The sequence below is a fragment of the Microcoleus sp. POL10_C6 genome (assembly GCF_036701585.1).
Lineage (GTDB): Bacteria > Cyanobacteriota > Cyanobacteriia > Cyanobacteriales > Microcoleaceae > Microcoleus.
Genome location: NZ_JAUBRB010000022.1, coordinates 57672 through 103487, shown reverse-complemented (window position 1 = coordinate 103487; position 45816 = coordinate 57672). Strand labels below are relative to the sequence as shown.

Genomic DNA, 45816 nt, shown 5'->3' with positions numbered 1-45816 from the left:
CTTGCACTTTACTCTCGATCGCACGCTCTCTTAACCCAGCCCACGTAATATGCGCTCGATATATTCAGCAAGCCCTAGTTATTTATCAAGAGCGATCGCACTTGGTTTAAGTAAGGGCGATCGCAGACTTACAACTTAGCATTCCCAGGTTACGCAGTCAGAAGGCAGTTATGGTTTAGCAGCTTTTACCACATCCTCAACCATTTTAATCGCCTCTTTGATTGCAATTTGACCGCTTTCTACGGCCCTAATTAAATCCTGAGCGTCTTTCGGGCTAATTAAATCGAGCCTGACGGGTTCTTTCAAGGAAACAATAAATTTAGTTTTATCGCTGTCTTTCAGGTTATAGGCTCTTTCTTTCTCTTCAATATCTGTTAGCTGTTTTTCTAAGTTTTTAAGTATTTCTTCTTGTTTTCCCTGGTCAAAATTGCCATCAAATATTCGTTTTACCCCTACAAGAGCAGCAGCACCTAAAGCTGCACCGCCAACAACTAATCCTACGGGAGGTGCAACGACCCACAACCCAAATAGAACTGGTACACCACCGAAAGCTGCCACCGCCGCACCAGCACCGGCAGCCCCCACCACACCAATGCCAATATCTGCTAAAATCCCTAATTTATCATGTGGATTTTTTTTCAGTTGCTCTATTGACTTCAGAATTTGCTCTTTGGTTGGCGTTTTATTTGCAGACATATTAGACCTCAATCTTTTTGCTAATTTGGGCAATTAGGCAGTGATGACGTTGCAGAAAATTGTATTGAAAACGTCTATCAGTAGTTGAAAAAATGCTTTGGCAATCTCAATCATGTCTTGAGCAATTCCAATAATTCCATCATCAGACACCTCTTGGCCTTGGGCAAGTTTATCGAGTCGGTGGCCGGCTATTGCACCAATTGGGATACCCAGCGCTGTTGCCAAAGGTGCTAATAACGGGCCGACAAATGGTATCGAATTTGCCAAAATTCCTACAGCGACGCCAACAGCAGCCCCTATAACTAAATTGGGATGCGCTTTGACAAATTCTATAATTTTAATCAGGAGAATTTTACCGATGAATAAAACTTTGTTAGCCGCTTTTTTCGTGTATGTGGCAAGTTCATGCAGCCGCATCGAGACTTCATGCGGCAAGCCGATATCATTTAACCACACATACAAGTCGCTGCTACTCATTGCATCAGCATCGACTTGCCAGAGAGCCATTTTTAAATTAGCTTGCGGTAGGGATAATGCACTAGACATGATTTCTTTCCTATGGTAAATTAGAAAATATTTACGAACATTTCACGAGGCGAAAACCCCCTAGACATTGCTCACAGATATAGCAACATTGCGAGCAACTTCTTTAACCGCTGGAGTAGCGGATGCAGCCACATTTTGAGCAACTTTTTTTAACCGTTAGGGATGGACGGTGCTATCTGGCATAGTTGCGCCCGTCAGATTTACATTGTTAAAATCTTTTAGGTTGCCTAAGATGGTTTTAAAGCCCCTGATTAAATTTTAATTTAATTTTTATGTAGTGTAAAGTAGGAGAATGTCACAATTTGCCAGTAGTTGATAAAATTAGCTAGCCGTTCAAAGTCACATTTTGCCATCCTTAGTCAGAAAAAGTCAGAAAAAGTCTGATACAATAGATAAAACCTCCTACATTTACCCAATAAATGGATGTTCAAGAACTCTTAAGGTTGGCCGATGGCTTGGTGTTCACTAAGACGGGCAAACACCTAGACGATCTGCAACAGGCAGTAGTACGGGGAACTTGGCAAGGTAAAAGATACTCCGAAATTTCCAAAGAGGTTCATTGTACTGAACGCCATGTCAGAAATGTTGCCTCAAAGTTATGGCAAATTCTTTCAAAAATCTTAGAGGAAGATGTTAATAAATCCAATTTTAGCTCCACAATGGAAAGATATGAAATCTCTAAAATTTCAAATTCGGGTTATTTTAACCTTGTCCACAAAGGGAATATAAACGTCTGCACAGAAACCTCGCACCCTCCAAAAACTCCACAACACTCACCGCCTGCACAAACCTCAAATGAAGACGACACCCAACAAAAACCGCGACTTGATTTAAGAGATGCACCGGAACTCAGAACATTCTACAACTACCCCAACTCACCCCTCACCGCCCTCGAAACTTGGATTCTAGAGCAAAACTGCCGCCTCCTCACCATCACAGGCATGGCAGGCACCGGCAAAAGTGCGATCGCCCGTAACCTCATCCCCCAAATTCAAACTCAATTCGATCGCATCATCTGGCGCAGTCTCCGCACCTCCCCACCCCTCGAAACAACCCTCAAAAACCTGATTCAATTTCTATCCGATCGCACAGAAATTAACTTTTCCGCCAACATCGATGCTCAGTTGTCAATCCTAATAGAAACATTGCGCGAAAATCGCTGTCTCATCATCCTCGATGACGTGCAGCAAATTCTCAGCAGCGGGCAACTTGCAGGACATTATAAACCCGGATATGAAAACTACGGAACCCTATTTAAACTCATCGGCGAAATTCCCCATAATAGCTGCTTAATTCTCAATAGTTGGGAACCACCCTCAGACATCATCACATTCACCGACGATAATTCAGCAGTACGTTTATTGCAGTTAACCGGTTTAGGTGAAGCAGCAACAGAAATTCTTATAGAAAAAGGTTTGTTGGATGAAGAATCCTGGCCAGAATTGATTAACCTTTATCAAGGTAATCCCCTGTGGTTAAAATTAGTCGCTCAAACCATTAACAACTTATTTGGCGGTAGAGTCTCTCAATATTTAAGCTATCAACCAGTATTTTTAAGCGATGAATTGACACCGATATTGCAGCAGCACTATCAGCGGTTGTCCGAAATAGAAAAACAGGCTATTTCGCAACTTAGTAATGAAATCGAACCTGTTTCCTTTACTCAATTCCTGGCAAAATGTCAAGGTTCGCAGGGCGAATTATGTAAAGCAATTCAATCTTTAGCCAGACGGGGAATGATCGAAAAATTGAGCGGTGAAACTGAAATCGTTTTCACGATTCCACCTGTGTTAAAACAGTATGTTAAAATGGTGGCAGAATAGTCCTAAATATCTAGCTAATTGTTACAATGGTAGATACAAAACAACTCCTTTCCACTCCGATTGTTCGCTACAGTTAACCAGCACCATAAGTTCATCAATAGCCTGTCTAACTGGCATTCGATCGTTAATTATAAACAAACCTGACATTTGTTCCTTCTCCCTCAACTGTTCGTAAGCCAAATCGGGCATAGTTGCTCGGTCATGGCTTAACACAATGCGATCGTTCTGGGCCGCCCAGTTGAGAATTGTTGGATCGTCAGCTTCTCGCAAACCAACATCCTGAACGCGAAGCAAGTCAAGGTCTGGCTGACGCAGAAAAAGCCCTCGAACAATATCCCCATTAAAATTTTCATCGCTCAACAGCCGCAGCATAGTTAACCCTCAAGATTGTTTTTGGGCTAACAAGCGCGATCGCACAACGCCCAGATCCGGTTGAATATCCAACAAACGCTGACGGACGGAATCTGCTAATTGCTCGCGATAATTGAGATAAGCTTCTACTGCTTCTTGGTGTCGGAGATAATAGCCGATCGCACTATAGACATCCGACAACGACAGAGTTGAATAACGCTGCACAATAGATTCCGGCGACGCACCATCCTGAAAAGCTCGAATCACCAATTCCAGCAAAACTCTTGAGTTTCCCACCCGAATAGCACCGGTTGCATCTTCTCGGAAAGGAGGCGCTTCAACTTCCAAAACAAGATTCATCTATTAATATCCCCCAAAATCACTATAGTATTTTTTCGATTCACTCTTAAGATTATAGCTAACTTATCTCGCTTGTCTGCGAAGGCAGACTTCGTGTGTGCAGATGCGATTGAAACCGCCGGAATACTGGTTTATGAACAGGCAAGATGCCTGTTCCACAAGAAAATTCACTCTTTGTGGAACAGGCATCTTGCCTGTTTCTGACGAACTTTTCCCTTCCCTCAAACTACGATCGCATCGCCTGTTTTTGCTCAGCCTTCAAATCGCGGTTGCTAGCAGCAGCCAACTCCGCATCCAACAGCGTCTTACCAGTCGCAGCCAAATACACATCATCCAAACTCGGCCGAGATTGAGCAATCCCAAAAGTAGGAAGTCCCGCATCTTTTAAAGCTTGCTGAATAGTCACCAGCGCATCGCTTTGCGGTGTTACTACTAAATTCAGAGAATTTCCTTGAGCCGCGTTGACAATTACTTCCTGCACAAAAGGCAGCGATTGCATCAGATTTTTAGCTTTTTCAGCTTCTTCGATCGGCGAAAACTCCCGAATCCGCAAAGTCACCCGATCGCCCCCAACCCGATTTTTCAACTCCTCCGGCGTACCCTGTGCAATCACCGTACCCTTGTCAATAATCGCCACGCGATCGGCCAAAGCATCGACTTCTTCGAGATAGTGGCTGGTAATCAAAACCGTCGTACCTTCCTCCCGCAAGCGGCGCAGGAAATCCCACACCACCACCCGGCTTTCAATATCGAGCCCGACAGTCGGTTCGTCTAACACCAAAACATCCGGCTGGTGAAGCAACCCAGCAGCTAAGTCGAGGCGTTTGCGGATACCGCCGGAATAAGTACCCGTCTTTTTATTTTCCCACTCCTCCAAACCGAGGAGTTTCACCATTTCCTCAATCCGCCCTTTAATCCTAGGGCGCGGCAAATGGTAAAGCGCTGCTTGCAGTTGCAGGAGTTCCCGCCCCGTCAGCACCTTATCAAGAGCCACTTCTTGGGCGACGTAGCCGAGTCTTTGTCTAGCAATTCTCGGCTGACTGACAGCAGAAATGCCAGACACTTCAATGCGTCCGCTATCGGGCGCACTCAAAGTACAAAGTACCCGCAGGGTTGTGGTTTTGCCTGCACCGTTGGGGCCTAGCAAACCAAATATTTCCCCCGGTTCTACCTTGAAGGAAACATCTTTAACGGCTTCTACAGTGCCGTAGCGTTTCTGAAGATTTTCAATTAAAACGGCGGGAGCCATATATTTTGGGGATGAACTGGTTGTTAATATTTTGACACTTCCGGGCTCAAATTGCCGGAATGGTCGATCGACCAATGCGACTGGCTGTGCTTGTACGATCGCACACTCCTCCTCAACCGGAAACTGCTTATAGTTTTGATTCTTAATACCAGTTTAAAAAATCTTAACTTTATAGCGGTTCTCAACCCTGATATTCATCAGTTTTCCCACTCTCCAATCTCCAATCTCACATCCAAAAAATTATGAGTTTTGAGTTAATTATAACTTCTCAGTTAGTAACTCAAAACTCACAATTATTCAACAAGTAGAGATGCACCCGAAACCTGTTATTTTATAATTATCTCTACCTATAGGCTGATTTGTAGCGAGATTTTGATAATTAACACACTGGTCAAACCCATCACACTTTCGAGCCAACTATTAAACACAAAAAACTTCCCGAATTGGCAAGTTCTACTTGTAACGAGTTCCCAAAAAGTGTAACTGTAGGCCCGTGCTCTCAACCCCGATAGTTATCAGTCATTACCAGTTCTTTAATCGAAAATCGAAAATGGTATTAACTCCTCTACAGGGAGTGGCTGCCAGGTCTTTAATCGACAATTTTTACCCAACCGCGGCGAACGTTGTACAGCAGTCGGTTGATGATGGCATACTCATCTTCATTCAGTGTTCTTTCTAAGAGTGCAGATCTGAGCTGTCTCCGGTCGTGGCGAGTCACGACGCTGGAGAACATGACCTGACCAAATAACTCTTCGAGTGTCATTTGGGATACTGACATGATAAACCTCCTAGTTGATTGAGACAGATAAAATTTTAACAGGCTTGTTGTATTTGTATTATGCACTCTGGGAGCGACTTCAAAGGCGATCGAAAACATTGACACGGTGTGATTTTTTGGTTAAAAATCTGTGACCGAGACTTTGATGCCCAGTGACTTGGATCTCTTAAATTGGTGATGCTTGTCACTAAAGTCAGGAGACAGTTGACAGTTGACAGTTGACAGTTGACAGTTGACAGTTGATCGAGGGAAGAAGCCCGATCGCCCGATCGCCAAATCTAAGCTTCGCCGATCGCCCTCAACAACTCTCCATCCCGTCCTCACCGCTTCTCAACCTTATTTTTCCCTATGCCAATTTTCCAGCTAATTGAGGCATCGGTCAATAGTCGCCACAACCGACTCGGCCAACTCTTTCAGCGCGTAACCCCCCTCCAAACCAAAAGCTATGCGGCGGGTGAGTTGCAGGCAGTATCCGGTGAAAGTACCGAAATCTGACGGCATCAGAGTCATGCTCGCCAGCGGATCAGACGCAGTAGCGTCATAACCAGCGCTGACAATCAACAAATCCGGTTCAAATTTTGACAAAAAAGGCACGACAAGAGATTCAAAGGCGCTCAGGTATTCAGCTATGCCGCCGCCCGGATACAGGGGAATGTTCAGCACGTTGTCGTAGGCACCGCGCTCCTCGGCATCTCCTGTTCCCGGATAGCACGGAGATTGGTGCAGGGAACAGTAGGCAATTTGCCGGCTGTTTTCCACCAAAGATTGAGTGCCGTTGCCGTGGTGCACGTCCCAGTCGAGGACAGCGACGCGGTTGATTCCCGGCTGTTCCAAGGCGTAGTGAGCGGCGATCGCAGCATTGGAAAACAAGCAAAAACCCATCGCGCGGGCGTTTTCGGCGTGGTGTCCCGGCGGCCTGGCCAGCACAAAAGCCGGTTCCCCCGCAGCCACCACTCGATCGACCCCATCGAGCCAAGCACTCGCCGCTAGCAGCGCTACATCGTAACTTTCAGCAGAAATCGGCGTATCACCGTCGAGGTAGCCGCCTCCCCGATGAGCCAAATGTTCGACTTCTTTGATGTATCTTTGCGAGTGAACTTTTTTGATAGCCGAGAACAGTTCTTGTTCGCGGTGCGCCACTGGGGTAGGCAGTTGCCACTCAATTTGATCCGCCCAAGGAGCAGCTTTCAGAGCATTGACGATCGCCGTTAAACGTTCTGGTCGCTCTGGGTGAAGCATTCCAGTCTTGTGCAGCAAGAAATCTTCGGAGTAGATGACGGGTAGCATCGGCTGATTTTAGATTTTAGATTTTAGATTTTAGATTTTTAGTTGGCTTTAAGAAGGCCTTCGGTTTTGTGAAATTAAAATTTCGATCGAGTAACCATTTTAATTTCTTAGAGGAGCGTCCAAAAAACTCACGAAAGCATGAAACCCGACCGCCTAAAAAAAACTTTCTAGCTTTAGCCAACTGCTGACTAAATCACCAACTGACAAATTATCAATTGTGCTTGTTTCGTCCCTTAATATTTCTGGCAACTTTCCCATAAAGTCAAAGGCAAATTGTGATATAATTTCAGGAGTAATTTGCAATATTTGGCAGCTCTACTGAATCCAAACCGATTTTATCGCATTTTTGAGATTTATAGCGGTCAAATTTAAATTTTTAACGGAGTTTTTCAACCTATGAGCACCTCTGAGTCGCGGATAATCCCGACGGATCTGGGTAATGAGATGTCGCGATCGTACTTGGAATACGCCATGAGCGTAATTGTCGGTCGGGCGCTACCAGATGCCAGGGACGGTCTCAAGCCCGTTCACCGACGCATTCTCTACGCCATGAACGAATTGGGCTTGACTCCCGATCGACCTTTCCGCAAATGCGCCCGCGTCGTGGGGGAGGTGCTGGGCAAGTATCACCCACACGGAGATACAGCGGTTTATGACGCCCTGGTGCGGATGGCTCAGGATTTCTCCATGCGGGAACGCCTGATCAACGGCCACGGCAACTTCGGCTCCGTTGACAACGACCCGCCCGCTGCCATGCGGTACACCGAATGTCGCCTCACAGCGTTGACTAGCGACTCCATGCTGCGCGACATCGACTCGGAAACAGTTGATTTCGGCGACAACTTCGACGGTTCCCAGCAAGAACCCCTCGTACTCCCGGCACGCATCCCCCAAATTTTGCTCAACGGTTCCTCCGGGATTGCTGTAGGGATGGCCACCAACATTCCGCCCCACAATTTAGGCGAAATAATTGACGGTTTAGTAGCACTAATTCACAATCCAGCCATTACTGACCTGGAATTGATGCAGTACATCCCCGGCCCGGACTTTCCCACCGGAGGGCAAATTCTGGGTAGAGGTGGCATTCGCGATGCTTACACCACCGGTCGCGGTTCGATTACAATGCGCGGAGTCGCCGGCATTGAAACCATCGAACATCCCGGCCGCCCCGACAAAGAAGCAATTATTATCACCGAATTGCCTTACCAAACAAACAAGGCAGCCCTAATTGAGAAAATTGCCGAACTTGTCAACGACAAAAGATTAGATGGAATTTCCGACATTCGCGACGAAAGCGATAGAGACGGAATGCGGATCGTGATCGAACTCAAGCGCGACGCCTATCCCCGCGTCGTCCTCAACAACCTCTACAAACAAACACCCCTCCAAGCCAACTTTGGAGCCAATATGTTAGCGCTAGTAAATGGGGAACCCCAACTACTTACGCTCTCCCAATTCCTCAATGTCTTCCTAGACTTCCGCATTGAGACAATTACTCGCCGGACTCAATACGAGCTCCGCAAAGCAGAAGAACGCGACCACCTTCTGCAAGGCTTATTAATTGCCCTAGACAACTTAGATGCAATTATTCACCTAATTCGCGCCGCTGCCGACTCCGCCGCAGCCAAACAAGAATTGATGGATAATTACGGTCTTTCTGAACAGCAATCCGACGCAATTCTGCAAATGCAACTCCGGCGTTTGACAGCATTAGAAGCGCAAAAAATTCAGCAAGAACACGAAGAACTGCGAGCTAAAATCGCAGATTTGGAAGATATCTTAGCGCGCCGGGAACGCATCTTAGAAATCGCCGAATTTGAAGCAGTCGAAATCCAAACCAAAATCGCCACTCCTAGGCGCAGCGTCATCGAACACGCCGAAGGAGAAATCGATGAAAGAGATTTAATTGCCAACGAACAAGCAATTATTCTGATTACAGAGCAAGGCTACATCAAGCGGATGCCTGTCAGCACTTTCGAGGCCCAAAGTCGCGCTACTCGCGGCAAAGCAGGCGCGAAAATGAAAGAAGACGACGGAGTAGAACATTTCCTTTCCTGCTGCGATCATGACAGCGTTTTGTTCTTCAGTGACAGGGGCGTAGTTTACTCTGTCAAAGCTTATCAAATCCCCGTCTGTTCCCGGACTGCCCGTGGCACTCCCGTGGTGCAACTGCTGCCGATTCCTATAGAAGAAAAAATCACTTCTATGGTGTCAGTGACAGAATTCACCAGCGAAGAATACTTGGTCATGCTGACTCGCGGTGGCTACATTAAGAAAACCGCACTTTCGGCTTTTGGCAACATCCGCACTAATGGATTAATCGCAATTTCTCTAGAAGAAGGCGACCAACTGCGCTGGGTACGGAGAGCAAAAGTTGGTGACAGTATCATCATCGGTACGCGCCAAGGCATGGCTATTCATTTCCGCACTAATCACGAACAGTTGCGCCCAGTCGGCCGCGCGACGCGGGGTGTAAAATCAATGAAATTGCGATCGGGCGATGAGTTGATTAGCATGGACATTTTGCCTAGTTCAATTGTTGCCGAAATTGCTGAATTGGAAACGGAAGACTCCGAATTTGAGGGAGCTAATATTGCTCAATTAGAAACGGACGAAGCGGAATTTGAAGGGGCAGAAAGTGCTGAATTGGAAACGGAAGATGAAGAATTAGAATTGCAAGCCGAGGAAATTGAAGGCGAAGAGGTCGAAGAAATTTCGACAGTTAGCAGCGAAGTTCCTTCAGTGTTGGTAATCACCACCAACGGCTACGGCAAGCGGGTTCCAGTTTCTCAATTCCGCCTACAAAGACGGGCTGGCAAAGGATTGACGGCTACTAAATTCAAGTCGAAAAAGGGTAAGGATCAGGTAGCTGCGCTGCGAATTGTCAACGAAGATGACGAATTGATGATCATTACCAACCGAGGTATTATTATCCGTCAGGCTGTGAGTGCAATTTCTACTCAATCGCGCACAGCAACGGGTGTGCGGGTGCAGCGGTTAGATGAGGATGATTCGATCGTAGCTGTGGCTTTAGTGCCGCCTGCTGGTGAAGAATCGGCAGAAGAATCGGAATCTGAGGAAGTGGCAGAATAGTCCTAGGTTAATAGTTTGTAAGGTGCGCGCTGCGTACCTTACTGCTGAATGGTAAAAATGCGCTCGCCCCTACTCAGAAGTTTTCCCTCAAAAGTCAAAGATTTTTTCCGGTGAGGTAATGATGAGTCAACTCCAAACCAAACTACTAACCGATACCTGGGTTACAGCGACTTGGGATGAATATATAGAAATTATTAAACAGCCGGAGTACGATCGAGCAAAATGCTACTACTACAACGGACAGTTGAGGATTGAAATGGCAGCAGTCGGGGCTGATCATGCTGATGACAACGGAATTATCGTCATCTTAATCAATTTATTTGGCATTGCTAAAGGTATAAAAATGAGACTGCTGGTCAACTGTAGCTACGCCAAAACAGGTGTCAGAGGCGCTCAACCCGATGCTTCTTACTACATCGGAGACCGGGTGCAAACGGCACCTCGCGGCAGTTCGGTAGTGAATTTAGATAGCACATTTTCCCCAGATTTAGCAATTGAAATTGCCGACAGTTCTCTCGTTGACGATTTGGGGACAAAAAGAATGATTTATGAAGAATTAGGAGTGTCTGAGTATTGGGTAGTAGACGTACAAAAAGCGCAAGTTATTGCTTTCAAAATAATTGCTAACCGGGGAAGCGAACGGCTGACGGAATCTCAAGTTTTGCCGGGGCTAAAAGTTGCTTTATTAGAGGAAGGTTTGCGCCGCAGTCGCCAGACGGACAATACAGAAGTAGGCAACTGGTTTTTAGAGGAAGTTCGCGGGAATTGTTAATAGTGCGATCGACTGCATTCTTTTTTTTAAACGGGAGGCTAAAAACCCGGTTTCTACGAGTTTTGCCAACAGCAATGAGAAATATAGGAAGAAACCGGGTTTCTGAGGTTTGCGTGTCTCCAGGACACGGCAATGCCATGCCCGACGCTTGAATCGTTGACAATCGATCCGATAATTGCTATAGCATAATAGAATCATAAAGTTAATAGCAAAAGTCTGTAAAAATGCCTTATTTAACAGCAGCAAACGACATCAAAGCACTCATTGCTAAATTTGCCCAAGCTAAAATCCTGTGGGTTGATACAGAAATAGCAGACTATAAATCCAACCCCAGATTATCTCTGATTCAGGTTTTAGCTGACTCCACAGATTCGAGTGGAGATGGTACTTTTCTACTAGATGTCTTGGATAAACCTGAATTGGCCAAAGATTTCATCAACCAAATCATGGTAAATCCCGATATTGAAAAAGTCTTGCACAACGCCAGCTATGACATCCGATTTCTAGGCAATGACGACGCTCAAAATGTCACTTGCACATTAAAAATGGCGAGCAAGATTCCCACTTACATTCTGCCCTTACCTAATCGACAACTCAAAACTTTAATAGAAACACTTTGCGGCATTGCTTATGTAGATAAAACAGAACAAAGTGGCGATTGGGCAAAGCGTCCCCTCACCGAGAAGCAGCTAGAATATGCCAAGATGGACGCGGTTTATTTAGCTGGAGTGCATCGCCGCCTGCTAGAAATTCTTGCCCAATGTTACCCCGAACCCGCAACGGAAAACTTGACAGCATTGGGCGAAAAATATCAGGAAATAGAATCTCGGTGGAAACCGCTAGATTCAGAAATCGCTGAAGTGAAAGAACGCATTAAAGCAGGGATGCTGGCCCAAAAGCTCAAAGACAGTTCTTATTTTGAGCTTTCCAGTTCGATAACGATGAAAGTTGATTTTATGACGCTGGCCAGACTGACGCAAACTGAGGGAATTGAGTTGAATTTTCCGGTGACGCTGACGAAAGAAATTCAAAAACAGTTAGGCCAACTCATCGCTCATCCATCTTTGGAAGTTGAGGATATTGCTAGTTGGCGGTTAAATTCTAATGTACAGCAACGGCGGAAATCTACTAAAAAAATTGCGCCGGAACCGGAGAGTGAGGATTTAACAGTGCTGGGCAAAAGGTATCAAGAAATTTTGCCTGAATGGAAGTTGTTGGATTCTGAAGTTGAGCATCTGAAAGAGCGCATTAAAAAAGCAATGTTGGTGCAAAATCAGGAAAATACTCCCCATTTTAAGTTATCCAGTTCCTCGATTTTGAAGGTAGATTTTGCTAGCTTGGCAAAACTTGCCCTATCTGTGGGAGTTGAGTTAGATTTTATGGTGACGCTGACTCAATACATCCAAAAGCGGTTAGGGGAAGCGATTAACAAAATTGATGTGCAAATTGAGTATATTACCAGTTGGCGGATGACGGCTAAGACTGTGGAAGATGAAGATGAGGAAATTCCGTTTTAAGCCAGGACTAAGGCAAGCGTGTCACACTTAAATCTACTTGTAAGGATTTAGTAGATTACCTGCCTCCTGCCGACACTCCTCAATATACTTTTTTAAAGTAGCTAGGGAGTTCTCAGGTGTTGATTTAAGCCCTGAACCAAAAACACTCTTAATTGCTGTATCACATTCTCGAACAGGAACAATGAGATCCTTAATAGTCTCAAAGCCATCGGCTTCAATATTTTTGAGAACAAGTTGTTCTAAACACCATAATTTATGATTTAGAGACTCTTGAATGATAGGTAAGTTAACTTTTGCTAAGGCTTTGATAAATCTTTTATCTCCAGTAAAAATCTGAGCAGATTTATCTTTTTGGATAATTTGTATAGCATGACTTGTGAGAATTGCCTCACCTGTATCGATATTTTCAATATTGGATAATTGAATGAAAATTTCTTGGTCAATATCAGATTCAGATATTTTTGGTAAAGTCTTAGAAAGATAAAGAACTTGTTTATAATTAATCAAAGGATCTTCGGGTTTTCGAGGTTTTCCTCTTTCAAATTTTTTCCAATCGCCTTCAAATTTATATTGTGCCGTCTCTAGGATATTAACTTGCTCAGAACTAGCATCAAATAATTGAAGAGTCCTATCGAATAGCTGGAATGTAGCAAGCTTTTTGATGATGTCATTATCGATGCAATAGATACAAGCAGACAAAGCTATTCTCCTAAAATTTGGTCTAAGTAATCAGCATTATCGTCACTTAATTCATCCCAATTTAGATGCTGCTCTAAAAATGTGTTAATAGTCTTTTGTCCTTCTTTAGCAGGATTGATTAAATTTACGCATTTCAAAGACAATGGAAAATAATCTTTGTTATACCAGCTATAATTTAAAGCTAATGCACATGGATCAATAGTTGAGTCACTTTGAATAAGTTGAATAATTTTATTCTTTAGGTCTTTTGCATTATTGAATTTTTTCTGACCGACAGAGTTGTCAAAACTGTTGACTAGCAGTTTAACTGCAAACTGATTGCTATCTCTTTCTTCTCGATCGTCAGAGTCTGGCTTAATATCATCATCAATCAAAATACCTTCTTTAATATGACCAAGGGCGAGATGACCCAGTTCATGGGCAAGATCGAATGCTAGACATACTGGTTGTGTCTTACCACTACTCAAGACAATCACGGGATGCTCACCTTGCCATTGGATCATGCCTCTAATTTTGCGGGTATTTTTAGGGTAATTCTTAAAATAGACAACAGCGATACCATGTTCCCAACAGTAATCGAGCAAGCTGTATAAAGTGACTTGAGGATGTTTGGCAACTATCTCTGAACGAACTTGATGAGGGTCGGATGGGATGGGCTGAAATTCGAGCTTTATAGTATCAGCTACGACTTCCGCAACCCGTGAGGCAAGTTGATGGGCAACATCAGGTACGCCTGCTTTATCCTGTTGATGGTACTTGAACTTAGTATGGAGTAAGGGCTTAAACTGAGGCTTCTGATTTTCGGCTAAAAGACTTTTGAGGTCTAGGTGCAGACGTTGGGCAATATGACCAGCGCCCTCTAGGACGGCGACGGGTTTATTGTCTAATTCTTCATTCCACCAACTGGGCAAACCTTTTTCTTGAACGAAACGTTTTGGGAAACCGATCGCCGAGAGTTTTTTATAGAGAACAGACATTGATAATGTTTGTGTCATTGGCTTGCCCTCCGTATGAGAATTTGCATAATATCATTGTAACCTAATTCCCTAGAATTTGGCTACTAGATTTTTTTTATAGCGTTAATCTCTATCCTACGACAGAATATTTTTTTGCAAAAGTAACACCACATGAAAGTTACAAACTCGAAAAATTCCCATCATAGAAGATTTGCGATCGCTCCTTTCGTCTTGGCAACCTAACACTTGTCCCATTTACCTATTTCCTAGTCGCCACCGCTGCGCCTTTGCGGTTCATTTCAATCAACCATATTTAACCAAGGTGGGCAAATAATGCCCACCATAATTCCTACTTCCCTACCGTGAAATACTCATTCTTAGCATACACGCTAATAATGCAGTCTCCCACTTCAAAAAACATCCCCTCTTGCTCATCTTTAGAAAATTGCAAGTTGCCGTATTTAGAATTAATTTCCTCAGCAGTCGCCGCTTTGGCCTCCATTTCATCCGGGATAAGTCCGGTCGAACCGATATAGAAAACCAGCGGTGAAACTTTTTCCCTGTACACTTTTTCCGCATAAGCTTCCAGTCGCTCATTCGCATTAGCTAAAGCAGCGACAAATTCGTCTCGCTTGACATCTTCTCCCTGCCATTTCGCTTGCAAAAGGCGCAGCAAACTATCTGCACCCACTTTGGCTAAAGTAGCGCTAACAATTCCGTTATCTTCCAACCCCAAAAACTCATCGAAAATCAGTTTCATCAAGTCGTCAACTTTGGTGATTTTTGTTCGTGATGACAGCGTTTTGTGTGCGAAGACAACAGGCTCATCTAAGGTGATGTCAAATGTCGGTTTTGCTAGCTTTTCGCCCGTGTTTTTGTGGTAAACTTCATAAAGGCGATCGAGAAATTTGTTGGCCGAGTGCAATTTGCCGAAGTTGAGAATGTTTTTGCTGCCGATGTCGATTTTGTAGCTGACTCGCGAATCTACTGAACCGTTGGCGATCGCACTTTTTAAATCTGTGTATTCCGTCGTCGTGGGAAAGTTGAGGTAAAGGTTTTTTGACAGATAATGCTGTTTCAATTCTTCCAATTGTTCCGCTGTGTAAGCCTCGGATTCTTCCTTCAAATGAGCCGAGAGAATGCTAGAGAGAATTTTGATTTCGGCGAGTTCCTCAAACACTCCGTCAAGGCTGCGGTAACGCCCGTCAAAAGGCACTAGCGGCAAATTATCTAACTTTATATCGTACTCTGAACGGAAGTCAAATTCTTGCACGGGCGAACCGTCTTTTTCAAGGACACCGCATTTTTTGAGCAAATCAAACACGGGTTTGCTGCTGATTTTGGTTCGCTGCGATTTGATATTAACTTCGCCGTCGCTGACAATGGTATAATTGTTGAAAGTATTGAGGTCTGTAACTAGAATTCCCGCCACTTCTGCGATTAAAGTTCCATCCTCAACTTTTACCAGCTTAGCTTTTCGGGTAATCAGCATATTGATGGTAGCGGTATTTTGATTGATGGCAAAGGAACCCATTTGCACGTATTCGCCACCGTCTAAGAATTCAGTTTTCAGCCAAGGCTTGACAAGGTTGCCGTTTTCGTCTCGCTTTCCCTCAATTCGCTTCAAACCTTTGCGCTGATAATTTTCTTGCAAGTGTTTCAAGTTGATGATGATGCTGTTGCTGTTTTCCTCCAATATCTCGATCAACTCCAGCAGGGAAATTTTATCGCTGACTTTTACCCGATCGCCAATTTCATGATTTTTCAACACATCAGGCGCAAAAACAGCCTGTTCCAAATCTTCCGTAAACTCGGCTATTTGGGCATTTGTCAAAGCTTTCGCGTGTTTTTCCGTCAAAGTAGCATCGAAGGTACTCGCCAGCGCATACTTAGCCGTATTTAAATTGCCGTCAGCGAGGTTAGCTTTCGCAAAAGCAAACACCGACTCATCAGTTTGAGCAACGGGAACATCTAGTTTGTCATACTCATCTTTGGCGATTTTCTGATATTTGTAAAACAGTCCCCGATCGTCTGCTTTCAGCCCGCAAATTTTCAGCGTACTCGATGAACCGTTGATTTTCTTGCCACTTTTGGAAACAAAAACTTGATAATCGTATTCCTTAATTAACGGTTCTTCCAGCGGAGGTGCAACGGAACTGCCTAACAGTTTTGTGCTGTCGTAAAGAGCATCATAAACCATTTTGACTTCGCCAGCGCGGATGCAATTTCCCGATAATGTGTTGGCGATTTTGGAAAGCAGTTTGAAGTCAGCAGAGGCATAGGATATCGTGTTGGCAAACACATCCATGTCTTTGAGTTCTTCGCAAATTTCCCCTAGTTTTGCAGCTTCCGAATTGGCACTGGGGTCATTTGCATAGCCGTCTGTGTGCAAATTGATCGCTGTCATTTCTCCCGCTTTAACCAGAGATTTAGCGAGTTGCATCGACTGCGATATGCAGGTACAGCCCGCCGTGTGGATTTTTTGAATTTCTTTGATGTATTGAGAGTCAAACTTCAGCACTTCTTGAATGGGAATTCGCTGGAAGTGACAAATTACGTCCCGATTGCTAGCATAGGAAATCAGGCTGACAATTAGCTGGTAATTGTTGTATTCGTCTAAGGTCAAAAGCTTGATTAGGGTTTCTTTCAGCGGTTCTAAGTCATAATACATTGAGCCGGAACGGTCGATGATGATGATGCTGTGAGCGACGGATTTTTGTGGGATATCGCCGGGCTTTCTTTCTAAATTAAGGCGATCGACTAGATAGAATGCCTTTGCGTTTCCGGCAAAATTGTAGAGGGTAAACTTGGTGCGAGTATTGGAGGCTGCTTGGCTGCTGGAACTTTTGACTTGAGACGATTGTTTTGCTTGCCGTGCCATAGTTTCCACCTATGTTGACTTATTCCTCAACTTCATCATGACACGCGCTTCTGTGGATGTCAAGGCCTGTCGAGAAAATTATCTGCGAAGCTGAATAAGCATTAATATTTAGCGCTGCAGTGCCAGGGGAAACTGCGGCGGTAGGGTAAAGGTGGGCTTTTTTGGCAAACGTAGTATATGTGCGTAAGTCGTTTAGTAAATATTTAGTAAATCATGCTTTATTTAGAAAATCCACTGCTCAAACTTTATATAAATCTGATCGGATGGGTGGCGTTGGGATTTTTCCTCGGCCGCCAGCTACCAAGAAGCTATTCTACATATTTAGCCAAGTTTCTTTTCTTCTTTGGCACGCCATTGAGCATTGTTGCTTTCATCCGCCGCGCCAATTTGTCGGGCGCTATTTGGATGGCGCCGCTGATAGCTTGGGCGGCAATTCTAGCAGGTGGAGGACTCGCTTGGATTTTGATCAATTTCGGTGTGGGCGAGGAACGTTTCAAGACTCTTAATCCGATCGCCCAAAATAGCCGGGAACACACCAGCGCTTGGAGTTTGCCCACTCAAGGCAGCTTCTTATTGGCAACGATGGTGGGTAATACGGGTTTTTTAGGCATTCCCGTCACCTTGTCCTTATTGGGTTCGGAACACTTTGCCTGGGCGTTGTTTTACGACTTGCTAGGCACTACCATGGCAATCAATATACTGGGAGTTGCTATTGCTTCTCACTGCGGTAAAAGCGATCGCCCTCATAGTTGGTTAACACCCCTGCAGGCAATTTTTATGAATCCGGCACTGTGGGCTTTTGGTTTAGGATTTGTCTCGCGCAGCTTGCCACTGTCGGCACCAATCGCAGAATTGTTAACAACAGGTGCTTGGACGGTAATTACTTTATCTTTAATTACGATCGGGATGCAGTTGAGCAAGTTGAATTCCTTGCACAACCTCAAACAAGTTTTGGCTTGTCTGGCGATTAAAATGTTGTTAATTCCCTTGGTAATTGGCATGGGATTAACATTTTTGGGGATCGCGGGCGCGCCGCGACTTGTGCTAGTGCTGCAAATGGCGATGCCTCCTGCTTTTGGTACTACGTTGTTGGCAGAAGCTTTCAATCTGGATCGCGAATTAGCCGTAACTGCGATCGGCCTCGGCTGCGTTAGTTTATTATTCACTATTCCCCTATGGATGAGGCTATTTAATTTTTAATAAAAATAGGATTTGGTAAGTTTAAAAAGTGTATTATTTCAGTGATCCCCATCACAATTTTTGAGCGCTCTATGTCATATTAATTTAACAATCACTGGACAGGGAAAGTGTATTGGCTTCTGCTAATGTGGAAATAGCCGGCGGAGGACGGGAAGAATAAAAGTATGGCAAGTATAAATTTTACATTGACAGGTTATCAAATTCTCGATCGCATTTACTCAGGAAATCGCACCCTAGTTTATCGAGCTTTCCGCACTGGCGACCAAAAACAGGTCGCCATCAAAGTCTTGCGGAGTCAGTATCCCAGCTTCAGCGAACTGGTGCAATTTCGTAATCAGTACACCATCGCCAAAAACCTCAACTTGCCCGGAATCATCGAAACCTACAGCTTGGAAACCTACCACAACAGCTATGCGTTGGTAATGGAAGACTTTGGGGGAATTTCTCTGAAGGAATGGACGGAAAAAAGGGAAACTCGGCCGACTCTGATCGAGTTTTTGCAAGTGGCGATCGACCTGAGCAATATATTAGATATACTCTACCGCCACCGGATAATTCACAAAGACATTAAACCCGCCAATATTTTAATTCATCCCCAAACAAAACAAGTCAAACTCATTGACTTTAATATTGCATCTTTGCTACCAAGGGAAACTCAAACCCTGATGAATCCTAACCTGCTGGAAGGGACACTCGGCTATTTTTCTCCCGAACAAACGGGAAGGATGAATCGCCGCATAGACTACCGCACTGACTTTTACTCTTTGGGCGTGACTTTTTACGAATTGCTGGCGGGACGATTGCCGTTTCAATCCAACGATGTGATGGAATTAGTACACTGTCATATTGCGAAGCAACCACCATCACTGCATGAAATCAATCCTGAAATCCCGCCTGTACTCTCGGAGATTGTCAGCAAATTAATGGGGAAAAATGCCGAAGACCGCTATCAGAGTGCGTTAGGGCTGAAATTCGATTTAGAATGTTGTTTGGAGCAACTTGAAGAAAACGGTAGGATAAAGAGTTTTGCGATCGCGCAGAGGGATGTTGGCGATCGATTCATTATACCAGAAAAACTCTATGGTCGCGAAACTGAAGTAGAAACCCTACTCCAAGCCTTTGATCGCGTCAGTAGTGGCACAACTGAAATGATGCTAGTAGCAGGTTTTTCGGGGATTGGGAAAACTGCAATTGTGCATGAAGTTCACAAACCAATTGTCCGCCAGCGCGGCTATTTCATCAAAGGCAAATTCGACCAATTTAACCGCAATATTCCTTTCTCAGCTTTTGTCCAAGCATTTCGAGATTTAATCGGACAATTGCTGAGCGAAAGTGACGAAATGTTGAAAACTTGGCAAAGTCAAATATTCCAAGCACTGGGCGATAACGGCCAAGTCATTATTGAAGTAATTCCCGAACTAGAAAGAATTATTGGGAAACAACCACCCGCACTGGAATTATTAGGAACTGCGGCACAAAATCGGTTTAATTTGCTGTTTCAAAACTTTATTAAGGTGTTCACAAAGCCAGAACATCCCCTGGTGATGTTTTTGGATGATTTGCAGTGGGCAGATTCCGCCTCGCTGCGGTTAATGCAACTGCTTGTTACCGAGTCGGAAACCGGCTATTTATTAGTAATTGGTGCCTACCGAGATAATGAAGTATTGGCAGCACATCCGTTGATGCAGACACTGGATGCAGTGGTCAAAGGTGGGGCAACGGTGAATACTATTACCCTGGAACCGTTGAGTTCAACAAGTCTAAATCATTTGGTTGCTGATACGCTCAATTGCGATCCATCTTGGGCAATACCGTTGGCGGAATTGGTGGCACAAAAAACCCAGGGAAATCCCTTTTTTGCAACGCAGTTTCTCAAAGCACTGCATCAGGATGGGCTGATTGAGTTTGATCGGCTTGCTGGTTACTGGCAGTGCGATATTGTTCGAGTTCGGGAGGCAGCGCTGACGGATGATGTGGTCGAGTTTATGGCGTTGCAGTTGCAAAAATTGCCGCCCGCGACTCAGAATGTGTTGAAGTTGGCTGCTTGTGTTGGGAATCACTTTGATTTGGGGACTTTGGCAGTTGTTTCCAAGCAACTGGAAACCGAAACGGCGGCGGATTTGTGGAAGGCTTTGCAAGAGGGGTTAATCCTGCCTGAAAGTGAAATATACAAGTTTTATATGGGGCGAGAAAGACGGGAGGAGACCGAAAATTCGGAGGTGGTAAATTACAAGTTTTTGCACGATCGCGTTCAGCAAGCCGCCTATTCTTTAATTCCCGAACAAGAGCGAGCGCGAGTTCACTATCAGATTGGACAATTGCTGATCCAGCAAATTTCACCTGCAGCTATAGAAGAGCAAATTTTTTCAGTTGTCAATCAGTTGAATTATGGTATTGCGCTGATTGAAGACCAAACACAACGTGATGATTTGGCACAACTAAACCTCACGGCTTGCCGCAAAGCCAGAGCTGCTACTGCTTATCAAGCTGCTCGCGAGTATGCTGCGATCGGGCTAAATTTGCTTGGAGAGAGCGCTTGGCAACGACAGTACGAGATGACCTTGAACTTGCACGACATAGCTGCAGAAGTGGCTTCACTCTGTGGCGAATTTGACCAGATGAATCAGTGGATTGACACTGTGATTCATCATACCCGAACTCCCCTAGAGCGAGTGAGCGTTTACATCGTCAAAATTCAGGCATTATCGTCTCAGAACAAGTTTTTAGAAGGAATTGCTATCGGTTTGTTGAGTCTCAAAGAATTAGGAGTAGAATTGCCCGATAGCCCTACATCAGAAGATATTCAGCAAGCAGTGCAGGAAATTAATAGCTCGATCGGCGATCGACCGATTGAAGAGTTATTCGATCTGCCAGCGATGGTCAACCCCCAAAAGCTGGCCGCGATGCAAGTGGCGGCAACTATGGCGTCAGCTTGTTATCTGGGTGGTTCGTCTTTGTTTGCGCTGGTGACTGCCTTACAGGTAAATTTATCTATCCAATATGGCAACAGTCGTAGTTCAGCTTATAGCTATAGTTGTTATGGGATGATTCTCAACAACTTTCTACAAGATGTGACGGTAGCCGATCAATTTTGCCGATTAGCTTATCGTCTTGGCAGTGGCGCGGATGCCAAAAATATTCGCTCTGCAACTTTTGCTGCGATCGGAGTCTTGGTGTACCATCGCAAATCGCATTTGCGGGAGACCCTCCCCATTCTTCAGGCAGGCTATCAAGCCGGATTAGAAACAGGCAATCTAGAGTTTGTCGGGCATAATGGGCATGGATTTTGTCTAAATTCCTACTGGTGCGGTCAACCTTTGGCAGAACTTGAGCCCCAAATTCGGGCATACCGTCAGCAATTACTCGACCTCAACCAACTAACGGCGGCAAGTTATTGTTGGATTTATTGGGAAACAACGCTGTTTTTATTGGGTAATCCAAACAACTTGGAGATTTCCTGTGAACAGGAACGCTATGAGGAGAAGCTGGTTTCTCAGTCGCTTGCCTCTAGCGATTTGTACCGACTCTGCATCTTCTATCTCTACAGGGCGACGTTGAGATTCCTGCTGGGAGACATTGCTCGGGCCTCCGTAGATGTCGATCGAGCAAGACAGTATATAGCGGGAAGTGCAGGAACTCCTTCCGAAGCTGGTTTATATTTCTATGACTCACTCATAGCCCTTGCCACTCCTGAGTCCGAGACAAAGTTAGAAACGCAGTCGCAACGAGTTCAGGAAAATCAAAGGAAGTTGCAGCATTGGGCAGAACACGCCCCCATGAATTATTTGCATAAGTGGCAGTTGGTAGAAGCAGAGAAATACCGAGTTGCCAGACAGAGGGCAGAAGCTATGGAAATGTACGATCGCGCCATTTCTGGAGCGCAAGAAAACGAATACATCCAAGAAGAAGCTCTCGCTAACGAACTAGCAGCTAAATTCTACCTCGACTGGGGCAAAGAAAAAGTGGCGCAAGCTTATATGCAAGAAGCCTACTACTGTTATGCTCGCTGGGGTGCGAAAGCCAAAATCGATGACTTAGAAAAACGGTATCCCCAACTTCTTGCTCCCATATTGCAGGCAAGAGAAAATCGTTGTTTAATCTGCGAAACCCGCCTCCACCCAATCAATAAATCGTCAATTTTACCTCAAAGATTCCAAACAATTCTATCTAGCAGCAACAATATTTACGAAACCCTCGATTTCGCGGCTATTCTCAAAGCTTCCCAAACTCTATCGAGTGAAATTAAATTAGAAAAATTGCTGGCTGGATTGATGTCTGTCGTGATGGAAAATGCCGGGGCAAAAAAAGCTGTTCTGCTATTGATGAAGGATGGGAATCTCGCCATCGAAGCTGTAGCCTCCTTCAATCAAGATGTCATCTCAATATCTGTACCGCTGTCAGCCAGCGACGACTTTCCCTCTGCTGTGGTCAACTATGTTAAGCGGACTTGGAAAACTGTCGTTTTGGATTATGCAGCAGTACAAAAGGATTTTATTGCCGATCCGTATTTGATACAGAAAAAGCCCAAAAGTGTGCTGTGCGCGCCCATTTTAAATCAGGGTAAATTAATCGGGTTGCTATATCTAGAAAATAACTTGACAATTGGTGCATTTACAGAAGATCGCACAGAAGTTATTCAACTTTTGTGCGCCCAAGCGGCTATCTCTATAGAAAATGCTCGATTGTACCAACAATCTCAAGCTTATGCAAAAGAATTAGAGCGATCGCTCCTTGATTTGCAGCAAGCACAGTTACAGATCGTGCAAAGCGAAAAAATGTCCACGTTGGGCAATCTAGTCACAGGAATAGCCCACGAAATTAATAATCCTGTCGGCTTTATTAGCGGCAATATTGAGGAAGCAACAACCACGATTAAAGATTTGATTAATCACTTAAAATTATATCAAGAAAAACTGCCCAATCCTGGCAAAGAAATTGAAGAAGATGCTGAGGAGATTGATTTAGAGTATGCCTTAGAAGATTTGCCAAAGATGCTGTTGTCGATGAAAGTGGGGTGCGATCGCATTCGCGGCATTAGCACCAGCCTCCGCACCTTCTCCAGAGCCGATAAAGACTACAAAGTTCCGTTTAATATCCATGAGGGCATTGACAGCACCATCTTAATTTTGAAACACCGGCTCAAAGCCAACGAACACCATCCTGCGATCGAAGTCGTCACAGACTACGGCAATCTCCCCCCTATCGAATGCTTTCCTGGTCAACTGAACCAAGTCTTTATGAACCTGCTTGCTAACGCGATCGATGCCCTAGAAGAATCAAACCAAGGACGCAGTTTGGAGGCAATTAAAGCAAATCCACACTGTATCACTGTTCGTACCAGTCTGTCGGGTGATCGACATATCAAAATTCAGATTGCCGATAACGGTGCGGGTATGACTGAAGCAGTAAAACAGCGGATTTTTGACCATTTATTTACCACGAAGGCAGTAGGAAAAGGTACTGGGTTAGGATTGGCGATCGCCCGCCAGATTGTAGTCGAAACCCACGGCGGAACAATTAATGTCAATTCTATTTTGGCGGGAGGGAGTGAATTTGAGATAGTGTTACCTGTTACTGAATAAAAGTTGACTGTTGACTAATGACTAATGACTAATGACTAATGACTAATGACTAATGACTGTTGACTAATGAAAAAGGTTATTCATTTTTCATTAGTCAACATTTTGTTTGTCTAGTTTGACTTCCTTGAGTGCGATCGACTAATTTCTATTTGAAAAAATCCAAAGTAACTAAATTAGATTGCCGATCGGGCATTATACCAGCCCCGATCGCAACTGCGGACACGAGCAAAACTTCCAGCGCCCCTTCCCCAGATTGCCAAAATCTCAATTATGCTAACCTAGGCAAGCAGCAATCCCTTGTCACGAAGGCGATTAACATAATTTCAAACAATTTATTTTATTGAGGACCGGTGTATCCCCTATGGCAAACCTGATCGGCACAGACAGCAACGACTTTATTCTAGGAACTCCGCTGAGCGATCGAATTCGCGCCTTAGATGGCGATGATTCGCTCCTGGGTGCGGGAGGAGATGACACCCTAGAGGGCGACGGCGGCAACGACCAGCTTCTTGGAGGTGACGGAGCAGATTCGCTGATTGGCGGTGAAGGAAATGACGAACTTATTGGCAACCAAGGCCGCGATTTTGCTTCCGGCGGAAACGGCGACGACTCGATTCGTGGCGGTTTAGGCAACGACATCCTCGAAGGCAACGACGGGATAGACAGCGTGTTGGGAGATGCAGGGGACGACTTAGTTTTTGGCAACGGAGGCTTTGATGTAATTGCCGGCGGTACTGGCAACGACACCCTCACAGGGAATGACGGCGACGATTCCGTGTTCGGGAATGCTGATGACGACTTTCTCTACGGGAATGCGGGGAACGATTCTCTCAACGGCGGCAGTGGTAGAGATCAAATGTTGGGCGCTGAGGGCAACGATTATTTGACCGGCGGCGACGGCGACGACACTTTGTACGGCAATGCCGACAACGATTCGCTCTTCGGAGATGCTGGTAATGACCAGATATTCGGTGGCAAGGCTGACGATACAGTTTTTGGCGGCACCGGTTCCGATACCCTTCGCGGCGATGAAGCCGACGACTCGGTACTGGGAGATGAAGGTAATGACTTTCTGTTTGGTGGCAAAGGTAATGATGGTATCGACGGTGGTTTTGGTGATGACTCCTTGGCTGGAGGTATCGGCGACGATACAATTTTGGGCGGTTTCGGCAATGACAATTTATTTGGAGCAGAGGGTAATGATTCTTTAATCGGAGGCGAGGGTTCGGATACTCTGACTGGCGGCAGCGGCAGCGATGTCTTTGGATTGGGAGCCGGGCCTGGCAGTTTGGTTTTAATTACTGATTACAATGACGCAGAGGATTTCTTTGGACTGCCGAGCAATTTATCTTTCGGTCAACTGGTAGTTAGCCAAGGCAACGGTTCAAATCTCAGGGATACAGTAATTACGCTCGACGGCAAGCTTTTAGCAATTTTGACAGACACTCCGGCGGCGCTGGTCGATGTCAACGATTTTATCGCTGTGACTGGGCCGATTACTCCCAGGCCAGGCACCATTACAACTACAACTACCACTACAGTTACCACCACAATTGCAGATCCTCCAACTCCAACTACAGATTTAGTTTCACCTTCAACTACAGATTCAACTGTACCTCCAACTCCAGCTCCGTCTCCAAGTCCAGCTCCGGCTCCAACTTCCACGGAAGAAGCGACGCCGACTCTCACGGAAGCACCGACTCCGACTCCGACGCCGACTCCGACTCCGACGCCGACTCCGACTCCCACAGCAGCACCGACGCCGACTCCCACAGCAGCACCGACTCCGACTCCCACAGCAGCACCAACTCCGACTCCCACAGCAGCACCAACTCCGACTCCCACGCCGACTGCTGCGAGGATTCCGATTCCGCCGACTGTTAGCGTGCCTGATTCGCCTCTGCTATCAATTAGTTCGATCCCCCCGGCGCCCGGACTATTGCCAATGCCGGGCCAGCAGACGCCGATATTCCCGCCGGCGGGGCAGAACCTGATACCTGCTCCTACACCTGTTCCTCCACCTTACGGGTTCTAGGTGCGATCGCGCCGCTCAGTGATGAGTTATGAGTTAATGTAAAACTCACTAAACTCATCACTCAAAACTATTTAACGTCTTGGGGAGTTTCGGCCGAGTCTTCTGGCGACTCGGCTGGAGAATCTTCTAGGGGAGATAATTGTTGGCTGTACCCCAAGAGCGATCGAAGTTTCATGCGGTGGATGTAAGGCCAGCCGCCATTGGCTTCAATATTCCTGAGCAGTTTGTAAAGTGCTTGGCGGTTGTCGGGAAAAGACGCTTGAAACAAACCGTCCCGAATTTCCCGGTGCGAAGCTTCCAGCCTCCGCAGCAGGGCCAAAAGCAGCAGACTGTCTCCCTGACAACTTTCGCCTAAAGTCCGAATCGCCTCTGTCAGCGATTGCATTTGAGACTGCAACTTTTCTGACTCTAAATCTTTGCCGTTGTCCATACTGCTGCTTCCTTTGAAATCTACAAGGCCTTTGTCCCCAGCCTTTTGGTCAACCGACTAATCGAGCTAGTCGCGATCGCCATTCGGGGTCATAAGCAAAGTAACTTAAGTAGGTTGACTTAAGCAATATTAATTTGCAGTCCAAGTCAGGAAAAGAGCACAACCCGTCGTACCATGTGTATTGGGCTGCGATCCGAACATGATTGAGAAATCATAAGTTCATGCTTATTTTCACGGCGCACTAGCTTGATTTTTTGAGTCAATGCCGGTCTCGGTGAAGCGAGGGATCAGGATCTAAATGCTACCCTAAGCGCTGGCCTAGCCTGCCGGCGGGCAATTATATTTTGCTCGAACTAGGGCTTTTTCTTAATATAATCCGATGTTGGATATTGAGGTTTGCAATGAAATATCGTGCTTTAATTGTTGCACTTTTAGCTTTTTGCATGAGTGCGCTGGTTGCTTGTTCTTCTGCTTCTGACACGACGGTGGCAACTACCGAGTTGCTCACCTACGACCAGATTAGAGGTACTGGCTTGGCTAATAACTGCCCTAGCTTGGCAGAAACTTCTCGGGGATCGATCCCCATCGAAGCGGGCGCCACCTATAAACTGACTGGTTTGTGTTTGCAGCCCACAACTTATTTTGTGAAGGAAGAACCAGCAAACAAACGCCAAGAAGCGGAATTTGTGCCTGGTAAATTGCTGACACGGTTCACGTCGAGCATTGACCAAGTTCAAGGTACGCTCAAGGTCGGTACTGACGGCACTCTGACTTTCACAGAAGAAGACGGCTTGGATTTTCAAGCTATTACGATTCAGTTACCGGGCGGAGAGCAAGTACCTTTCTTGTTTACCATTAAACAGCTAGTGGCCAGTTCCGAACCGGGAGTAGTTGCTATCAATACTTCCACCGATTTGCGAGGGGAGTTTAACGTTCCTTCTTACCGCAGCGCAGGCTTTTTAGACCCTAAAGCTCGCGGGGTATCGACTGGCTATGACAATGCTGTAGCGCTTCCGGCTTCTGATAATTCCAAACGCGTGCGGGCTAATGTTAAGGTGGCTGACACTCGCACTAAGGCCGGCAAAATTTCTCTCCAAGTTGCTAAAGTCAACAGCGCCACTGGCGAAGTTGGCGGGATTTTTGAGAGCACGCAGCCTTCTGATACTGATTTGGGAGCTAGACCGGCTCTGGACGTGAAAATTCGGGGTTTGTTTTACGCTCGCATTGAGCCTTCTGTGTCATAAAATTGGCTTTCTGGATCGATCGAACTTGAGCAGTTTCTAGCCATAAAGCTCCTGCTCGCCCTTCATTAGCCAACAGTCTTGAGCAACATAACTTAGGACTGTTGACTAATGACTAAATTTATGATTGAATAGTGGTCATTCGCAAGTTATGAAGTTGGGATTTTTTATTAATTAAAGTATTGTATTCAAACCGCTTTCAGCTTATAATATTTTTTTCAAAAAACCTGGTTAAATTGGGGATGCGGTCGAAGGCGTTCTACCTGGTAAAAGTCTGCCTTATGCCGAAAAAATGCGGAGAATCCCGCTAAATCCGTTCACGTACCGAAAACTCAACTGGTGTGTCCGCTATCACACCTATTAAGTGCTAGGATTACACTACCTAAAAGTGAATTTTTTTAGACTAGATTGGAAACTAGATCTAAAGCAACTTCAGTCCTCTGCTCTACCCACCCTTATGCCACCATGTCTACCACACTGCCGAACGAGCTAAAAAGCGAAAATTTGCAATTGTTGCGCGAGTACCAACTTTCTGGATCGAATGAAATCCGCAATCAGTTAGTTAAACTGAATATTGGACTGGTCAGAAAAGAAGTTTACCACTGGATCAACCAGTGCGGTGAAAGCTACGACGATTTACTGCAAGTCGGATGTATTGGGTTGATCAGGGCGATCGAGCGGTTTGATATCGCGAAGGGGCACGCTTTTAGTTCCTTTGCCATTCCCTACATTCGGGGCGAAATTCAACACTACTTGCGGGACAAAAGCCCTTCTGTGCGATTTCCCCGCCACTGGCAATCCCTGGAACGCAAATCAGTAGCAGCGATCAAGGAGTTGCAGGTGCAGTTCAACCGCAAACCTACGGATGCTGAAGTAGCAGCAGTCCTTGAGGTTTCTGTAGAAGAATGGCAAGAAATTAAGCTGGCTCATCTGAACCGATCGCCTCTGAGTTTGGACGCGCCGATGCAAGATGAAGATGAGGGGGCGACTTGTCTGGGAGAATTGGTTCCCGATAGCAAGTATCGGAGTTTTCAGTTGGCGCAAGAGGATCAAATTCGCGTACAGCAAGCTTTGGCTATGTTGGAACAACGGACTCGCGAGATATTGGAGTTTGTGTTTCTCTACGATTTGACGCAGAAGGAAACGGCTGAACGCTTGGGTATCAGTGCGGTGACTGTTTCTCGGCGAGTTAAGAAGGGGCTGGATTTGCTCAAAGAGATTATGACAAAACAGCTTTAGTTATTAGTCAGTTGTTGGTTGTCAGTTGTCAGTTGTCAGTTGTCAGTTGTCAGTTGTTGGTTGTCAGTTTTGAACAGTTAACAGTTAACAGTCAACCGTTAACCGTTAACAGTCAACAGTCAACAGTTAACAGTCAACAGTCAACAGACTAATTTTTAGATGCTGCGGACAAATTTATCGAGCCTTTCTACGGCTTTTTTAATTGTGCCTAAATCAGTGGCGTAAGACAAGCGAATATGGTCGTCTGCACCAAACGCAATTCCCGGAATAACTGCTACTTGCTGCTGTTCTAAGAAAGCGTCGCAAAATTCCAAAGAATTCATTCCCGTCTTGCTGATGTTGACAAACATATAGAAAGCACCGTCTGGTTTAATACAGCTAATTCCAGGGACAGCATCGAGTAATTCAAATATTACCTGACGCCTTTCGGCAAAAGCTAGACGCATTGTTTCGACAGATTCTTGGCTGCTTTCCAAAGCTGCGATCGCGCCGTACTGTGCAAAAGTACACACATTTGAGGTACTGTGACCTTGAATGGTGCTGGTGGCTTTGATTAATTCGATCGGCCCGGCCAAATAACCGATTCGCCAGCCTGTCATCGAGTAAGCTTTAGCAAAACCGCTGCTGATCAGGGTGCGATCGAAGATTTCTTTGCCCAGGGAACCGATGCTGACGTGTTGGGCGTCGTCATATATAATTTTTTCGTAAATTTCGTCAGCAACGACTAAAATATCTCGATCTACTATCACCTCGGCCAAGGCTTTGATTTCCGCCGGAGTATACACCATTCCCGTCGGGTTAGAAGGCGAATTCAGTACAAATAACTTGGTTTTGGGAGTAATCGCTCGACTCAGTTGTTCCGGTGTAATTTTATATCCTGTAGAAGCATCAGTCCGTACAATTACTGGCTTGCCACTAGCTAGTTTCACCATTTCAGGGTAGCTTAGCCAGTAGGGAGCAGGAATAATTACTTCCTCTCCAGGCTCGATCAGAGCCATCATCAGATTGTAGAGGGAATGCTTGCCGCCGTTGGTGACAATAATATTTTCCGGTTGATAGTTGAGATTGTTGTCATCGCGGAGTTTGCGGGCGATCGCAGCTTTTAACTGCGGTTCCCCAGTCACAGGGCCATACTTAGTCTTCCCCGCGTCTAAAGCTTGTTTAGCCGCTGCTTTAATGTGTTCGGGCGTATCAAAGTCGGGTTCTCCCGTACTCAAACTACAGACATCAATCCCTTCGGCCTTCATGGCTTTAGCCTTAGCGGCGATCGCCAAGGTTATAGAAGGAGAAACCTCACCCACTCGTGCTGCCAATTTAATCATTGGATTTTAGATATTAGATTTTTGACTTTAGATCATAGGGTGACAAATGTTGATATTCAACCCTGTTGTTAGGGAATTATGACATTTGTTTACATAGTACGTAAAGGATTAAGCAATTAAAGAATAAAAATTAAAGAAGCTGTTAGTTTTAATTTTTATTTTTAAATTTTTAAATTTTGACGTTATTATTGTAGCATTTTTGATGCCTCGTTACCCTCAACCCCGATCTGCAAGCTTATGGATCTCAAATCTCTGATTCGCGACATTCCTGATTTCCCAAAGCCGGGAATTATGTTTCGAGACATTACAACTTTGCTGCGCGACCCGCAAGGGCTGAGCTACACCATTGACAGCTTAGCCGAAAAATGCTCTGCAATGTCTGTTGACTATGTGGTGGGCATGGAATCGCGGGGCTTTATCTTTGGCGCGCCGTTGGCTTATAAAATGGGAATAGGCTTTATTCCTGTCCGCAAACCAGGGAAACTGCCTGGTGCGGTTCATTTTGCTGAGTACGAATTGGAATACGGTGTCGATCGACTGGAGATGCACCAAGATGCGATGATTTCCGGCAGCCGGGTGCTGATTGTAGACGATTTAATCGCCACTGGCGGAACAGCGGCGGCGACGGCTAAATTGTTGGAGCAAGGTGGCTGCGAGCTTGTCGGTTTTGCTTTTATCATTGAATTGCAGGCTTTGGGCGGCAGGCAGAAATTGCCCGATGTGCCGATCGTCACGCTAGTTGAATATTAGTTAGTTAACTGTTGGCAGTTGACTGTTGACAGTTAACTGTTGACAGTTGACTGCTGACAAATAATATTGTTGAGCTTTGCATCGGAATTATTCATCTCTCTCTTCTCTTTCTCTGCGATCTCTGTGGTTACATCATTCCGATACAATCGGCATTAATATCATTCACAGTTCTTCCAATCTAAAATCTAAAATCTAAAATCTAAAATCGTATGACTTCTATTAAATCTAATCGAAATTGGCACTTATTGAGTTCTCTGTTTGCTGGGGAAACATTTACTTATGTTTTCAAGCGACTGTTGCAGGCACTTTTAACGCTATTTTTGGCATCGATGCTTTGTTTTGCAATTATTGAACTAGCACCGGGAAATTACTTGGATACTTTGAGCCAAAATCCGAAGATTTCGCCGGAGACACTCAAGCAACTCGAACAGCAGTTCGGCTTAGATAAACCAGCGATTGTGCAGTATTGGCTGTGGCTGCAACAAATTGTGACGCGGGGAAATTTTGGCACGAGTTTTGTGTATCAGCGATCCGTAGCTTCGCTGCTGTGGGAACGAGTACCGGCGACGTTATTAATGGCGATCGCATCTTTGATTGTAACTTGGGCGATCGCGATTCCTTTGGGAATTGTCGCGGCCGTCAATCAAAACCGCACAGTCGATCGAGTTCTGCAAGTAGTCAGCTACACGGGACAAGGATTTCCCAGCTTTATCACAGCCTTGCTGCTGCTATTTTTTGCTCAAAATACTTCGCCTCTTTTCCCCGTCGGAGGAATGACAAGTATCGACCACGCAGACTTACCTTGGTGGGGCCAAATCCTCGATTACGGCTGGCACTTAATTTTGCCAACTGTTGCCCTCAGCCTTACTGGTTTTGCTGGTTTGCAAAGATTGATGCGCGGACAATTGTTAGACGTGCTGCGTCAAGATTACATCCGAACCGCACGGGCTAAAGGTTTGCCGGACGATCGAGTAATTTACATTCATGCTTTGCGGAATGCTGTTAATCCGTTGATTACGTTGTTGGGTTTTGAGTTTGCTAGTTTGTTGAGCGGTGCGTTTATTGCCGAATATTTCTTTAATTGGCCGGGTTTGGGAAAGCTGACTCTGGATGCGGTGAACAATCAAGATTTGTATTTAGTAATGGCGAGTTTGATGATGGGTGCGACGATGTTGATTGTTGGGAATTTGTTGGCGGATTTGCTGCTGAAAGCTGTCGATCCTCGGATTAAGCTGGAAGATTTGAAATAGAAGACTTAATTCAGTAATAGAAGGTACGCAAGGGCGATTGGTAATAGTCAACAGTCAACAGTCAACAGTATTCCCATTACCCATCTCGAAGTGTTTTATGTCTGAACAAAAACCAAACGAGTCTATGATTTTTAGCCGCTTTGCCGACTGGTACAGGCATATTGACAGCCTTTCAGAAGACGCAAAGTGCACAGTTAAGATGTTGTTAAGAAAGGCTGGCACTGATGACGCACAAGAAGCGGAGCAGATACTTTCAAGCATGACAGAACTGGATCTCAACAACAATAGAATTACCGACTTCAGCTTCCTCGGCTCGCTCACCAATCTGACCACACTGCATCTCGACTGCAATCAAATTACCGACATCGGATTCCTCGGCTCGCTCACCAATCTGACCACACTGCATCTCGACTGCAATCAAATTACCGACATCAGCTTCCTCGGCTCGCTCACCAATCTGACAACACTGTCTCTGTGCGGCAATCAAATTACCGACATCAGCTTGCTGGGCTCGTTCACCAATCTGACCAAACTCGATCTCGCCTACAATCAAATTACCGACATCAGCTTGCTGGGCTCGTTCACCAATCTGACAACACTGTCTCTCAGCTACAATCAAATTACCGACATCAGCTTCCTCGGCTCGCTCACCAATCTGACCACGCTGAATCTCAGCAACAATAGAATTACCGACATCAGCTTCCTCGGCTCGCTCACCAATCTGACCACACTGAATCTCAGCTACAATCAAATTACCGACTTCAGCTTCCTCGGCTCGCTCACCAATCTGACCACACTGGATCTGGACAGGAATCAAATTACCGACATCAGATTCCTCGGCTCGCTCACCAATCTGACCACGCTGCATCTCAACAACAATCAAATTACCGACTTCAGCTTTCTCGGCTCTCTCACAAATCTGACAACACTGTCTCTCAGCAGAAATCAAATTACCGACATCAGATTCCTCGGCTCGCTCACCAATCTGACAACACTGTCTCTCAACGACAATCAAATTACCGACATCAGATTCCTCGGCTCGCTCACCAATTTGACAACACTGTATCTGTGCAGCAATCAAATTACCGACTTCAGCGTTTTGCGTAAGCTCACCAATCTGACCAAACTCGATCTTCGCGCCAATCGAATTACCGCTATGTGCGTGTTAGGCGAACTCGCACAGAAACGTCTTACTCTCTCGACTAGGCCAATAGATGCTCAAAAAGCCACAGAGGCAGTCAAAGTTGCCTATGCTGCTATTGGCCTAGAAGAGCCCTCCGTTATTATTTGCAGCAGTCCCCGCGACGCTTTTCTCCAAATCTTCAACTTGGCAAAAGGCGACCATTCACCAAACTGGTCAAACGAAGGACATGGGAATAGATTGGGGAAAAAGCTAGACTGGAAATGGATGTCCATGTCCCCATCGATTGTGAGAGACTTTACAAGTCCGGCGGTGTGGGAGTATGAGATCCTTAGCATGACGATGGAGTCGGAAGCAGACAGCACACTGAACTCGCTAATGTACGAATTGGTTGAGGAATATGAGCGCTCGGAACGAATGATGGGGAATGTTTTTCCCGCTTATTTGTTCGGCCTCACATACCCTGAAACCCCCACGAATTTGTTTGAAGAAATCTATTTGACTCAATGGTATATATCTTCATTAGGCGTCAATATTTCCCAAAAGGCACAAGAAATACTTCGCTGCCAAAAGCTGCTTTTCGAGCATTGCGGTTGGATATTTCCCTTTGAAAAGTTTTGCGCGGTGTGCGATCGCCCCCGCCACCTGCGCTTTGACAGTCAAAACCGCTTGCACGCGGAAGCAGAACCTGCGATCGAGTTTGCCGATGGATGGAATTTTTACTATTATCATGGTGTCAAATTGCCTGAAGAATACGGCAAAGTCCACCCAAATCAATGGCAAGCCCAATGGCTTTTAGCAGAAGAAAATGCCGAACTTCGGCGAGTGTTAATTGAAGCAATTGGTTACGATCGCATTTGTCAAGAGTTGTCAGCACAACAAATAGATAGTTGGCAGGAATATGCACTATTACAAATAGATAATGCCGATGTCGAGCCGATTTGTCTGTTAAAAATGACTTGTCCGAGTACGGGATTCATTCACGCTTTGAGAGTGCCGCCAAATTTGACATCAGCTAGGGAGGCAATTCGCTGGGCAAATTGGGATATTGATCCACAGGAATTTTCCGTGCAGACTTGATGATGGTTGTCGCGGCTACACACACAAAGCCCACCGTCGCAGGCTTTAAGATTAAAGTTAAAAAATAATTTCTGACCGTACAGATCCAAAATTATAGAGTCAGCGTATATTACTAATGAACGCAGTACAAAATTTCATAGGTTCGCACCGCTAAAAATTTCAGCTTCCCTGTTTGCAGTTGAGCTGCGATCGCTCTTGGCTACACAGCCAACTATAAAATAGGGCTAAGTGATCGGTATTTAGGATTGGGTTTATTTGAATCCGGGGCCTGGTTTATATATCATTTGATCTGCCTGTAATACTTTTATGGCAACCCACCCCTACAGCCGAAAATAACAAAAACTATCCTAAAAGTGCGAACTTGTGATAGTTTAACTGAGAATACCACCGCCGTTAGGCAACAGAAGTATCAAATTTAGAGGCTGATTAGAACATGGCAGAAATTAGAGGCACCGGCCAAGCAGACTTGCTAGCAGGAACTCCAGAATATGACCTGATTTTTGGTTTGATGGGCACTGACACCATTGCCGGAAACTCTGGTAATGACAGCATTTATGGAGGTAAGCAAAGCGATTTAATTGATGGAAATTCTGGTCAAGATTCGCTTTTTGGAGATTTAGATAACGACATTATTAACGGCGGCGAAGGTAACGATTTTTTAGTGGGCGGAAAAGGCAGCGATTCCATATCGGGCAACTCTGGCAATGATGTTTTGTCGGGCGATCGAGATACTGATGTCCTGATAGGCGGAGACGGGGCAGACCTATTTGTTTTGAGGCGCTACGCTGAGGCTGACCCTTCCCGTACCAGTGGCGGTGTTAGTTTGGCAAATGCTGACGTGATCGCCGATTTTGTACCAGGTACAGATTTAATCGGTTTGGGGGAAGGTCTCAGTTTTAGCGACTTGAATATTCTGGAAGCTGGAAACGATACTGTTATTCAAGACCGGGTAACAGGAGAATTTCTCGCTACTCTCAGAGGGGTGAGACAAAGTGCAATTAACCAGGCAAGTTTCACTAATAATATTGGCAGCGTTGTTCCCAGCCCCCCGCCTCCAGCGCGGACAACGGCTTATGCTTTAACTCCTGCTAATCGGATTGTCGGTTTTAGTCTTTCCAATCCGGGAAGTGTGATCTCAGATTTGCCCGTGACTGGATTGGAAGCGGGAGAAAGTTTGCTGGGAATAGATTATCGGCCAGCTAACGGTGTGCTTTACGGTGTGGGTTCTAGCAATCGCTTGTATACTGTCAATCCGATGACTGGGGAAGCAAGTCCAGTCGGTAACGGGCAGTTTGCTGTTCCCCTAACTCCGGGGGCTGCGGGTTTTGATTTCAATCCGACAGTAGATCGAATTCGGTTTGTCAATGAAGGCGATCAAAACGCCCGCCTCAACCCGGATAACGGGGCACTTGTGGATTTTGACACGCTGGCGGGGGGAATTCAACTCGACGGGAATTTGGCTTATGTTGCGGGCGATCGCAATTCTGGAAGTTCTCCGGCTGCTGCTGGGGCTGCGTATGTGAATAACTTTGCGGGCGCAACTTCGACAACGCTGTTTGTAATTGACAGCAATTCAGATGTTTTGGTGCGGCAAGATCCGCCGAATAATGGAGGGTTGAATACGATCGGATCTTTGGGAGTTGATGCTACTAGCGTTCTCGGCTTTGATATCAGGAGTATTGGCGGCCGCGAGGTGGCAGTGGCGGCGCTGGAAGTGGGTGGCATTTCCGGCTTGTACAATATCAATTTAAGTAGCGGTCAAGCTTCCTTTGTCGGTCAAATTGCCGACGGGAGACAGATTAACGGTTTGGCTTTGCCTTTGCCTACAGCTTACGCTTTAACTGTTAGAAATGGCGCTGAAACAATTGTCGGTTTTAACGAGGCGGCACCGCGGGCGATTCTCAGCGACGTGGCAGTTACAGGGTTGCAGCCGGGAGAAAGTTTGCTGGGAATTGATTTTCGCCCCGCTAACGGTGTGCTATACGGTGTGGGTTCTAGCAATCGCTTGTACGCGATTAATCCCGTGACTGGGGCTGCAAGCGCAGTCGGTAGCGGGCAGTTTGCTGTTCCCCTAACTCCGGGGGCTGCGGGTTTTGATTTCAATCCGACAGTCGATCGAATTCGGTTTGTCAATCAAGCCGGTCAAAACGCCCGCCTCAACCCGGATACGGGGGCAATTGTGGATTTTGACACGCTGACGGGGGGAGTTCAACTCGACGGGAATTTGGCTTATGCTGCGGGCGATCCTAATTTTGGCAATCCCGGCGCGGCTGCGGCTGCTGCGTATGTGAATAACTTTGCAGGGGCAGCTTCGACAACGCTGTTTGCAATTGACACCAATTTAGACATTTTGGTGCGGCAAGATCCGCCGAATAATGGGGTGTTGAATACGATCGGATCTTTGGGAATTGATGCTGGTACCGTTCTCGGCTTTGATATCAGGAGTCTTAACGGTAACGAGACGGCTTTGGCTGCGATCGAGGTTGGCGGAGTTTCCAGCCTGTACAATATCAATTTGACGACCGGTCAAGCTTCGATTGTCGGTCAAATTGGTGACGGGCGAGGGATTAAAGGTTTAGCACTGACTTTGATTTAAATAGGGGAAGAAGGAAGAAGGAAGAAGGAAGAAGGAAGAAGGAAGAAGGAAGAAAAATAATTAAACTTTTTTAATTTACCAATGCCCAATTCCCGATTCCCGATTCCCAATGCCCAATTTGAGTTAATCTATTATTTTGACAAACAAGATAAAATGTTATCTCAAGTTTTTTACTTGCTACGTTCCCGCAGTGACGGCAAATATTTGTCCGCGAATCCCAATCCAGATGCGGCAGTGAGTTACCTGCTGATGTTTCGCGAAGACTATGACGCTTTGAGCTATCTCAATGCCCACGCTGCTGATGTTGCCGATCGATTCGGAGTAGAATCGATTTCCGGTTCTCAGGTAAAAAAGCTACTTGAACGTTGGGGGTTTAACGGTGTGGGGGTTGTTCAAGACCCGCTGTTACCCAATATTGAGTTTTTATTGACAAAGGATTGACAATTGACAAGATTTGGTATTCACCCGGTTTCAGGATGAAATCGGGTTTTTTTGTCAAGTTTTGAGGAGCTCGCCCGATCGAGCTTGTACACTTCTGTGCCCCATATTTAGTGCAAATTGTCAAATATATTAACCTTTAACCCTAAATCTGAATCCTGTTGTATATTCGTAGTCTGTTGATTTATTCCGACACGTCAGTACACAACCTATGGTTAGAGAATTAGAGCGATCGAGTGCCAGCGATCAACGCAACCCGTCTGATTTCCCGGAAACAGCACCCGCAGCCAATCCAGTATTTTTCAGGACTTACAGTCGCCGTACCGAGACGGGAAGGGAGACTTGGGCCGAAGTGTGCGATCGAACAGTCAAAGGCTTGCAAAAGCTGGGAAACCTCACCCCCGAAGAAACACAACTGCTGCACCGGATGCAAAACCAGCTCAAAACCCTCGCTTCAGGCCGCTGGCTGTGGGTAGGTGGCAGCAAATGGATCGAGCAACCAGAGAATTTTTCCGGCGCATATAATTGCTCATCAACAAATATTCTTGACTGGCGTTCCTTTGGCTTGTTGATGGATTTGGCAATGATGGGCTGCGGCACTGGGGCAGTCTTGGAACCACAATATATCAACCAACTCCCGCCGATTCGCAACCGCTTAACCCTAACCATGCAAGGCGAAATCGGCTCTACACCCGCCCAGTCGCGCCGTCAAGAAACAGAAGTAAAAATAGCAGAAAAAACCGCAACTATTTATGTCGGAGATTCTCGCCAAGGTTGGGTAAACTCCTATCAAAGTTTGCTGGAATTATCCACAGATGAAAGATTTGCAGGAGAAGTTCAAGTATTCATTGATTTGAGCGACGTTCGCCCGGTGGGAGAACCTTTAAAAGGTTTTGGCGGAGTAGCCAATCCCGTGAAATTGCCCGACCTTTATCAGCGCTGCGCCGCAATTTTGAATAAAGCTTTAGGGCGGCAGTTAAATTCAGTTGAATGCTGCGTGCTGATAGATGAAGCTGCGGTGACAATTGTTGCTGGAAACATTAGAAGATCGGCCGGAATGCGTCAGTTTTATGCTGATGACGAACTCGGAGCAAATGCTAAAAATAATTTGTGGCAACAAGATGAAAATGGCAACTGGAGAATAGATCCAGAACGCGATGCCCTTCGGATGGCCAACCATACGCGAGTTTTCCATACCAAACCTACACTAGAAGAATGTATTGATGCTGTCCGCAAACAGTATTACAGCGGCGAAGGTGCGATTCAATGGGCAGGGGAAGCTGTAGCTCGATCTAACGTTGATTTACTTTCAACACCGAGTCTTAGAAGTGAGTTTTTGAAAGCTTACGACGAAGGAAAAGCTAAAGAGTGGTTGCAGGAACGCCATCCTAATATGACTGCTGGCGAGTTAGAGCATCGGTTAGTCCGCGTGGGCTTAAACCCGTGTGGTAAGTAATTTTGCCTCACGTAAAAAACCTCGCAAAATCGGAGAAGACTGAGATGTTAACTCCGAGGTAAGTAAGGGAATTAAAAATCCTTTACCACCGTAGAGCGTACCGGGTGAACCTTCTTTTTTGAAGAATATAATCCTGGCAAGAGTGCGGGGCATTTACAACTACAGTAAATGAAAAAGTACGCCGAGCTACAGGGAAAATCGAATCTGTAGAACTAAAGGATAAAAAGCCTTTAGGGTAACACAAATGGAAATCATCGGCTCTAATTTCCACTGTAATTTGGCAGAGGTTCACCTCAATCAAATTGATCCTTACAACTTCAAAGAACAGGAGGAAGCTTTCAGGGCGGCGGCTCTATCTGTCGCGGTACTTCTCAATCACAAATTTCTTGAACCCCGCTATCAATACAGCCGCGAACTAGACCCGATTGTCGGCGTATCTTTCACGGGATTGTTCGATTTCTTCGTTCATGCTTTTGGCGTTGAGTGGCTGCGCTGGTGGGTGGAAGGCCGCCCGCAAACTCCGCAAGGAATCGCTTTTAAACAGCGGGAAGAAGAGTATTTGAGTGGTTGGCGGGAGATTGTGAATCGGGTAGTATGGGATTATTGCGATCGCCATTCCTTAAAACGCCCAAATCGCTGCACAACTGTTCAACCATCGGGTACTAAATCTCTGCTCACAGGTGCTTCCCCCGGCTGGCATCCGCCGAAAGCCCAGCGTTTTATTCGCCGGATCACTTTCGGCAAAAATGACCCCGTAGCCCTCGCCTGCATCGACTACGGATACAACGTGATTCCGTCTCAATCTGACAAGGATGAAAACGGTAATTTGCTGAACAATCCCTTTGATGAACGCTGTACAGAATGGCTGGTAGAAATACCTGTTGCAGTAAGTTGGGCTGACTTGCCCGGTGCTGATGAAATTGACATTAACAAGTTCTCAGCGGCGGCACAAATGGACTTTTATATGCAGGTGCAAAAGTTCTATGTCAGACATAACACTTCGGCGACGATTGAACTGCGCGAAAATGAGGTTGAAAGTTTTGGCACTCGGATTTACGAGGCGATTCGCGATGATGAAGGCTACATTTCCGCAGCGCTTTTAGCTCGATTTGATGCTCTTGAAACTTTCCCGCGTCTACCGTTTGAACCGATAAACAAGGAAACTTACACCAAGATGGTGGAAGAGACTTTAGCGCGCCGCGAAATTGATGTTTTTCACGCGGCACTAAGTCGCTATGACTTAGGTGAAATGATGGATTCGGGGCCGGCGGGCTGCGATTCTGATAAGTGTTTGATGCCGGAGACTAAGGCTAAATAGCCAATAGCCAAATCCCCGACTTCTGAAATTACTTCGATATTTCACGAACATAACCAGAAGAAGTCGGGGATTTTATTTGTTAACCGTTCACATAATAATCCCGCGTTCCCTTCGCATTCATCGCTTCTCCGAGTCGATTTAACCCGTACACGTAAGCCGCAGTTCTCATAGAAACTGACAATTCCTGAGATTCTTTCCAAATTGCTTCAGTTTCTTCGACCATTTTATGCTTCAACCGCTGGTTGACCTCCTCCAGCGTCCAATAAAGTCCGCTGCGATTTTGCACCCACTCAAAATAACTAACCGTTACGCCTCCCGCATTGACTAAAATATCAGGAATTACGTGAATTCCCTTCGCTTCTAAAATCAAATCAGCAGCAGAATCAATCGGCCCGTTAGCTACTTCAAAAATAAACTTAGCCTTAACATCATTAACATTGGCTTCTGTTATTTGATTCTCCAAAGCGGCAGGAACCAGCACGTCTACATCTAAGGCTAAAAGTTGCTCATTGGTTAAGATTTCGTGTTCTACAATATTGCAAACCGAACCTTCGCAGTAAATAGCTTTGATACCTTTGTTAGAATCTTTAAATCCTCGAATACTGGGGATGTCCAGCCCTTGTTTAGCATAAATTCCTCCTTGGGAATCGCTGACAGCAACAACTTTGTAACCTGCTTTCCACAGGAGTTCTGCTATTTCTGCACCCGCATTACCAAAACCTTGTACTGCTACAGTTGTATCTTGAGGATTTAGATCAAATTTGGGTAGAATAGTTTGTACTACAAAAAAAGCACCCATTGCTGTTGCCGTATCTCTGCCCAAGCTGCCGCCAATTGTCACTGGTTTTCCAGTCACCACCGCTGGAGAAAGCTGCCGCTTAATAATATTGTACTGATCCATCATCCAACCCATAATCATGGGATTGGTGTAGACATCCGGCGCGGGAATATCGACATCGGGGCCGATGAAATCTGCGATCGCATCGACATAGCCCCGGCTCAACCGTTCCAATTCCAGTTTGGACAATTCCTTGGGATTGAGAGTAATTCCGCCCTTGGCTCCTCCAAAAGGCAAGTTCAAAACTGCACATTTAAAAGTCATCCAAAATGCTAAGGATTGCACTTCATCAAGGGATACTCCCGGATGATAGCGAACTCCTCCTTTAGACGGGCCTCTGGTATTGTCGTAGCGCACCCGATAACCTTGAAAAATTCGTAGGGAACCGTCGTCCATCCGCACGGGAATCGATACAACTAAACTGGATTTGGGGTGTTTCAGCCTTTCAATCGTATCCTCGGAAAGGGACACATATTTTAAGGCTCGTTCTAATCGGCGGCTGGCATCGGCAAATAATGATTCAGACATAAGAAGTTAGTTGACTGTTGTCAGAGAGAAGAAGGATTCGGGTGCTTAAGCTAATTTAATCACAATCCTGGTTGAATGCTGCCTCCTTTATTCTGACAACAGTCAACAGTTAACAGTCAACTGCGATATTGTCGATCGACAATATCGCAGTGCCAAGCAGGATTAAGCAGATACACTTACAATAGAGGGTGATATTTAAGCTCAAGCCTCAATTTGAGTTCGATCGCTCAAATCATAGCCAGCCATCAGGGGAATTAAATTCTGAAATAGATCGAGGCTTTAGCTGACGTTAGAAACTGAATTATTATTATGGTTGGACTCCTAGCCGCACTCTCTGCGTCTGCGGCAGGGGGTATGAGAATTGCCCTGCCCCTGCTGTTAATTGGTTTGTTGCGGATTGACAAACTTTGGTCTGAAATACCTCTATTGTCGGGGGTCCCCCCCCAGGTGGCTATCACCATCTTGGTGAGTTGGTCGCTGTTAGAGTTATTTGCTTCTAAAACCTTTGTAGGGCAGCGGGTACTGCAAATTGTGCAAATTATTTTCAGCCCCATTGTAGGAGCAATTATGGGAATTGCGATCGCTCAAGTAAGTTCGATCGAGGAAATTATTGTTCACCCTTGGATGCTGTGGATAATTGGTATTGTCGGAGGTTTGTTAGCTTTAGTCCTGCAACTGGTACAAGCAGGATGGTTTTATCGGCTGCGGGGTTTGCCGATTTGGGTGATTTTCCTCCAAGATGTTCTGTGCATTTCCTTGGTTTTGTTTGCCTTTGACGCACCACGGCAGGGAGGGTTAGTGGCGATGATGCTGCTGTGGCTGGCAATTCGCAGTTCTAAAGAGTGGTATCGCTGGTACAAAAGTCAGGGAATACCGGGCGATAGGGGAAATCCCCGCCGCCGCAAGCGCGATCCTGATTAATTATTGATTAGTTATTAGTGATTAGTTATATCGTTTACGGTTGTTTCGGAATTATTTAACCGCAGAGGGCGCAGAGGGCGCTGAGGAAGAGAAGAGAGAGATGAATAATTCCGATACCAACCGATTTGATATCATTAGTCATGTGTAACAACAGTCAACAGTCAACAGTCAACAGTCAACTGCCAACTGTCAACTGTCAATTTAAAGCAATCCGATCGAGTGTAACGGGCCTTGACCCGTAATTAACTCCAGCAATAGTGCCACAAAACCAATCATCGCCACACGACCGTTCCAGACTTCCGCCCCCGTGGTTAAACCCCACTCCCACTGCTCTTGAGGGTACATTTTCACTGTCTTGGAAGGGCGTATAACATCGGAGAATTTAACGCTGGGAGATTCGATCGACTCGATGACTAAATCGGCCAAGGCTTCAATAAACACCGGATGAGTATTCAGGGCGGGCACTCGGTAGAAATTTTTAATGCCCGATTCTTCTGCTAATTCTCGATACTCCATGTCAATTTCTTGCAGAGTCTCGATGTGTTCGGAAACAAAACTAATCGGAACTACCAACAAATCTTGGACTCCATTCTCTGCCAATTCGGTAATGGCGTCTTCGGTGTAAGGTTTGAGCCATTCCACCGGACCAACCCGACTTTGATAAGCTAGAGTGTGTTCGTTCGATCGGTTCAAATGTTCCATAATCAGACGAGTGCAATCTTCAATCTCGCGCTGATAGGGGTCTCCAGCCTCTTCTACGTAGCTGAGGGGGACGCCGTGGGCGCTGAAAAAGATGTGAACTCGATCGGGATTCGGATTGTGGTCTAGTTGTTGGGCTATCAATTCCGACATTGCCTGAATGTAACCAGGCCGCTGATACCAAGAAGGAATCGCGGTATATTGTATATCCTTGAGGGCAGGATCTTTGCCCCACATTTCTTCTAACTGCCGGAAGCTAGAACCGCTGGTGCTGATGGAAAATTGAGGATACAGCGGCAAGATTGTCAAATGTTCGATGCGATCGCGCTTAATTTTGGCGATCGCCTCTTCAGTAAAAGGATGCCAGTAGCGCATCCCCACGTATACTCGAGCATCCTGTCCCTTTTCTTGCAAGAGTTCTTGCAGGGCTAGGGCTTGTTCCTCGGTAATTCGCCGCAAAGGAGAGCCGCCACCGATTTGGCGGTAGTTTTCCTGGGATTTTTGAAAGCGCAGGGTCGAAATCAACCAGGCGAGCGGTTTTTGCATCCACGGAAACGGAATGCGAATGATTTCCGGGTCAGCAAACAAGTTGAACAGGAAAGGACGGACATCCTCGATTTGATCTGGCCCGCCCAAGTTTAATAGCAATACTCCCACACGACCCATAGCGGTTACAGCTCTCCCATCGTCTCAGTTCTGTTACTTATCTTTATCATATAACTTAATAATATCTTAAGTCGATAGCAAGGTATACATAATTTTGACTATGGCAACAATTTTTAGAGATTTAAGTTATCGGTATCAGTGTCTCTAGGATTGCGATCGCGCGTCTGGCTGCTTTGAGCGTAGGCGGCAATGCTCGTTTGGGTGACAACGGCCAAGGAAAAATGTACCATCAGCCAATTATTATTTAGAAGCTTTTCCCGACTGTCAGTTTGACAGGAGTACGCAGCAGCGTTGGGATGCACGAAATGCAACGGGCGCAATTGCGACAAATCTTTCAGGAAGTATACCGCGCGATCGACCCCGGTGGTCTATTCATTTTGGTAGATATTCATCGGCATACAAATCCGGTATTTAGGTCAGGGTTGGCTATATTTTTGTGGTTGTTTGAGACTGAAACTGACTTGGGGAGTTTGTTGGCAGAAGTGGGATGGCGATCGTACAATTCCGAAGTAACTCCACAACCCAAACTTTATGCTGGTGGCAGCATTCAAGTAATCCAAGTTCAAAAGTCATTAGTCAGCAGTCATTAGTCAGCAGTCATTAGTCATTAGTCATTAGTAAAGGACGCGCCAATTATTGACTAAACACTGCTGAATTCTTACTTTTAAAATGAGGAATATTTAGTCGTCACTAATCCTTCCTAACTAATGACTAATGACTAATGACTAATGACTAAACAAACTTTTTCGCTGCTGCCAAAGCTGCCTCAAACTTGAGCAATACATCCTTTTCTGTGTGAATAGCTTTCTCTTGTTCCAGCAGCGGGCGACCAAAACGAAAAATGCCGTCCTGTTCTACGTGATCTACATAAGGCAGCGTTTCTGGATGCGGCAAAAATTTTCTGCCGATCGTGTACGGCGTGTGGAAAGAAAAACTAAAATCGGGAAACTTGTCGCTCTTGATTTCTAGGTAGTAAAGCGAGTAATAATCTTTGGTTTCGGAGTACACACACTCGCGGCACTTATTTACAAGTTTGCGGTTCTGATAGAAAAAATCCCACTTATCCCAATAGTAGGCATCTTTCATCATTTCCTCGTGGTCTTCGCACAGTTCGAGATATAATTTGTCAGCATCCGCCGGACGGTAGAAGTAAAGCATTGCGTAGGGCATTTCAATCAGTAACTTGACTGCTTGATTTTTTCGCTGATACCATTCCTGCTGGTGAGCTTCGTAAATTTCCTTATATTGAATTGCTTTAAAGCTGTTGAGCTGATTTTCTTTTGCCCAGCGCGACGCCCAAACTGTCCAGTAAGCTAGCTGGAAGGTTGCTGAAATTTCTTCCGAACCTTGTTCTTTCCAGTCGGCAATGATTTTTTCCCACTCGGAACTAAAAGCTACTCGTGATTGTTCGTTTTCTTCAGGCTTTTCTGTATTGATTGGGGTGGGTATTTGGTGATTATTTTTAATCAGCCCTTTGGGTTCCTTGCGCCAATTATTAATATCGGTTGGCGTGAGACTTAAGATGAATCTTCTGTCGTGAACGGGATATTCTAAATGGATTCCTGATTTGCGGAAAGAGCGGTATTCTAAAATAGGGAGTTTGTCTTGTTCAATCCACTGCTGGCGTTCTGCTGGCGAACACTTGAGTATTGTTTCTAATTCTACCGGATCGACGGCTAATTCACTTTTGAATGTCTCCCAAAATCTTTCTTGTTCGGCGGGATTTGCTTCCAGGAGGGATACAATTCGGTTGACGAGATGATCGGTTTGGTCTGGGCAATTTTCGGGAAGTCCTAAGAAGTCGAGGAGTTTGGTCTTGAGTATGCGTCTGGCTGAGATTAGCTCGGCTAACATGAGAAGCTCCAGTAGAGTCATGACTTGCGCCCTTGAACTGGCAAGATTTGCACAAGTCTTATATATCTTAATAGATTCTCTTGGGTTGTCGGCAATTGAAATGTCTGCGCCAGCGAAGCTATCCCCAACGCGCCTGCGGGCCCGTTGCGTTAGGGAATCGCCCACCAGCAGCCCCATCCCTAAGCTAAAATACTCAAAGCTAGACCAAAAGCCCGATCGACCTT

The 45816-nt window shown here is 45.6% G+C and carries 33 protein-coding genes and 2 pseudogenes; 20 read left to right on the top strand and 15 right to left on the bottom strand.

The genetic code is table 11. The features are described 5' to 3' along the window. Window positions 1-168 precede the first annotated feature (168 nt). Complete coding sequence (locus tag QUA34_RS14750; RefSeq protein ID WP_333387707.1) at window positions 169-696, bottom strand: hypothetical protein; 528 nt, start codon at window positions 694-696, stop codon at window positions 169-171. A gap of 33 nt (window positions 697-729) precedes the next feature. Beyond that, window positions 730-1242: a hypothetical protein gene (locus tag QUA34_RS14745; protein ID WP_333387704.1), complete on the bottom strand. Its 513-nt coding sequence runs from the start codon at window positions 1240-1242 to the stop codon at window positions 730-732. Between the two features lie 419 nt (window positions 1243-1661). Here QUA34_RS14745 and QUA34_RS14740 point away from each other — a divergent pair, with 419 nt between their 5' ends. Further along, on the top strand, window positions 1662-3065 hold the full coding sequence (locus QUA34_RS14740) for an NB-ARC domain-containing protein (RefSeq protein WP_333387701.1): 1404 nt from the start codon (window positions 1662-1664) through the stop codon (window positions 3063-3065). A 21-nt stretch (window positions 3066-3086) separates the two neighbouring features. On the opposite strand, the gene QUA34_RS14735 is transcribed toward QUA34_RS14740, so the two are convergent. The 4 genes from QUA34_RS14735 to QUA34_RS14720 form a co-directional block, all read right to left on the bottom strand. Next, on the bottom strand, window positions 3087-3437 hold the full coding sequence (locus tag QUA34_RS14735; RefSeq protein WP_333387698.1) for a DUF5615 family PIN-like protein: 351 nt from the start codon (window positions 3435-3437) through the stop codon (window positions 3087-3089). Between the two features lie 9 nt (window positions 3438-3446). Further along, window positions 3447-3776: a DUF433 domain-containing protein gene (locus tag QUA34_RS14730; protein ID WP_333387695.1), complete on the bottom strand. Its 330-nt coding sequence runs from the start codon at window positions 3774-3776 to the stop codon at window positions 3447-3449. Between the two features lie 226 nt (window positions 3777-4002). Continuing rightward, the gene (locus tag QUA34_RS14725) at window positions 4003-5025 is read right to left on the bottom strand and encodes an ATP-binding cassette domain-containing protein (protein ID WP_333387692.1); all 1023 of its coding nucleotides are present in this window, start codon (window positions 5023-5025) and stop codon (window positions 4003-4005) included. A gap of 589 nt (window positions 5026-5614) precedes the next feature. Next, window positions 5615-5803: a hypothetical protein gene (locus QUA34_RS14720; protein ID WP_015175516.1), complete on the bottom strand. Its 189-nt coding sequence runs from the start codon at window positions 5801-5803 to the stop codon at window positions 5615-5617. A gap of 232 nt (window positions 5804-6035) precedes the next feature. Between QUA34_RS14720 and QUA34_RS14715 the strand changes: the two genes are divergently transcribed. Beyond that, the gene (locus QUA34_RS14715; protein WP_333387689.1) at window positions 6036-6170 is read left to right on the top strand and encodes a hypothetical protein; all 135 of its coding nucleotides are present in this window, start codon (window positions 6036-6038) and stop codon (window positions 6168-6170) included. Here QUA34_RS14715 and QUA34_RS14710 read toward each other — a convergent pair. Further along, window positions 6167-7090, bottom strand: coding sequence for a histone deacetylase (locus QUA34_RS14710; RefSeq protein ID WP_333387686.1), 924 nt, complete (start codon window positions 7088-7090; stop codon window positions 6167-6169). The genes QUA34_RS14715 and QUA34_RS14710 overlap by 4 nt on opposite strands. A gap of 396 nt (window positions 7091-7486) precedes the next feature. Between QUA34_RS14710 and gyrA the strand changes: the two genes are divergently transcribed. The 3 genes from gyrA to QUA34_RS14695 all read left to right on the top strand — a co-directional run bounded on the left by gyrA (window position 7487) and on the right by QUA34_RS14695 (window position 12472). After that, entirely contained in the window at window positions 7487-10183 is a 2697-nt protein-coding gene (gene gyrA / locus QUA34_RS14705; RefSeq protein ID WP_333387683.1) for a DNA gyrase subunit A, read from the top strand. 118 nt (window positions 10184-10301) lie between these two features. After that, window positions 10302-10955: a Uma2 family endonuclease gene (locus QUA34_RS14700; RefSeq protein WP_333387680.1), complete on the top strand. Its 654-nt coding sequence runs from the start codon at window positions 10302-10304 to the stop codon at window positions 10953-10955. 224 nt (window positions 10956-11179) lie between these two features. Further along, complete coding sequence (locus tag QUA34_RS14695; RefSeq protein WP_333387677.1) at window positions 11180-12472, top strand: ribonuclease D; 1293 nt, start codon at window positions 11180-11182, stop codon at window positions 12470-12472. 33 nt (window positions 12473-12505) lie between these two features. Here the strand turns inward: QUA34_RS14695 and QUA34_RS14690 are convergent, their stop codons facing one another. The 3 genes from QUA34_RS14690 to QUA34_RS14680 form a co-directional block, all read right to left on the bottom strand. Further along, window positions 12506-13171 (bottom strand): hypothetical protein, encoded by a 666-nt coding sequence (locus QUA34_RS14690; protein WP_333387674.1) that lies wholly within the window; start codon window positions 13169-13171, stop codon window positions 12506-12508. 2 nt (window positions 13172-13173) lie between these two features. Then, window positions 13174-14166, bottom strand: coding sequence for an ImmA/IrrE family metallo-endopeptidase (locus QUA34_RS14685; protein ID WP_333387671.1), 993 nt, complete (start codon window positions 14164-14166; stop codon window positions 13174-13176). 310 nt (window positions 14167-14476) lie between these two features. Next, the gene (locus QUA34_RS14680; protein ID WP_333387668.1) at window positions 14477-17008 is read right to left on the bottom strand and encodes a vWA domain-containing protein; all 2532 of its coding nucleotides are present in this window, start codon (window positions 17006-17008) and stop codon (window positions 14477-14479) included. A gap of 213 nt (window positions 17009-17221) precedes the next feature. Between QUA34_RS14680 and QUA34_RS14675 the strand changes: the two genes are divergently transcribed. From QUA34_RS14675 to QUA34_RS14665, 3 genes are all read left to right on the top strand, one after another. Continuing rightward, window positions 17222-18208 carry an AEC family transporter gene (locus QUA34_RS14675; protein ID WP_333387665.1) on the top strand — a complete coding sequence of 329 codons (987 nt, stop codon included), beginning with the start codon at window positions 17222-17224 and terminating at the stop codon, window positions 18206-18208. Between the two features lie 164 nt (window positions 18209-18372). Beyond that, a complete protein-coding gene (locus QUA34_RS14670) occupies window positions 18373-23790 on the top strand; it encodes an AAA family ATPase (protein WP_333387662.1) in 5418 nt (1805 codons plus the stop codon). Window positions 23791-24151: 361 nt separating this feature from the next. Beyond that, a complete protein-coding gene (locus QUA34_RS14665; RefSeq protein WP_333387659.1) occupies window positions 24152-25825 on the top strand; it encodes a calcium-binding protein in 1674 nt (557 codons plus the stop codon). Window positions 25826-25892: 67 nt separating this feature from the next. Here the strand turns inward: QUA34_RS14665 and QUA34_RS14660 are convergent, their stop codons facing one another. Beyond that, on the bottom strand, window positions 25893-26255 hold the full coding sequence (locus tag QUA34_RS14660; protein ID WP_333311867.1) for a hypothetical protein: 363 nt from the start codon (window positions 26253-26255) through the stop codon (window positions 25893-25895). Window positions 26256-26656: 401 nt separating this feature from the next. Here QUA34_RS14660 and QUA34_RS14655 point away from each other — a divergent pair, with 401 nt between their 5' ends. Next, window positions 26657-27499 carry a photosystem II manganese-stabilizing polypeptide gene (locus QUA34_RS14655; protein ID WP_333053687.1) on the top strand — a complete coding sequence of 281 codons (843 nt, stop codon included), beginning with the start codon at window positions 26657-26659 and terminating at the stop codon, window positions 27497-27499. A 462-nt stretch (window positions 27500-27961) separates the two neighbouring features. Continuing rightward, window positions 27962-28735 (top strand): RNA polymerase sigma factor SigF, encoded by a 774-nt coding sequence (locus QUA34_RS14650; RefSeq protein WP_333331168.1) that lies wholly within the window; start codon window positions 27962-27964, stop codon window positions 28733-28735. Window positions 28736-28890: 155 nt separating this feature from the next. On the opposite strand, the gene QUA34_RS14645 is transcribed toward QUA34_RS14650, so the two are convergent. Further along, window positions 28891-30057: a pyridoxal phosphate-dependent aminotransferase gene (locus QUA34_RS14645; protein ID WP_333387656.1), complete on the bottom strand. Its 1167-nt coding sequence runs from the start codon at window positions 30055-30057 to the stop codon at window positions 28891-28893. Between the two features lie 237 nt (window positions 30058-30294). Between QUA34_RS14645 and QUA34_RS14640 the strand changes: the two genes are divergently transcribed. The 8 genes and pseudogenes from QUA34_RS14640 to nrdJ (QUA34_RS14610) all read left to right on the top strand — a co-directional run bounded on the left by QUA34_RS14640 (window position 30295) and on the right by nrdJ (QUA34_RS14610) (window position 40086). Then, a complete protein-coding gene (locus QUA34_RS14640) occupies window positions 30295-30807 on the top strand; it encodes an adenine phosphoribosyltransferase (RefSeq protein ID WP_333331175.1) in 513 nt (170 codons plus the stop codon). A 209-nt stretch (window positions 30808-31016) separates the two neighbouring features. Continuing rightward, entirely contained in the window at window positions 31017-32057 is a 1041-nt protein-coding gene (locus QUA34_RS14635; RefSeq protein WP_333331178.1) for an ABC transporter permease, read from the top strand. A 97-nt stretch (window positions 32058-32154) separates the two neighbouring features. Beyond that, a pseudogene (locus QUA34_RS30210) lies at window positions 32155-33201 on the top strand (leucine-rich repeat domain-containing protein); the annotation flags it as partial. Between the two features lie 510 nt (window positions 33202-33711). After that, window positions 33712-34278 (top strand): annotated as a pseudogene (locus QUA34_RS30205) (DUF6745 domain-containing protein); the annotation flags it as partial. 433 nt (window positions 34279-34711) lie between these two features. Then, window positions 34712-36874 (top strand): DUF4394 domain-containing protein, encoded by a 2163-nt coding sequence (locus tag QUA34_RS14625; RefSeq protein WP_333387650.1) that lies wholly within the window; start codon window positions 34712-34714, stop codon window positions 36872-36874. Between the two features lie 153 nt (window positions 36875-37027). After that, window positions 37028-37315: a hypothetical protein gene (locus QUA34_RS14620; RefSeq protein WP_006630975.1), complete on the top strand. Its 288-nt coding sequence runs from the start codon at window positions 37028-37030 to the stop codon at window positions 37313-37315. A gap of 208 nt (window positions 37316-37523) precedes the next feature. Then, window positions 37524-38768: a ribonucleoside-triphosphate reductase, adenosylcobalamin-dependent gene (gene nrdJ, locus QUA34_RS14615; RefSeq protein WP_333331186.1), complete on the top strand. Its 1245-nt coding sequence runs from the start codon at window positions 37524-37526 to the stop codon at window positions 38766-38768. Window positions 38769-39012: 244 nt separating this feature from the next. Next, window positions 39013-40086 carry a ribonucleoside-triphosphate reductase, adenosylcobalamin-dependent gene (gene nrdJ / locus QUA34_RS14610; RefSeq protein WP_333387647.1) on the top strand — a complete coding sequence of 358 codons (1074 nt, stop codon included), beginning with the start codon at window positions 39013-39015 and terminating at the stop codon, window positions 40084-40086. A gap of 79 nt (window positions 40087-40165) precedes the next feature. Here nrdJ (QUA34_RS14610) and QUA34_RS14605 read toward each other — a convergent pair whose 3' ends face one another. Continuing rightward, on the bottom strand, window positions 40166-41452 hold the full coding sequence (locus QUA34_RS14605; protein WP_333387644.1) for a Glu/Leu/Phe/Val dehydrogenase: 1287 nt from the start codon (window positions 41450-41452) through the stop codon (window positions 40166-40168). Between the two features lie 309 nt (window positions 41453-41761). Between QUA34_RS14605 and QUA34_RS14600 the strand changes: the two genes are divergently transcribed. Continuing rightward, complete coding sequence (locus QUA34_RS14600) at window positions 41762-42373, top strand: DUF4126 domain-containing protein (protein WP_333331194.1); 612 nt, start codon at window positions 41762-41764, stop codon at window positions 42371-42373. Between the two features lie 201 nt (window positions 42374-42574). Here QUA34_RS14600 and hemH read toward each other — a convergent pair whose 3' ends face one another. After that, window positions 42575-43738 carry a ferrochelatase gene (gene hemH, locus QUA34_RS14595; protein ID WP_333081631.1) on the bottom strand — a complete coding sequence of 388 codons (1164 nt, stop codon included), beginning with the start codon at window positions 43736-43738 and terminating at the stop codon, window positions 42575-42577. Between the two features lie 296 nt (window positions 43739-44034). Between hemH and QUA34_RS14590 the strand changes: the two genes are divergently transcribed. Beyond that, window positions 44035-44328, top strand: a complete 294-nt coding sequence (locus QUA34_RS14590; RefSeq protein WP_333387640.1) for a hypothetical protein — start codon at window positions 44035-44037, stop codon at window positions 44326-44328. Between the two features lie 142 nt (window positions 44329-44470). Here QUA34_RS14590 and QUA34_RS14585 read toward each other — a convergent pair whose 3' ends face one another. Continuing rightward, entirely contained in the window at window positions 44471-45592 is a 1122-nt protein-coding gene (locus QUA34_RS14585) for a hypothetical protein (RefSeq protein WP_333387637.1), read from the bottom strand. Window positions 45593-45816 lie beyond the last annotated feature (224 nt).

Bases quoted from the DNA above. Each gene is read 5' to 3' on its own strand.
- QUA34_RS14750 (WP_333387707.1), bottom strand. From the start codon at position 696: ATGTCTGCAAATAAAACGCCAACCAAAGAGCAAATTCTGAAGTCAATA.
- QUA34_RS14745 (WP_333387704.1), bottom strand. From the start codon at position 1,242: ATGTCTAGTGCATTATCCCTACCGCAAGCTAATTTAAAAATGGCTCTC.
- QUA34_RS14740 (WP_333387701.1), top strand. From the start codon at position 1,662: ATGGATGTTCAAGAACTCTTAAGGTTGGCCGATGGCTTGGTGTTCACT.
- QUA34_RS14735 (WP_333387698.1), bottom strand. From the start codon at position 3,437: ATGCTGCGGCTGTTGAGCGATGAAAATTTTAATGGGGATATTGTTCGA.
- QUA34_RS14730 (WP_333387695.1), bottom strand. From the start codon at position 3,776: ATGAATCTTGTTTTGGAAGTTGAAGCGCCTCCTTTCCGAGAAGATGCA.
- QUA34_RS14725 (WP_333387692.1), bottom strand. From the start codon at position 5,025: ATGGCTCCCGCCGTTTTAATTGAAAATCTTCAGAAACGCTACGGCACT.
- QUA34_RS14720 (WP_015175516.1), bottom strand. From the start codon at position 5,803: ATGTCAGTATCCCAAATGACACTCGAAGAGTTATTTGGTCAGGTCATG.
- QUA34_RS14710 (WP_333387686.1), bottom strand. From the start codon at position 7,090: ATGCTACCCGTCATCTACTCCGAAGATTTCTTGCTGCACAAGACTGGA.
- gyrA (WP_333387683.1), top strand. From the start codon at position 7,487: ATGAGCACCTCTGAGTCGCGGATAATCCCGACGGATCTGGGTAATGAG.
- QUA34_RS14700 (WP_333387680.1), top strand. From the start codon at position 10,302: ATGATGAGTCAACTCCAAACCAAACTACTAACCGATACCTGGGTTACA.
- QUA34_RS14695 (WP_333387677.1), top strand. From the start codon at position 11,180: ATGCCTTATTTAACAGCAGCAAACGACATCAAAGCACTCATTGCTAAA.
- QUA34_RS14685 (WP_333387671.1), bottom strand. From the start codon at position 14,166: ATGACACAAACATTATCAATGTCTGTTCTCTATAAAAAACTCTCGGCG.
- QUA34_RS14680 (WP_333387668.1), bottom strand. From the start codon at position 17,008: ATGGCACGGCAAGCAAAACAATCGTCTCAAGTCAAAAGTTCCAGCAGC.
- QUA34_RS14675 (WP_333387665.1), top strand. From the start codon at position 17,222: ATGCTTTATTTAGAAAATCCACTGCTCAAACTTTATATAAATCTGATC.
- QUA34_RS14670 (WP_333387662.1), top strand. From the start codon at position 18,373: ATGGCAAGTATAAATTTTACATTGACAGGTTATCAAATTCTCGATCGC.
- QUA34_RS14665 (WP_333387659.1), top strand. From the start codon at position 24,152: ATGGCAAACCTGATCGGCACAGACAGCAACGACTTTATTCTAGGAACT.
- QUA34_RS14660 (WP_333311867.1), bottom strand. From the start codon at position 26,255: ATGGACAACGGCAAAGATTTAGAGTCAGAAAAGTTGCAGTCTCAAATG.
- QUA34_RS14655 (WP_333053687.1), top strand. From the start codon at position 26,657: ATGAAATATCGTGCTTTAATTGTTGCACTTTTAGCTTTTTGCATGAGT.
- QUA34_RS14650 (WP_333331168.1), top strand. From the start codon at position 27,962: ATGTCTACCACACTGCCGAACGAGCTAAAAAGCGAAAATTTGCAATTG.
- QUA34_RS14645 (WP_333387656.1), bottom strand. From the start codon at position 30,057: ATGATTAAATTGGCAGCACGAGTGGGTGAGGTTTCTCCTTCTATAACC.
- QUA34_RS14640 (WP_333331175.1), top strand. From the start codon at position 30,295: ATGGATCTCAAATCTCTGATTCGCGACATTCCTGATTTCCCAAAGCCG.
- QUA34_RS14635 (WP_333331178.1), top strand. From the start codon at position 31,017: ATGACTTCTATTAAATCTAATCGAAATTGGCACTTATTGAGTTCTCTG.
- QUA34_RS14625 (WP_333387650.1), top strand. From the start codon at position 34,712: ATGGCAGAAATTAGAGGCACCGGCCAAGCAGACTTGCTAGCAGGAACT.
- QUA34_RS14620 (WP_006630975.1), top strand. From the start codon at position 37,028: ATGTTATCTCAAGTTTTTTACTTGCTACGTTCCCGCAGTGACGGCAAA.
- nrdJ (WP_333331186.1), top strand. From the start codon at position 37,524: ATGGTTAGAGAATTAGAGCGATCGAGTGCCAGCGATCAACGCAACCCG.
- nrdJ (WP_333387647.1), top strand. From the start codon at position 39,013: ATGGAAATCATCGGCTCTAATTTCCACTGTAATTTGGCAGAGGTTCAC.
- QUA34_RS14605 (WP_333387644.1), bottom strand. From the start codon at position 41,452: ATGTCTGAATCATTATTTGCCGATGCCAGCCGCCGATTAGAACGAGCC.
- QUA34_RS14600 (WP_333331194.1), top strand. From the start codon at position 41,762: ATGGTTGGACTCCTAGCCGCACTCTCTGCGTCTGCGGCAGGGGGTATG.
- hemH (WP_333081631.1), bottom strand. From the start codon at position 43,738: ATGGGTCGTGTGGGAGTATTGCTATTAAACTTGGGCGGGCCAGATCAA.
- QUA34_RS14590 (WP_333387640.1), top strand. From the start codon at position 44,035: ATGCACGAAATGCAACGGGCGCAATTGCGACAAATCTTTCAGGAAGTA.
- QUA34_RS14585 (WP_333387637.1), bottom strand. From the start codon at position 45,592: ATGTTAGCCGAGCTAATCTCAGCCAGACGCATACTCAAGACCAAACTC.